Source organism: Streptomyces sp. NPDC045470 (assembly GCF_040646595.1).
Lineage (GTDB): Bacteria > Actinomycetota > Actinomycetes > Streptomycetales > Streptomycetaceae > Streptomyces.
On record NZ_JBEZAN010000022.1, the window covers coordinates 1 to 57,671 of the forward strand.

Genomic DNA, 57,671 nt, shown 5'->3' on the forward strand with positions numbered 1-57,671 from the left:
GCGGCCTTTTCTATTTGCTCGCGGTGCGGGGCGTACATGTGCTGGAACTTCTGTCCCTGCTCGTCGTCTCCCCACGGCGAGCCGAGGCCGTCCAGCGAGCCTTTGAGTTTGCTCGTCGCCTTCGCCAGCGCGTCCGCTTCCCGGTGGAAACGCGGCGCCGCGGACTTGAGTTGGTCCGTATCTATGTCAAAGCCGTCACCGGCCATAGGTCCCCCCAGGAACTGTGCTTTCGCGTGTTCCCACAACCTATCGCGAGCCACTGACAACGCTTCAGTCACTTTCACGGCCGACGCGGCAGGCAGAGCTTCAGCGCTCAAGTAGTCAATCGTGTCCATCACCCACCGGAATCAGGTCGGGCGGCTGGTGGATGCAGGGGCGCGCGGTCCGCAGTCGGCCTTGTGTGCCTCGTGCCCCCGACCCGGCCGTGCGGCAGTCGGCGGCCGGGTCGGGCAAGTGCGCTGGTGTTCACCTCTGGTTGCCCTCCAGCGGCCAGGACGGTCGCGGCCGGAGGGCGCCGGTGTGCCATTCCCTGAGCAGTTGGTCGAAGATCGGGGTGCTTCCGTCCGGTGATTCGTGTGAGCTGTGGGCTGTCGGGTTGGGATGGTGTGTTTGAGGCGCAGGGCGGGGATGTGGCTGTGGGGGTGGAGGGTTCTGTGCGCCGTTCATGTTCAGATCCAACAGGGAGGCACTCTCCTGGGTTGCGGTCCGCCACCGGGCCGGTCCGAGAAGCGTCCGGGTCGGTGACGGGCAGAAGATACGTTCCCGCGCTCTCTCGGCGCGTCTCGCGCAAGCCGGGGAGTGGGCCGTGGCCGGTGGACGATGGCTCTGTCGGGGTGTCAGGTCGTCGGTATTCACTCGGCTGTGTAATTGCTGTGTGCGAACTATCCCCCTCTTGTGAGGGGCTGGTATCGGCCATGCTTTGTGCTGTCGTTAATGGAGGGGAGCGCAGGGAGGAGGGCGGAAAGTGGCCGGCCGTGGGTGGTCGGGTGAGGGGGGGAGGGCGCGACGGCGGGTGGGGGTGGACGGGTGGGCGGAAGTGCAGGTCGGGTGGGTGGTGTTGGGTGCCCGGGGGGAGGGGAAGCGTTCCTGCGGGGGCGGGAATTCCTGGTGGTGGCAACCGGAGGGTTCGCTTCGGGGGATTGACCGGAAACGTGCTGGACGCAGCAGGATTCATCATTCCGCTTCCGTGGCTCATGTTTCTCTCATGTTCACGTGGCACGGTGAGGTGACGTGTCCGAGGCGGCATCGGAACCCCCGTACAGCCGTGCCCTATTCCTGTGGCGGGACATCCCGCAATTCCGGTGCCGTCGCCGCCGGTAATGCACTCCCCCCGAAAACCGGCCTCGGCGCGAGGCCGCCGGCCTCCGAAGGCGCCGCCTGCGACGGTGCCCCGCACGGTCGTGCCCGCGCCGGAAACACCACCGTCGCCCTGCGGTGCCCCGACCCCCTCCGCTTCCGGGAGAGACCACCATGTCCGCCACCACCTTCGTGGACCGGCCCGTCCTCACCGAACGGCCGCACGGCCGCTGGCAGTTCTGGCACACCCCGATGGGCCGGCCGCGCTGGGACCGGCCCGCCCTCCTGGGCATCGCCGCGCTCGCCGCGATGCTGTACGCCTGGAACATCACCAGCAGCGACTACGCGGGCTATTACGCCGCCGCCGTCCGCAGCATGTCGGAGAGCTGGAAGGCGTTCCTCTTCACCGCCTTCGACCCGGCGTCCACCGTCACCCTGGACAAGATCGGCGGTTTCCTGTGGCCGCAGGCGCTGTCCGCGCGGATCTTCGGGTACAGCAACTGGGCCCTGACGCTCCCGCAATGCGTCGAGGGCGTCGTCTGTGTCCTGGTGATCCACCGCACGGTACGGCGCTGGCGCGGCCCGGCGGCCGGTCTGCTCGCCGCCGGAGTGCTGACCCTCACGCCGGTGGCGGCGTCGATGTTCGGGCACGCGCTGCTGGAGGCACCGCTGACCATGTGCCTGGTGCTGGCCGCCGACCAGTGCGCGAAGGCGATGGCCACCGGACGGCTGCGCCCCCTGCTGCTGGCGGCCGTCTGGGTGGGCCTGGCCTTCCAGGCGGCGATGATGCAGGCGTGGATCATCGTGCCGGCCCTCGCCGTCGCGTACTTCGTCGTGTCACCGGCCGCGCTGCGCAAACGGCTCGGCCATCTGCTGGTCGCGGGCGCGGTGCTGTTGGCCGTCTCGTTCTCCTGGGTCCTGCTGATGACCGTCGTCCCGAAGGACGCACGGCCGTACGTGGACGGGTCGCGCGACAACAGCGCCCTGTCGATGGTGTTCGGCTACAACGGCTTCGACCGGCTGAAGTCCGGATGGAACATTGATGCCGCCAACAGTACGGCTCCGGGGGCGGCCAAGGGCGCGTCCGGAGCGGGTGGCGGGGCCGGGGCCAAAGGTGGGGCCAAGACTTCCCCCAAGGGTTCTGCGGAGACCTCCGCCAAGACCGGTTCCGGGCGGCACGCGCCGGGGCAAGCCGGTTCGGGCGCGAAATCCGCGCCCGGCACCGGCCTGGCGAAGGGCGCCCAGCAGGCCCGAGGCGGCGGCGGATCGCACGTGGCGGTGGGCGCCCCCACCAGCGGCTGGCTCAAGCTCTTCCGCGCACCCCTGGCGCAGCAGATCGGCTGGCTGTTCCCGCTGGCGCTGTCCGCCCTCGTCCTCGGCTTCGTCACCCGCCGCAAACAGCCCCGTACGGACCCGGTACGCGGCGGCTACCTGCTGTGGGGCGGCTGGCTGTTGACGGCGGCGGCGGTCATGAGCGCCATCAACGTCCCGCACGCCACGTACATGGCCGCCCTCGCTCCCGGCCTCGCCGCGCTGTCCGCCGCCGGAGTCGTGACGCTGTGGCGCGCCCATCGTCGGGAGGAAGGCACGGTCGTAACGCGCCGTCAGGTGGCGGAGCGTCAGGTGTCGGGGAGTCAGGCTGTAGGGCGACGCGCCGGAAGCGGAGCCTGGGCGGCCTTGCGTACGTGGCTGCTTCCGGGCGTCATCGCGGCGCAGGCGGCCTGGGCGGTGTATCTCGTCTCCGGCCAGTCCGGTTGGGTGCCGTGGTTGATCCCCGTCATCATCGTGACGGCGCTCACCGCCCTCGGCCTGCTCTCCCACGGCATCCTCCGCGCCCGGCGCGCCGACGATGGACCGGGCGCCCGGAGTGGGCCGGATTCCCGGAGTGGGCCGGATTCCCGAGGCGGACCGGACGCGTCCCGCGCCCCGGCGCACGCCCGCGCGCAGCAGTACCCCCGCGCCCGTCAGCGCGCCCGCGCGCGGCGCATCGCCACCGCCGGACTGATCGCCGGTTGCGTCACCATGACGGCGGCGCCCGCCACCTGGTCGCTGTCCGTCCTGAACCCCCGGTACACCGGCTCCGCGCACTCGGCGTCCGCGGGCCCGCAGGACTCCACGCTCGGCACGCCCACCCGGCTGACGGACACCCAGCGCAAGATCCTCGACTACGTCGAGCGTCGCCGCGGCTCCGCCGACTACGCCTTCTCCGCCGGGCTGCTCACCGCGGAGCCGTACATCCGCCTCGGCGGCTCCGTCGTCCTGCCGCTCGGCGGCTTCGCGGCGGGGACCGAACCGGTCACCCTCAGCGAGTACCAGCGGCTGGTGGCGGCCGGGAAACTGCGCTTCGCGCTCGTCGGCGCGGGGGACGACGTGGGGACCTCGGAGACGGCGCGGATCAGCCGGTGGGTGCGGTCGGCGTGCGAGAAGGTCGACCCGTCGGCGTACGGCGGCGGGACGCGCGCCGGGAGCGGTAGTGGGAGTGGGAGCGGCGGGGGCGGGCAGCAAGCTGGAGCTGGGGGCAAAGCCGGGGCCGGGGGCAAAGCCGGGGCCGGGGCCGGTGCCAGCCAGAGCCTCTACCGCTGCTCCGCCGCGAGCGCGCGCGGCTAACCACGTACGTGGCCGATCACGTACGCGCCTGACGACGCACGCGCCCAACCACGCGCACGCCCAACGACGCACCCCCCCGAAACCCACGCGGCAATAGCTCTAGCCGAGGGGGCGGCGAAACCCCGCCACGGTCCCTCCTCCGCCCCCTCGCCGGCTATGACCCTCTTGGCCCGTCGTGCCCCTCTTGACCCGTGAGCGAGCGGGCCAGCACAGTACGGGGGACCGTCTGGTCCTGGTCCGACCAGTCTCCTGACGTGATGCCAGGGGAGTTGGAGGGTGCCGTGCACAGCAGCCCGAGCGTGGTGCCGCCCGGTTCGGACATCGGCGTACCGTCGGTGGGCATACCGGCGGCGGGCGAGCCGTCGGACGCCGTGCCGCCGGTCGACGAACAGGCCGCCGTGGCCCTCACTCAGGAACTGGTCCGGCTGCGGACCGTGAACGCCGCGGGCGCCACCACCGTCGAGCAGCCTGCCGCCGACCTCCTCTGCCGGCTCTTCACCGAGTTCGGCTGGCCGCACGATGTCGTCGAGGTCGCCCCCGGACGGCCCAACGTCGTCGCGGTCGTCGAGGGCGGTGGCGGGCCGGGCCGCACGCTGATGTTCGAGGGGCACACGGATGTCGTGACGGAGGGCGACGCCGCCGCGTGGAGCGTCGATCCGTACGGCGCGGAGATTCGCGACGGGCGGCTGTGGGGGCGCGGCGCCGCGGACATGAAGTCCGGGGTGGCAGCCATGATCTACGGGGTGCGGGCGCTCCAGCAGGAGGGACCGTTCCCCGGCCGGATCGTCGTCGGCGTGCTGTGCGACGAGGAAGGGCTGATGCTCGGCGCCAAGGCGTTCGCCGCCTCGCCGCCGGCCGCCGAGGTGGACGGTGTCGTCGTCTGCGAGCCGGAGGGGTACGAGGTGTGCACCTCGGCCCGCGGCGGCATCCGCCTCCGGCTGGACCTGCGCGGGGTGATGGCGCACGGCGCGATGCCTCAGGAGGGCCGTAACCCCCTCGTCGCGGGTGCGCGCATCGTCGCCGCGCTCGCGGAGGCCGAGAAGTGGGCGGCCGGGCGGTACGGAACCCACCCGCACGCCGGTACGGTGACCGTCACCCCGACGGTGCTGTGCGCCGGCGACCCCGACCAGCTCAACGTCATCCCCGGCCACGGCGTGCTCGGCATCGACGTACGGACCGTGCCCGGCACCGACCACGCCGAGCTCGTCGAACGGGTTCGGCGGACGGCCGTGACCGCCGCGGCCGACGTGGGGGTCACGGTCGAGCTGACCGTCGTCGACGACCGCCCGGCCGTGGAAATCGCCGCCGGCCACCCGCTCGTCGAGAGCCTGGTGGCCGGCCACCGGCAGGTGCACGGCGTCGAGCCGCCGTTCGGCGCGGTCCCCGGCACGACCGACGGGACGATCCTCACCCGCGACGCGGGCCTGCCGACCGTCGTCTACGGGCCGGGCGGCAAGTGGATCGCCCACCAGAAGGACGAGTACGTGGAGGTGCGGGAGATCGCCGAGTACGCGCGGGTGTACGCGGTCGCGGCCCGGCGCTTTCTCGACGGGAGCGACGCCCGCACCGGGCCCGGGTCCAAATCCCTCCGCCCCGAAGGCGGGGACATGGCATGAGACCTCCCGGCAGCCGCGACGACGCGCCGAACGTGCCTCCTGCCCAGCCCGTGGACGTGTCTCCCACTCCGCCCGCGGACGTGTCTCCCGCCCAGCCCGTCGACGTGCCGCTCGCCCCGCCCGTCCCTCCTGGCCGTCTCCCCGTAGGCGACGGCTGGGTGCCCGCCCCGCGTACCGGCCCGGTGATCTTCCCGTACGACGGCGGGGAGTTCGCCACGGCGCCGGTGGGGGACGCGGACCTCGCCCGCCGAGCCGTCGAACACGCCGCGGCTGTCCGCCCCCGGGTCGCGAAGCTGGCCTCGCGCGTGCGGCGTCAGGTGCTGGGCGCCGTGGCGGCGGACCTGGAGGACGTGGCCGGTCCGATGGAGGATCTGCTCGTACGGGAGACGGGCAAGCCGCGCACCGACTGCCGTACCGAAGTACGGCGGGCCGTGGCCACCTGGCAGGCCGCGGCCGACGAGGTGGTGCACATCCACGGGGAGACGGTGCCGCTGGACCTGCTGCCCTCGGGGGACGGCTTGTTCGGGTTCTGGACCCGGCGCCCGGTCGGTGTCGTGGTCGGCATCGCGGGCTTCAACTACCCGATGATGCTGGCCTCCCACAAGATCGCCCCGGCGCTCGCGGCCGGCTGCCCGGTGATCGTCAAACCGGCCCCGGCCACTCCGCTGGCCACCCTGTGGTTGGTCCACCTGGTACGGGAACGCCTCGCCGCGGCCGGCGCGCCCGCCGGCGCCGTCCAACTGGTCACCGGCGACACCGAGGTCGGCTGCGCCCTGACCACGCACCCCGAGGTCGCCGCGGTCTCCTTCACCGGCTCCGCCGCCGTCGGCCACCGCATCGCCCGGGACGCCGCGCCCCGCAAGGTGGTGCTCGAACTCGGCTCGAACGCGGCCCTCGTGGTCGCCGCCGACGCCGACCTGGACGCCGCCGCGGACGCGGTGGCCCGTGGCGGCTACTACGCCTCCGGCCAGGCGTGCATCGCCGTGCAACGCGTGATCGCCGTCGCGGAGATCGCCGGCGAACTGGAGCGGCGGATCGCCGAACGGCTGCCCGGCGTCGTCGTCGGCGACCCGCGCGAGGAGCGCACCCAGGTCGCCGCCCTCATCGACGAGGCTGCCACCGAACGTGTGCTGACCTGGATCGACCGGGCCCGAGCCGCCGGGGCGCGACTGGTGGCGGGCGGCACCCGCGTCGGCCGGTGCGTGGCGCCGACCCTGCTGGCGGAGGTGCCGGACGGCCAGCCCGCCTGGGACGAGGAGATCTTCGGGCCGGTCGTCGCGCTGCGTACGGTCCCGGACCTGGACGCGGCGTACGAGCTGGTCAACGCCGGGCGGTACGGACTGCACGCGGCGGTCTTCACCCGTGGCCTGGACGCCGCCTTCCGGGCGCTGGACGCGCTCGACGTCGGCGGCGTGGTGATCAACGAGGTGCCGGGCTACCGCAGCGACGTGGCTCCGTACGGCGGCGTCAAGGACTCGGGGCTGGGCCGCGAGGGCCCGCGGTTCGCGATCGAGGAACTGACGGTGACGCGGATGGTGGTGATCCGCCCGTGAGCGCCGCGGACGGCGACGATACGGGCCGTACCCCGGCGACCCCGGAGCACACCGCCCGTATTCCCTGCGATCCGATCCCGGAGCACTCTCCCGTAACCCCCCGCGACCGCGGAGCCCGCGCCCACGCCCCCACCCCCCCCGGAGCACACCCCCATAACCCCTACGACCCCGGAGCACACCATGGACCAGGTGACCGAGTACGCGAAGCTGTTCCGTCTGGACGGGCGGCGGATCGCGGTCGTCGGCGGGGCCGGCGGGATCGGGCGGGAGGCGGTACGCGCCCTCGCCGCCCACGGCGCCGAGGTGATCGTCGCCGACGTGGACGCGGCCGGCGCGGTCTCGGCGGCCGAGGCAGCCGCCGCCGAGCCCCCGGCCCCCGGCAGCCGGACCGGCACGGCGACCGCGTTCCCCCTCGACGTGCTGGACGACGACGCGGTACGGGACGCGGCCGCGCGGTGGGGCGCCCTGGACGGCCTGGTCGTGACCGTCGGCGTCAACGTGCGCAAGCGGATCACCGACTACACCGCCGCCGAGTTCGACCGGGTCGTCGCCCTCAACCTGCGGGCGGTCTTCACCCTCGTCCAGGCCGTGGCACCCGCCATGGCGGAGCGCGCCCGGGGCAGCGTGGTCGGTCTGGCCTCGATGCGCGCCGTCCAGGTCGAACCGGGGCAGAGCGTGTACGCGGCGTCCAAAGCAGGGCTGGTGCAGTTCCTGCGGACGGCCGCGGCGGAGTGGGGGCCGCGCGGCGTCCGGTTCAACGCGGTGGCGCCCGGAGTGGTCCGTACGCCGCTCACCGACCAGATCGCCGCCGACCCGCAGTGGTACGACGCCTACGCGCAGGCGTCCGCGCTACGGCGCTGGGCCCGCGCCGACGAGATCGCGGGCGCCGTCGTCTACCTCGTCTCGGACGCGTCCACGTTCGTCACCGGCAGCGTCCTGGCGGTCGACGGCGGGTGGACGGCGGTCGACGGCCGGTACGAGCCGTCGCTCTGAGCACGCCCGTCCGGCCGCACCTGCGTACCTGCGTACCGGATCACGGACCACGGACCACCATGGAGACACATGCCCCCGCGCACCACCAGCTTCACCCTCCCCGGCCTCACCGCCCCCGTCGAGATCCGTGTCGACCGCTGGGGCGTGCCCCACCTGTACGCAGCCTCCCAGGACGACCTCTTCCTCGCCCAGGGGTTCAACGCCGCCCGGGACCGGCTCTTCCAGATCGACCTGTGGCGGCGCCGCGGACTCGGACTGCTCTCCGAGGTGTTCGGGGAGAGCTGCCTCGAACACGACCGGGCGGCCCGGCTCTTCCTGTACCGCGGCGACATGGCCGCCGAATGGTCCGCCTACGGACCCGGTACGGAGCGCGTCGCCGGCGCCTTCGTGCGCGGTGTCAACGCGTACGTCGCGCTCTGCCGGGCCGATCCCACGCACCTGCCGCCCGAGTTCGCGCTGCTCGGTCACCGGCCCGCCTACTGGGAGCCCGCCGACGTCGCCCGTATCCGCAGCCACGGCCTCTTCTACAACGTGGAGCAGGAGGTCGCCCGCGCGCTGACCCTGCGTGACCACGGCCCCGAAGCCGAGGACCTGCGCCGGGTACGGGAGCCGGCGCACGACCTCCGCGTACCGGAGGGCCTGGACCTGTCCGTCATCCCTGACGACGTGCTCCGCGTCTACCGGCTGGCCACCACGCCGCCGTGGGAGAACGGCGGGCCGTTCCGAGGGCCGGACGGCAGCAACAACTGGGTGATCGCCCCGTCCCGTACCGCCACCGGCCGCCCGCTGCTCGCCAACGACCCGCACCGCGCCGTCACCCTGCCCGCGCTGCGCTACCTCGCGCACCTGTCGGCCCCCGGCATCGACGCCATCGGCGCCGGGGAACCCGCGCTGCCCGGCATCTCCATCGGCCACAACGGCCGGATCGCCTTCGGGCTGACGATCTTCCCGATCGACCAGGAGGACCTGTACGTCTACCGCACCAACCCCGCCGACCCGCGGGAGTACTGGCACGACGGCCACTGGGAGCCGATGCGCCGGGTGACCGAGACGGTGCCGGTACTCGACGCCGGGCAGTCGGCCACCGTCGACCTGTGGTTCACCCGGCACGGCCCGGTGATCCACGACGACCCGGAGCGCGGCACCGCGTTCGCGGTACGGGCGGCCTGGCTCGGCCCCGGCATGGCCCCGTACCTGGGCAGTACCGGGTACATGACAGCGGACGGCCCGGACGCCTTCGTCACCGCGATGGACCGGTGGGGCGCCCCCGGCGAGAACCAGGTGTACGCCGCGCCCGACGGGACCATCGGCTGGCAGCCCGCCGGCCGGGTCCCCGACCGACCGAACTGGGACGGCACGCTCCCGGTGCCCGGCGACGGCCGCTACGAGTGGGCGGGCTTCCACCCCGTGGGTTCGCTGCCGTCCGTACGCGACCCCGAGCAGGGCTGGTTCGCCACGGCCAACCAGATGAACCTGCCGCCCGGCTACCCGAACGCCGACCGGACCGTCACCTACGACTGGCACGCGCCCGTCCGCCACGACCGGATCGCCGCGGAACTGGCCGCACGCACCGGCTGGACCGTAGCGGACTGCGTGCGCCTGCAGACCGACCACACCAGTCTGACCGCACGCCGCGTCCAGCCGCTGCTGGCCGGCGTCGGCAGCGACGACCCGGACGTGGCATGGGCGCTGGAGCAGCTCCGCGCCTGGGACGGCGAGCTGGCCCCCGACTCCCTGCCCGCGGCGCTCTTCGAGGTCTGGTTCCGGCGGCACCTGCGTCCGGCCGTACGGGAACGGGCGCTGGCCCGTCTGCTGCCCCCGGACCGGCGGGCCGCCGCGTCGGCCCGCGTCCTGCCCGTCGGCGACGCCGCCACCACGGACCCCCGGGTCGACCTGGACCTGCTGCTCACACCGGGCGACCGGCTCGGCCCCGACCCGGAGGGCACCCTGCGTACGGCCGTCCTCGAAACCCTCCCCGCCGCGCTCGCCGAGCTCGGACGGCTGCTCGGACCGGACCGCGCCCGCTGGACCTGGGGAGCCCTGCACCAGGCGGAACCATGGCATCCGCTCGCCGCGTGGCTGGGCGAGCAGGCGCCGGACTGGATCCGGGCCGGGCCCGCGCCGCGCGGCGGCAGCGGCGACACGGTCGATGCCACCGCGTACGGCACGGACTTCCGGCAGACCACCGGAGCCACCTTCCGGCTGGTGATCGACGTCGGCGACTGGGACGCCTCGGTGGCCATGAACGCGCCCGGCCAGTCCGGCGACCCGGACAGCCCGCACTACCGTGACCTCTTCGCGGACTGGGCGGCGGACGGCGCCTTTCCGCTCCTGTACGGCCGTGCCGCGATCGAACGGAACACCACCCACGTGATCATGCTGCGGCCGCCGGACGAGCCGGGCACGGGCACCCCGCCGGACCACCGTGATTCAGATCACGGGAATGGTGGTGTAACAAACCACCGGTAAGTGCGCGATGAACAAAGAGGTGCTCGCCGTGCACCGTGCCTATGTGTATCGAGAGGTTCCTCGTGTCACTCACCTCGCCCGTCATGCGACCGCAGGAGACAGCCGAGTCCCCGGCCCCGGAAGCCGTACCGTCCGACGGTACGGCGATCGAGGCGGCCGGCGGATTCACCCTGTCCCACGGCGACGAGGGGGACGCGCCGGCGCAGCAGGTCGCCGGCGCCGGAGCCTCCGCCGACCCGGTCAAGGACTACCTGAAGCTGATCGGCAAGGTGCCGCTGCTCAACGCCGAGCAGGAGGTGGAGCTGGCCAAGCGCGTCGAGGCCGGGCTGTTCGCCCAGGAGAAGCTGGACACCGGCGAGCCCGCCGGGAAGCTCCGGCGCGAACTGGAGATCCTGGTCGCGGACGGCGCCCGCGCCAAGGAGCACCTGGTCGAGGCCAACCTCCGGCTCGTCGTCTCGCTCGCCAAGCGCTACACCGGCCGCGGCATGCTCTTCCTGGACCTGATCCAGGAGGGCAACCTCGGTCTGATCCGCGCGGTCGAGAAGTTCGACTACGTCAAGGGATTCAAATTCTCGACGTACGCGACGTGGTGGATTCGCCAGGCCATCACCCGGGCGATGGCCGACCAGGCGCGGACGATCCGTATTCCCGTCCACATGGTGGAGATCATCAACAAGGTGGCGCGGATTCAGCGCCAGTTGCTCCAGGACACCGGCCGCGAACCCACTCCGGAAGAACTGGCCAAGGAACTCGACATGGCCCCAGAAAAGGTCATCGAAGTACAGAAATACGGCCGTGAACCGATATCCCTGCACACCCCGCTGGGCGAGGAGGGCGACAGCGAGTTCGGCGACCTGATCGAGGACACCGAAGCGGTCGTCCCGGCGGAGGCCGTCGGCTTCTCCTTCCTCCAGCAGCAGCTTCGCTCCATCCTGGAGACCCTGGCCGACCGGGAGGCCGGTGTCGTCTCCATGCGTTACGGCCTCAAGGACGGGCAGCCCAAGACGCTCGACGAGATCGGCAAGGTCTACGGCGTCACGCGCGAGCGGATCCGCCAGATCGAGAACAAGACCATGTCGAAACTCCGCCACCCGTCGCGTTCCCAGCTACTGCGCGATTACCTGGACTAGGGCGGGCAGGACGGGCACCGGAGGGCCTGCGCGGAGGGGCGCCGGACGGAGCGCGGGGAGCGGCGCCGGGGGCGCGCGACCCGCTTGATGCGCCCCTCCGCGGGCCGGTGACCGGCCGCCGGGCCGCTGCTAGCCTCGCAGCAGCGGCTCGCGGGGGACGGGGGTCCGGGATGAGGTCCGCAGCAGCGAAAGCCGGTCGCGCCACCGCAACGGTGGTGCTGGTACTTCTCGCCACCACCACAGCTTGTGGCCGGTCCGGCGGGACCGGCCCCGGTGACGTCCCGCCCGGCGCGGGGACCGGCGGCGCCGCGTCGTCGGTGTCCGGGAGCGGTGCCTCGGACGGCGGCGGGCCGGGCGCGCCAGGGGCGAGCGCGGGTGGACCCGGTGCCGGGGACGGCTCGCACGGCGCCGGCGGCGGCTCGGCCGCGTACAGCCAGGGCGGCGACCCGATCACACCGCTGTCACAGCCGCCGGAGGACACCGGCAGCCCGGAGACGATCGGCGTCGGCGACACACCCAGCCAGGGCCACGAGACGCCCGTGCCCTCGTGCACCGACTCCACGGGGCAGCAGGTCTCGTGCCGCGTGGACGACTCCTCCCCGCCGGCGGGCGAGGCTGCCCCCGGCCCTTCGCGGACGGACACCGGGCAGTACGGACGGAACGGGGGAGGCGGCCCGACCGAGGAGGCCCAGCAGCCTTCCCGGTCGGACACCGGGAACACCCGGCCCGGCCCCAGCCCGGCCGCCACCGACGTGCCCTGATCCGGCGATGGGCGCCCCGCCTGCCGTGCCGGACGATCCGGCCGCCGCCGCGGCCCGTGCCCGCGCCCGGCGCCGCAGACAACTCCGGCGGGCCGCCCCGCCGCCGCGCGCCGCCGGTACCGACACGCCGCCGAAGCCCGGTCAGCGTTTCGAGTGGGCCAATACCGTCCTTGGCGCCGGATCGATCGTCGGCGGCCTGATGTTCTACGCGGGCGTCATGCACAGCAGCGCCTACTTCGCCTACTTCCACGTCCGCGCGTCGATCCTCGGCTTCGGCTTCCCACAGATGATCATCTGGAGTCTGCGCCTGGTGACCCTGCCGGTCCTCATCGGCCTCGCCCTCCTGGCCGTGACGCCGCGCCTGCCGGAACTGCTCGTCTCGCTCCGCGTCCCGCACCGCGTCACCCTCGGGGTGCGCCGCGCCGGCCGGGCCGTCGCCCGCCAGTACGTCCTGTTCGTGGCCGCCGGTGTCGTGCTGATGCTGCTGTGGCAGCACATCCAGCCGTACGGGTGGGCGGCGCCGCTGCTGGTGGCCACCGGCCTCGTGCTGGGCCAGAGCGACGCGGCGAACCCGGTACGCCCACCGCGTGGCCCGTGGCGCAAGGGCTTCCCCATCGCGGCGGCGGCGCTGTTCCTCGTCTGGGTGATCGCCCTGGTCGCGGGCCACCTCGGTACGCAGGACGCCCGCTCGACCGCCGCCCACCTCGTCCGCCGCCCCGCCGTCGTCGTGCTGAGCGTCGAACGCCTCAGCCTGACCGGCCCCGGCCTGATGACCGAAACCCTCCCGGGCATGCACTACCGCTACCGCTACACCGGGCTGCGCCTGATCCTCGAACGCGACCGCCGCTACTACGTCCTGCCCGTCGGCTGGCGCGCCCGTACCGACCCCGCCTTCGTCATCGAGGACGACGACACGATCCTGGTCCAGCTCATGCCGGGCACCCGGCCCCGGGACGGAACCGGAATGCAGTGACGGGGACAGCGGGTGGGGACGGCGGGGGCGGATGCGTTCCGGCGGGCCGCCCGATTTTGGTCCAGCGTGCAACCATCTTGCATCCGCGCCGGTCTGGCCTCGTATGAACGGATCGATGACGGGGACGCGGTCGCAGCGCGTGGCGGGGGCCACCGCGGCCGCGGTGCTGGTGACGCTGGCCGTGACGGTGACGGCCGGCGGTAATGCGCCGGTGGCCGCCGTCGCCGGTGGAGTACCCGCCGCGGGGCCGGAGCTGACACTCGCCGACACGACGGACACGTACTACCTCCCCCGGTACCGCCTCCCGGTCCGGGACGACCTCCCGGCGGAGTACCGGATCACGCTGAAGGCCCGGGAACCGCACGTCGTCAAGGGCGTCACGGTACGGATCGACCTGTCCGTCCTCGCGGGCCTGGCGGACGTCACCTGGGTGGACAAGGGGCACCGGTGCGCGCCGGCGGGCCAGATCATCACCTGCGCGCTGGGGGATGTCGAACAGGGCGTGGCCTTCACCCCCTTCCACCTCACCCCGCGGCAGGGGGCCGCCCCGGGGCCGGCCGGAGCCATGACGACCACCGTGACCAGCGCCGACGCGCCGACTGTCCGGCACACCACCCAGGTGATCGTCGGCGCCCCCGCGCCGCCGCCCGCCAGTACCCCGACGGCCGGAGGTGAAGCCCGCCCGAAGGCGTTCCGCCGCGCGGCCGTTGCCCGTACCGTTCGGTGCGTCACGTGAGACCTCGCACCGATCGACGGGCCACGTGAGACCCCGCACCGAACGGTGCGTCCGGCAGACGACCGCGGGAGGACATGTGTCCAGCGCAGTGGAGCACAGCTCCGTCGAGGTGAACGGCGTCCGGCTGCACATCGCCGAACAGGGGGAGGGGCCCCTGGTCCTGCTCCTGCACGGCTTCCCGGAGTGCTGGTACTCCTGGCGCTACCAGTTCGCGCCGCTGGCGGCGGCCGGGTACCGGGTCGTGGCACCGGACCAGCGCGGTTACGCGCGCAGCGACCAGCCGGCCGACATCGCCTCGTACACCATGCTGCACCTGACCGGTGACGTGATCGGGCTGATCCACGCGCTGGGGGAGGAGCGGGCGGTCGTCGTCGGCCACGACTGGGGCGCCCCGGTGGCCTGGACGACGGCGCAGCTCCGCCCGGACGTGGTGCGCGGGGTCGTCGGGCTGAGCGTGCCGCCCGCGCCGCGCTCTCCCCGAGCGCCGCTGGCCCACCTGAGGGAGTTGCTCGGGGACGGCTTCTACCAGGTCTACTTCCAGGAACCGGGCGTCGCCGACGCCGAACTGGCCCAGAACCCCACCGCCGCCTTCCGCGCGATACTGTCCAACGGCTCCGGCGACAGCCCGTTCACCGACCCGCCGCGCCCGTGGGTCGTTCCGGAGGGCGCCAAGCTGCTGGACACGATGGAGGAGCCGGCGGAGCTGCCCGGCTGGCTGACCGAGGAGGACATCGAGACCTTCGTCGGCGAGTTCGCCCGGCACGGTGACCGTGCCTTCACCGGCGGCCTGAACTGGTACCGCAACATCGACCGTAGCTGGGAACTGCTCGCGCCGTTCCAGGGGCGTGGCATCGACGTACCCGCGTTGTACATGGCGGGCGACCGCGACCTGGTCCGGGCCTTCCCGGGCGTCGATCAGCTACTGCCCGCCCTGGAACGGCTGATGCCGAACCTGCGGCAGGCCCCGGCCCTGACCGGTTGCGGCCACTGGACGCAGCAGGAGCGGCCGGACGAGGTCACCGCCGCGCTGCTGGAGTTCCTGGCGGAGCTGCCCGCGGCGAGGTGAGGACGGAGCGGACCGGCGCACCCTCTTCCCGGGAGCGCGCCGGTCCGTTGTACGCGAATACGGATGTACGGGTGTGCGGCACCGAGGCCATGCACGCTGCCGTACGGGCCCGCCCGGCCCGCCGTACCGCTACACCGTGACGTCGGCCGCTTCCACCGCGCCCCGTGCCCGCTCGTTGAGCTTGCTGTGCCGCCGGCCGTAGCCGAAGTACAGCGCGAGGCCGACCGCGAGCCACACCAGGAAGCCGACCCAGGTGATCAGCTGGAGGTTGAGCATCAGGTACAGGCAGCACAGCAGCGAGACCAGCGGGATGAACGGCACCCACGGCGTACGGAACGCGCGGGGCAGGTCGGGGGCGGTGCGCCGCATGATCAGCACACTGGCGGAGACCGAAGCGAAGGCGAACAGCGTGCCGATGTTGACCATTTCGGCGAGCAGGTCGAACTTCAGGAACGCGGCCAGCGCAGCCATGATCACGGCGAGCACGATCAGGTTGGCCTTCGGGGTGCCGTGCCGCGGGTCCACCCGGCACAGCGCCTTCGGCAGCAGCCCGTCCCGGGCCATCGCGAAGATGACGCGGCTCTGCGACCGGAAGCAGATCAGGCTCACCGCCGCGAGGCCGACCACCGCGCCGAGGCTGATGACCGTGGCGAAGAAGGGATGGCCTTTCGCGGTGAAGGCGTCGGCCAGCGGAGCCTTGACCGACAACTGCGAATAGTGCTGCATTCCGGTGACCACCAGGCACACCGCCACGTACAGCACGGTGACGATGATCAGCGAGGCGATGATGCCGATGGGCAGATCACGCTGCGGCCGGCGGGTCTCCTCGGCGGAGGTCGCCACCATGTCGAAACCGATGTAGGCGAAGAAGACCATGGCGGCGGCGCTGAGAATTCCCGCGACACCGAATGCCGTCGGGGTGATGCCCGTCAACAGCTGCAACAGCGGCGCCTGTAGTCCGGACACCTCGGCGGTGTGCTGGGCCTCCGGCACGAACGGGCTGTAATTCGCGGTGTCGATGAAGAACAGCCCGGCGACGATGACCAGCAGCACAATCGCCAGCTTGATGCCGACCAGCACATTGGTGACGCCCTTGGACAGCTTTCCGCCGACGACGAGCACCGCGCCCAGGACGAGCACGAGAAGCGCCGCGGGAAGATTCACCACGGCGTCGTCGCCCCCGCTCAGCGCGGCGGGCAGGTGCAGCCCGAGGCTGTTCAGCATCGATTGCAGATAACCGGACCAGCCGACCGCAACCACCGCGGTGGCCAGAGTCAGTTCGAGGCTGAGCGCCCAGCCGATGATCCAGGCGGGCAGTTCGCCGAGCGAGGTGTACGAATACGAGTACGCGGAGCCCGCGACCGGGACCGAGGAGGCGAATTCGGCGTAGCACAGCGCGGCGCAGGCGCAGACCGCGGCGGCGACGACGAAGGAGAGCGCCACGGCGGGCCCGGCCATGTTCCGGGCCACCGTACCGGTCAGCACGAAGATTCCGGTGCCGAGAATGACACCGACCCCGAGGATGGTCAGATCGAGCGCGGAAAGATCCCGGCGAAGTTGTTGTTCGCCCTCTCCACGAGCCTCCTTGACGGCTCGCTCCAAAGGCTTTTTGCGCAGCAGACTCACGGTGGGTGTTCCGAACTCTCTCAGGGGTACGGGAAACGGACGTACGCGTTCCCGGTCGGAGTCTCCGTCAGGCGTCCGCGTCCTCGCAACGTAACGCTCCGGCGTCTCAAATGCTGGGACCGGCGCCGGGACGTGGCGGACCGCGTGCGGGAAAGAGCCGGACCCGCGCGAACCGGTGCGGGCGGGTCGCAGCGCCGCACATTCCGTTCGTCCGCCGCGCCCGTCGGCTACAGTGGAGGACATGGCTTCCTGGTACTACTTCATCTGAGACCGGGCGTGACCGCGGACGGCTGACTCTTCGCCGCCCCGCCGTACGACCGGCAGCGCCGCCGCCCGCGCAGGATCACCTGTCGCCTGGCCGCCGCGCCGATTCTGCGGTCACCTTCTTGCCGCAGCCGCAGCCGCACCCGCATTTCGCATTCCCCTGCGCGCTGCCTTCCCGGCCTCCATCGGAATCCGGCCCCCGTGCGCAGGCGCACGGCGCGGCCACGACGTACCCAGGGAATTCCCGTGCGCTACCGTGCCCAATTGACCATGAAAGACGTCTCCCGCAGCTACGGCGACCGCACCGTGCTGGAGCAGGTGTCACTGACCGTCCGCCCCGGCGAGAAGGCCGGCGTCATCGGAGAGAACGGCTCCGGCAAATCCACGCTGCTCCGGCTGCTGGCCGGGGCCGAGGCACCGGACACGGGCGAGATCACCGTGTCGTTCCCCGGCGGCATCGGCCACCTGGGCCAGACCTCGCCACTCGACCCGCGCGGCACCGTCCAGGACGCCGTCGACGCGGCCCTCGCCGAACTGCGTGACCTGGAAGCCCGGATACGCGCCGCGGAAGCCGCGCTGGCCACCGCGACACCGGACGAACTCGACGCGTACGGCGAGCTGTTGACCACGTACGAGGAGCGCGGCGGCTACCGGGCGGACGCCCGCGTGGACGCCGCCCTGCACGGCCTCGGCCTGGGCCACCTCACCCGCGACCGGGTGCTCGGCTCACTCTCCGGCGGCGAGCGGTCGCGCCTGTCGCTCGCCTGCGTCCTGGCCGCCGCGCCCGAACTCCTCCTGCTGGACGAGCCCACCAACCACCTCGACCAGCAGGCCACCGCCTGGCTGGAGGCACACCTCGCGGCGCACCGCGGCACGCTGGTCGTCGTCACCCACGACCGTGACCTGCTCGAAGCGGTCACCTCGGCCATCCTTGAGGTCGACCGCGACCTGCGGACCGTCACGCGGTACGGCGACGGCTGGCAGGGTTACCGGACGGCGAAGGCCGCGGCCCGCCGCCGCTGGGCGCAGGACCGCGAGGAGTGGCTGGCGGAGGTCGCCCGGACCGCCGACCTGGCGGAGTCGGCCGGCCGACGGCTGGCCGGGACCGGCAAGGACCCGCACGAGGGCTTCGGCAAGCACCGCCGCTCGCACGAGGCGAAGCTGTCCGGCCAGGTCAGGGCGGCCCGGCAGCGGCTGGCCCGGCTCCGGCGCCACCCGGTGCCGCCGCTTCCCGTACCGCTCCGGTTCACGGCCGAACCGGCCACGGCCGCTCCTCCGGCGGTCGGGGCGGCGGAAGGGCTCGATGGGGCCGCCGCCCCGACCGCCCAACTGGCCGGCATCACGGTCGGCGACCGGCTGCGCATCGCCGAGCTGACCGTGCGGCCGGGCGACCGCCTTCTGGTGACCGGCCCCAACGGCGCGGGCAAGTCGACGCTGCTGCGTGTCCTGGCCGGTGACCTGCGCCCCGACACAGGTACCGTGCGCCGGCCGGCCCGTACCGGATACCTGGCGCAGGAACTGTCCGCCGCACCGCCCCGGCAATCCCTGCTCGCCGCCTTCGCGGCCGGTCTCCCCGGCTCGCCCGAGGAGCACGCGTCCGGGCTGCTGGCCCTCGGCCTGTTCCGGGAGGAGGACCTGACGGTCCCGGTGGCGGCCCTGTCCGTCGGCCAGCGGCGCCGGCTGGAGCTGGCGCGCCTGGTGACGCGCCCCGCCGACCTGCTGGTCCTGGACGAGCCGACCAATCATGTCTCCCTCGCCCTGGTCGAGGAACTGGAGGAGGCGCTGTCCGCCTACCGCGGCGCGGTGGTCGTGGTCTCCCACGACCGTCGCTTCCGCAGCGGGTTCCGCGGACGTGAGCTGGAGCTCGACGGCGGCCGGGCGGTGCGGGAGCGCGAGCGTCTCGCGGGGAGCCGCTGAACGGACGGTCGGCGGGCGCGCTCCGGGTGCGCCCGCCGTACCGAGGGCCGAGAGTGGAGGAGGAGCCCGCGAGGAGCCCGCGAAGAAAGGGTGAAGCGACAACCAGTCCGGTGGCGGAGGGGCATGGCGGCGCGGTGAACGGGCACGCGTGCGGACACGCCGGACGGCGGCACACGGCCGAGGGCCCGGTGCACCGGAACGTGTCCGGCGCACAAGGCCCACCGGCCGCACACGCCGCACAGAAACCGTCCGCACACGTTGCAACCGTGGAAAACCGGGCACCCGGAACACCGTCAAGACATCACCGTCAAGGCTGTCACGCCTGTCAGCCGGTGACCCGCGCACCCTGAGGAGGAAGCGCCATGCACCTCTCGCTCCTTCAACCGATCATCGACCGGCCGGGCCCCTGGGCCTCCGTGTACGCCGAGGTGCCGCACAGTACCGAGGACGCGGCCAAGCAGCGGGAGCTGTCGGCGGACGCGGCGGCCCGGCAGCTCGCGGAGCAAGGGGCGGACCGGGCCACGTGCGAAGCCGTGCGCGAGGCCCTGGCCGGATTCCGCGCCGACGGCGACACCGCGGCCCCCGCCGGGCGGGCGGTCTTCGCCACGGACGGCGAGGTCGTCCTGGACGCGCCGCTCGCCGGGCGCCCCGCCCAGTCGTTCGCGGCCTGGTCACCGCTGCCCAGAATCACGCCGTGGGCCGAGGCCGCGGCGGACAACGCCGGCTGCCTCGTCGTGTACGTGGACCGCACGGGCGCCAACTTCGAGCTGCACGACGACCGGGGCGGCGAGGAAGCCGGCCAGGTCGACGGCGTGGACTGGCCGATCCACCGCACCGCCACGGCGGACTGGTCCGAACGGCACTTCCAGACCGCGGTCGAGAACACCTGGGAACAGAACGCCGGCGAGATCGCCGAGGCCGCGCAGCGCGTCTTCGACAGCAGCGGCGCCAAGGTCATGCTGCTGGCGGGCGACCCCCGCGAACGCCGCTCGGTGCACGACAAACTCCCCGAGCAACTGCGCTCGGTGACCTACGAGAGCGACCACGGCGGCCGGGCCGCGGGCTCCGACAGCACCGCGCTGGCACGCGACATCGCCCACGTACGCGCCGCCCATGAGCGCGACCACGTGGCCGACGTCCTCGACCGCTTCCGAGCGGGCGCCGGAGTGGGCGGCACGGACCCCGCGTATGCCGCGACCGGCGTACCGGCCCTCGTCGAAGCGGCACGCGAACACCGCATCGACACCCTGATCATCACCCCCGGCGGCGCCGACGCCGGACGCGAGGTCTGGGTGGGCCCCGGCGCCGACCAACTGGCGGTCCGCAACTCCGAACTCCAGTACCTCGGCGAGACCAACCCGTCCGCGGCCCGCGCGGACGACGCCCTGCTCCGCTCGGCCGCCGCGAACGGCGCCGAAGCCGTGGTCGTCCGCGACCCCGCCGAAGCCCCCACCGGCGGCCTCGGCGCCATCCTCCGCTGGAGCACACCGACCCAGCACGAGTAGGGCCGCGTCAGCACCGGACCGGTGCCCGGGCAGTGCGGAGACTGCCCGGGCACCGGTCTTTTCCGTGCGCGAAAACGGTACGGAACGCGTCGGCGCGAGCGGGACACGCCAGGACCGCCCCGGAACCAGTACGCAGACCAGGAGGCCACCGCGAACCGGCCGCAACCGACCGCATTCCGGCCAACTCCCTTGCGGGGCAAGCAAGAAGGCTACCCATGCGGCCGGGACCCTACTCGCCATGGCCGTCACCCTCGCGGTCTTCGCCGCCGTCCAGATCCTGATGCCGGTCGCGGTCCGTCCGTACCTCCAGGAACCGGTGCACACCGACGTCGCGCTGGACCTCGCGGAGAGCACGTCGGGCCGCTACACGCTCCTCAGGTCGGGTTCCGGTGCCGGGGCCCGGGTGGATGTACAGGTGTCGAGGCCCGGTGACTGGGTCGTCTCCGGGGCGAGCCCGGTCCTCGACGGGGCGGGCCGGGACGTCGGCCGCAGTCTGGCCTGTGGGGAGAGTGCGGCGCCGGGCGGTGGCGGGGAAGCCGCCGGCTGCGCCGTCCCGACGGACCTGCACACGCGGATCGCCTACCAGCCCGCCGACCGCTACTGGGCCTTCCAGTGGTCCGAGACCGCGATCCACCTCGCCCTCGCCGGACTGGCGGGCGGGTTCTGCTCCTGGTGGCTGCGCCGGCGCAGGAGCTGAGACGGCCGGGCCCGCGCGGCGGGCTCCTTCCGCCGGGGTCGGCCATCGGGTCCAGGGCCGCCCCGGCAGACAGGGCCGAGCTGGTCAGGCAGAGCCGTAGGAACCGGCTGAAGGCGCCGTGACCTGCTTGCTTCCGGCCTCGGTGAAGACCGTCACCGTCAATTCGACCTTCCTCTCGCTCTTCCTCCTGTGGCCCACGCTCGCAGGCTAGGAGCGGGCGCACCGGCCGGACAGGGCGCATGTTCCGCGCCCGGTCGCGGAATCCGGGCGCACACCGGGCCGAACGGCGCGTCCGCCCCACAAGGCGCGAGTGCACCGGAACCGCCTGCCGGAGCGGACGGAACGGCGGGCACACTCTGGGCCTGGCGGCGGCCGCCGCGTTACGGTCCAAGACCACGGACCGCTGAACCGCACATCCACCAGGCGCGTTCCGGCCGCACCGGCCGCCGCTGGACGCGCACCGACGAGGAGGCCGACCTTGGCCCGTACCGCCCCCGCCCCTGACGCCGCGATCCGCGCCCGGCTCGACACCGTGCGCGACCCGCTGCTGTCGCTCGCCCGCGACCTCCACGCGCATCCCGAGACGGCGTTCGCCGAACACCACGCGGCCGACGCCCTCACCCGCCTGCTGGCGGACGCGGGCTTCGCCGTCGAACGCGGTACGGCGGGGCTGCCGACCGCTTTCACGGCCACCGCGGGACCGGCCGACGCCGACCTGACCGTGGGCCTGTGCCTGGAGTACGACGCGCTGCCGGACCTCGGCCACGCCTGCGGGCACAACCTGATCGCCGCCGCCGGGGCGGGCGCCGCCATCGCGCTCGCGGCGGTCGCCGGCGACCTCGGGCTGCGGGTGAAGGCGCTGGGCACGCCCGCGGAGGAGGGCGGTGGCGGCAAGATCCTCATGCTGGACGCGGGAGCCTTCGACGACGTGTCGTGCGCGCTGATGGTCCACCCGGGACCGGCGGACGACTTCGGCGGCACGTCCCGGGCCTCACGCGGCGTGCAGGCGGAGTACCGGGGCCGCGCCGCGCACGCGGCCATCGCGCCGTACGACGGCCTGAACGCCGCCGACGCGTGCGTGGTCGCGCAGACCGCGCTGGCCCTGCTGCGCCAGCAACTGCCCGACGGGGTACGGATGCACGGCATCGTCACGCACGGCGGCGACCGGACCAACATCATCCCGGCGCGGGCCCGGATGAGCTGGCAGTTGCGCGCCGACACCCTGGACGAACTGGAGACGTTGTGGCCCCGCATCCGGGCCTGTTTCGAGGCGGGCGCGGTGGCCACCGGCTGTGAGCTGACGCTCACCGAACCGTCCCCCGCCTACGCCGACCTGCGCCAGGACGCGTGGCTCGGCGACACCTACGCACGGCACGTACGGGCCCTCGGCCGTGACCCCGAGCCCGCGGTGTTCATCGGGGCCTCCACCGACATGGGCAACATCAGCCAGGTGCTGCCCGCCGTCCACCCCAGCATCGGCCTGTCCTGCCACGCCCGGCCGCACACGGCGGAGTTCGCGGAGGCGACCATCGGCGAACACGCCGACCGTGCGGTGCTGGACGGCGCCCTGGCCATGGCCCTGACGGCCGCGGACCTGGCCGCCGATCCTGAGCAGCGGGCCCGGGTCACGGCGGCTCACCATGCCCGGGCCCGTCCCGCCGGTACGCGTCAGGGGTGCTCGTCGGCCGGTTCGCCTCTCGGGTGACCCGCCGCGTTCTGCTGCTCCTCCAGGTTGGTGGAGAACGTGTCCCCCTCCTTGCCGACCCGCTCGTCCTCGTCCTCGTCGTCCGTGACGTCCAGCTCCGCGTCCTCGAACTCCTTGACCAGCTCGTCAGCGGCGGAGTCGGTGTGCCGGCGGTCGTTTCCCGTGGATCCCATGGAGCGGTCCTTCCTGTGGGCCCGAAGGCCGTGCGGCCCGGCGGGCCGGTCGTCCGGCCCGCGCCGCGGCCCGGGCCTCGCGGTGCGGTGCGGTCGCCGGGCGCCGGTGGTACCAGGCGCCCCACGCACCAGCGGGTTCCCCGCCGTGCGGTGATCATGCCCCGGGGCCGGCGGCCCGTTCGCCCGTACGGGTTTCCGGTGCCGTACGGGGGCTACCCGGTGCTGCGGCCGTGCGCGGCGGGCCGGGGGACGGGCGTCCGGCCGGTCCCGGTCCGCCGCGACCACCGAGACCAGGAGGTGCGTGGGATGTTCCGAGCGATCGCGGACGTGCTGAGGGCCGTGGGCAGCACGCTCGCGGCAGTCGTCACCCTGCCGTTCAGGGCGCTGGCCCGGCTGTTCGGCGGCGCCTCGGGCTCGGCCCGCCGACCCCGCCGGACCGGCGCCCGCCGACCCCGCCGGATGGGCACCCGCTGACCCCGCCGGACCGGCGCGGGAACCGGGCCGGCGGCAGGCGAAGGGCAGGACGAAGGCGGCAGTACGAAGGCGGGCAGTAGGAAGGCGGACGGCCGTTTCGCGGCCGTCCGCCTTCGTGTCCGTGGTCCGGGGTCAGCCGGGCAGCGCCGGGCGGTTCCAGTGCCGGTGTGCCGCGACCGCCTCGGCGAACGCGCCCGTGAAGTCCTGGGCCGTCGCCCCGGCCGAGAGCCGGTCGGTGACGATACCCACCTCGGAGACGGTCGCGTCACCGTCGGCCGCCGTACGCAGCTCGCCCGGAAGCTGGTCCGCCAGCTTGTCCACGCTCGCCCCCAGGGCGCCGATCGGCTTGCCGTGGCGGTAGGCGCTGCGGACGAACCGCAGGGCCGCGTCGTCGGCGGCCGCGTTGCCGGAGTCCAGGCCGCCCGGGGGCAGCAGCACCGCGTCGTAGAGCACCGAGGCGACGGTGGGCAGGGCCCGGTCCACGGCGAGGGTGCTGCCGTCCTTGTCCTGAACGGTGCCGTCCTGTGGGGCGAGCAGCTCCACGATCGCGCCCTGTTCGGTCAGCGCGTCGCGGACCGCGATGGTCTGCGCCGCGTCCACGCCGTCGGAGACCAGCACGGCGATCTGCCGGGTGCTGATCGAGCCGTCCCCGCGGTTGTTCTCGAAGCTCAGCGCGGGGGAGGGGGCCGGCTGCGGCGTGTTCGGGCGCTCCTGCGGCGCGGGGACGCCGACGCCCTCGGCGACCGCGACGGCCAGCGCGTGGTCCACGTACGAGAGCTGCTCGACCGTACGGGCGCGTACCTCCTTGGCACCCACCTTGCCCAGCTCGAAGCGGAACGCGTCGACGATGTGCTTCTGCTCCCAGTCGGCCATGCTGTGCCAGAACATGGCCGCCTGCGTGTAGTGGTCCTCGAAACTGGGGCTGCGGCGCCGGATCTTCCGGCCGTCCACGCGCTCGGTGTAGTGCCGGAAGGCCGGGTCGTCCGGGTCGGCCAGCGCGGGGCAGCCGCCGCCGAGCGAGTTCGGGTGGTAGTTGGCGCCCCGGTGGATCTCGTTCTGGTGGTAGCCGTCGCGCTGGTGGTTGCGGACCGGGGCGACCGGCCGGTTCACCGGGATCTGGGCGAAGTTCGGCCCGCCGAGCCGGATCAGCTGGGTGTCCAGGTAGGAGAAGTTGCGGGCCTGGAGCAGCGGGTCGTTGGTGAAGTCGATGCCCGGGACGACGTTCGCCGTGTGGAACGCGACCTGCTCGGTCTCGGCGAAGAAGTTGTCGGGGTTGCGGTCGAGCACCATCCGGCCGATGGGCTCCACCGGGACCTGCTCCTCCGGAATGATCTTAGTGGCGTCCAGCAGGTCGAAGTCGAACGCGTGCTCGTCCGATTCCGGCACCAGTTGTACGCCCAGCTCCCACTCGGGATAGGCACCGGCCTCGATCGTGTCCCACAGGTCCCGGCGGTTGAAGTCGGGGTCCCGGCCCTGCGCCTCCTGGGCCTCGTCCCACACCAGGGAGTGCACGCCCAGCTTCGGCTTCCAGTGGAATTTCACGAAGGTGCCTTGACCCTGCGCGTTGACGAACCGGAAGGTGTGCACGCCGAAGCCCTGCATCATCCGGTAGCTGCGCGGGATGGCCCGGTCGGACATCAGCCACATGATCGTGTGCAGCGTCTCGGGCTGCAGCGAGACGAAGTCCCACAGCGTGTCGTGCGCGGAGGCACCCGTCGGGATGTCGTTGTGCGGCTCCGGCTTCACCGCGTGCACGAAGTCCGGGAACTTGATGCCGTCCTGGATGAAGAAGACCGGGAAATTGTTCCCCACCAGGTCGTAATTGCCCTCCGAGGTGTAGAACTTCGTCGCGAACCCGCGTACGTCACGCACCGTGTCGGCGGACCCGCGCGGGCCCTGCACGGTGGAGAACCGTACGAATACCGGGGTTTTCACGGACGGGTCCTGGAGGAAGGCGGCCCGGGTGAATTCCGCACACGACCGGTACGGCTGGAAATACCCGTACGCACCCGCACCGCGCGCATGCACCACCCGTTCCGGGATCCGCTCGTGATCGAAGCGGGTGATCTTCTCCCGGAAGTGGAAGTCCTCCATCAGGGTAGGGCCGCGCTCGCCGGCCTGAAGGGAATCGTCGGTGTGGTCGACCGGCACGCCCTGGTCGGTTGTCATGGGCCCGGAGGCCGGGTCTTCGGCGCGGAAGCGGTCACGCTGTTCTTGCTTCGGGTCGGCCATCGGATTCTCGCTCCTTGTCTGCCCTGTCCACTCGTGTGCGGGCGCCCGTACGACGAATGCGCGCCGCGTCCGGCGACCCGGCGCGACGGCACTCCGCCGGGCTGGGTATCCGGCGGGCCGGGAAACCAAACATGCATTTCGGCCCGGTCGGATGACGGGGTGCAGCGACGTGTGAGCGCTCCGCAGGCGAGCCGCCGCTGATCGTCCTATGCTCGGTGTGCAGACGTTGGGCGTATGCCGCGTACCAGGTCGGACCCGGTGTGCGGGCAGCCGGAGGCTGTCCGGAAGGTGTGCCTCCGCCGTCTCGGAGACGACGCCCAGACCCCGCGTCCGTTGGGAGAGTGGTCCCGTGAGCACACCTGCCACGGCTCCGTCACGCCGCCGACGAGCCTTTCCGGACACCCCGGACGCGGCCGAGACGAACGCCGTTTTCACACGCCTGGCAGAACTGCCCGAAGGCCCGGAGAAGAGGCGGTTGCGCGATGAACTAACACGCGCCTGGCTGCCGATGGCCGTACGCCTCGCACTGCGTTTCCGGGACCGCGGTGAAAGCATGGACGATCTGAAACAGGTGGCCGCACTGGGGTTGGTGAAGGCCATCGGCGGGTACCGGCCCGAGCGTGGCAGCGCATTCGAGAGTTACGCGATCCCCACCATCGTGGGCGAGGTCAAGCGGCATTTCCGGGACTGCACCTGGGGCGTGCACGTACCCCGTCGCGTCCAGGAACTCCGCAACACCGTACGGATCGCCGTGCGCGAACTGGCCGCGGCCTCCGACAGTCGTTTCCCGACCGTCTCGGAAATCGCCGAACGCACCCGGCTCTCCGCCGACGACGTCATCCTCGGCCTGGAAGCCATCGAAAGCTACAAAACCCTTTCGCTGGATGCCGAGCGGCCGGGCGCCGACGACGATTTCGCCCTCCGTGACAGTATCGGTTTCACCGAGTCGCAGTACGAGCTGGTGCTCGCCCGGGAAACGGTGCGCGACGGTCTGCGCGGCCTTCCGGAACGGGAGCGCCGCATCCTGTACATGCGGTTCTTCTGCGACATGACGCAGAGCCGCATCGGCGAGGAACTGGGGCTGTCCCAGATGCACGTGTGCCGTCTCATCAAGCGGACCTGCGCCCGCATTCGCGAGCAGGCCGACGGGACCGGCCCCGAGGCGCCCGCCAGTTCGGTTGCGGCATGACCCGGTGAAATGACATGCGGTCCCGCCTTTCCTGGTAGGACCGCAGTAGCAGTGCTGGACACAATGGTGGAGAAGGGCCGGCTTTACATGGGCGAGTGCCAGATGACGTTCGTTCCCGGGGTGCCGTCGTGGGCCACCCTCCTGACGGGGGACCTCGACGTCGCGACGCGTTTCTACGGACCGCTGCTCGGCTGGCGGTTCGAGGCCGGGCCGGACCGGTGGGGCCCGTACGTACGGGCGATGGCCGGGGACACGGCGGTGGCGGGGCTGAGCGCGGCCGCCCGCCACACCGAACTGCCCAACGCGTGGACGACGTACTTCGGTACGCGCAACGCGGACGACGCGGCGAACGGGGTCCGGGAGCGCGGCGGCACGGTCGCCATCGGCCCGCTGGACTTCGACGCCGGCCGGCTGGCGCTGGCCGCCGACCCGGCCGGGGCCAACTTCGGCCTGTGGGAGTGCCGCGAGAGCGTCGCCGGGACCAACCGGCAGCCGGTCGGTCCCGGCGCGCCGGTCTGGGTGGAGCTGCGCACCCGGGACGCGTTCGACGCCGCGCGGTTCTACGGCGACCTCTTCGGCTGGTACAGCGAGGCGGACGGCAGCCCCTTCGACGTGCGCTGGGAGGACGAGCGGGTGGTGCTCAGCGTCGACGACCGGGACGCGGTGGGCCTCTACGGCGGCGCGATCGAGGCGGCGGCCGACCCGCAGGTACGGCCGCGCTGGAACATCCACTTCCAGGTGCCGAGCGTCGAGGAGGCCGTGGAGACCGCGAAGAAGCTGGGCGGCCAGGTGGAGTCCCAGGCCGAACGCACCCCGCACGGCCCCGTGGCCGAACTGCGCGACCCGGAGGGCACCCTCTTCCACATCATCGGCGCCGTCACCTGAGCCCGCCGGGCCCACCGGCACGGCCCCCCCCGATCCCGCCGGGATCACCGCACAGCCACGCCCCGATCCCGCCGGGACCACCGCCCGCCGCGCCGACCGGAACTACCGCACCGCCACCAGCACCGCGTCCTCGCCGAACTGCCAGACCGGCGCGGCGTGCCGGAACCCGGCCCGGCGCAGCAGCCGTACGTGGTGGGACAGCGGCAGCCCGTTGTGCACGCTGTGCGCCGTGTGCCGGGCGCGGCGGGCGGTGAACGGGCCGGCCAGTTCCGGGTCGGCGGCGGCAGCGGCCCACCAGGCGGCCCAGTCCTCGTGACCGGGCGGCCGCTGCCGTTCCGCCCGCCGCAGCCCCACCTGCGCCGCCACCTCCGCCGCCCGGTCCCCCCGCGGGCTGCGGAACCGGTCGCTGTTGACGAGCACACCGCCGGGCCGGACGAGACCGGCGAGGTCCTCGTACGCCCGGCGCAGCGCGTCCGGCGCCAGGCAGTGCAGCGCCGTCGACGAGACCGCCGCGTCCAGCGGGCGGTCCAGGCCCAGGGCGCCGGTCCAGCCGGCCGCGCCGACCGGCGCCTCGACGAACCGCACGGCGTCGCCGTGGTGGGTCCGGCCCAGAGCCAGCAGGACGGGGTCCTTGTCCACCGCCACGACGTCCGCGCCGGGCAGCCGCCGGGCCAGCCGCGCGGCCAGCGACCCGGGCCCGCACCCCAGGTCCAGGACCAGCGACCGCTCCTGCCGCGCGGTGACCTTCTCGACGGCATCGGCGACGACCGTGAAGCGCTCCTCACGGTCGATCGCGTACCGCTGCTGCTGTCGTTCCCACCGCCGCACCCACAGGGCGGCCGTAGCCGTGCTCAGTCCCATCCGGTCGCGCCACCTCAGCCGTCTCGCACCTGTCCGCCGGTGGTCCTCAACCTACAGGTGAAAACGGTTTCCAATGGCGTGCTGTCACTCCAAAGGGGGCACTCCGCACTCCGCAGGGGACGCCCCCCCCGGTGGGTCAGGCGCACGCCCCCAGCACGTCCAGCAGCCGGTCGATCTCCGCCGGTGAGTTGTACGCGTGCAGACTCACCCGGACCGAGCGCTGCCGCTCGCCCCCGCTGCCCTGGCAGAGACTGTCGGAACGGACCATGAAGCCGTGGTCGAACAGCGCGAAGCCGAGATCGCCCGAGTCGATGGCGCGGTGCCGGAAGGTCACGATCCCCTGCCGCCGCTGGATGTCCGCGTCGGCCGCCAGACTGCGCCGGCAGCCCACGACCTCGTACGCGGGCAGGTGGCGCAGCCCCTCGGTCAGGCGGGCGGCCAGCGCGGCCGCCCACCGCTCGACGCGGCCGGTGCCCACCGTGTCCAGCCAGTCGAACGCGGCCAGCAGGCTCCGGATGCCGGTGGTGTTGGGGCTGCCGTCCCACCCGCCGGGCACGAAGGCCGGCCCCCGCGCGTTACGGGCCCACACGGCACCGGAACCGGGCAGCGCCAGGGCCTTGTGCCCGGAGAAGACGGCGAAGTCCACGTCCAGGTCGGCCAGCGACACCGGAATGTGGCCCACGCTCTGCGCCGCGTCCAGGCAGATCGGCACGTCCGGGCCCACCGCCTGCCGGATGCGGTGCACGTTCATGTCGCCGCCGTAGACATGGTGGACGTGGGTGACCGCCACGAAGCGGGTCCGCGGCCCGGCCAGCGAGGCCAGGGCCGCCGGGTCGTAGTCACCGGATCCCGCCTGGTACGGCATCGGGCGGACCCGTATGCGCAGACCCTGCCGGGCGAGCAGGTCCCGCACCTCCAGCCACGGGACGATGTTCGCCTGGTGGTCGGCGAGCGGGACCACGATCTCGTCGCCGTCGGACAGGGTGCCGGCCAGCCAGTCGTGCGCGACGGCACGCAGACCCGCCGTCGCCCCGCTGACGAAGTGCACCCCGGAACGTTCCGGTTCCGGATCGCCCAGGAACTCCTTGATCCGCTGCCGGGTCTCCTCGACCAGTGCCGTGGTCCGGTTGGCCCAGGTGTAGGTGCCCCGCCCGGCGTTGGCGTTGCCGGTGGTGAGGTAGTGCAGCACGGCGTCCAGCACGGCCTGCGGCTTCTGGGTCGTGGCGGCGTTGTCCAGATAGGCGAGTTGCGGGGCGCCCGTGATGATGGGGAACTGGGCGCGTACGCCGGTGTGCCAGGCGTGCAGTTCGTCCAGCGCCGCGGTGGCGGGCACGTTCGTCGTGGTCATCGGCCGTCACTCCCGTACCAGTGGAGCGCCCGCGTCGCGCCAGGCGATGATCCCGCCGCGCAGACTGCGGACATCGGGATGGCCCATGCGCGCCAGCAGCGCGGCGTACTTGGCGGACTGCTCGCCGACCGGGCAGGCCAGCAGCACGGGCCGGCTCTTGCTGAACGGCAGCCCGCCGCGCACCAGTTCACCGAAGAGCTCGTCGACGATGTTGACCGACCCGGCGATGTGCAGCGCGGTGTAGGCGAACGGGCTGCGCAGGTCCACGACGAGCGGCTGGTCGTCCTCGATCCACCGGCGGGCGTCCTCGACGTCGACGTCCGGCGCACCGCGTACCTCGGCGTCGGAGAGGGTGGCCACGGAGTTCGGCTGCGGCGGCCGGCCCAGCAGCTCGGGACGCCGCTGCCGTATGTAGCCGAGATAGCTCTCGATGCGGTCGCACACGATGAACACGGCGGTGCGGCGCCCGGCCGGGCGGTCCGGACCGGAGTCGGGGCCCGGCGCCGGGCCACTGTCCAGCTCCCGCAGGTGCCGCACGGCACCGAAGTACGCGGCCCCGCTGGTCGGCCCGGCCAGGATGCCGCACCGCCGGGCCAGCGTCAGCATCCCGTCGATCGCTTCGTCGGCGGTGACGGAGGCGATCGTGCCGTACGTACCCGGGTCGAACAGGCCGACCTCCTGCACCTCGTCGATGGTGCGGATGCCCGGTACGAAGTCCGCCTTGTGCGAGACCAGCCCGACCACCTCCACCCGGGGGTCGTGCTCCCGCAGCACCCGGGCCACCCCGGTGGACGAGCCGGCCGTGCCCACACAGGCGATGAACCAGTCCGGTGCCCGGCCGTCCAGATCCTTGATGATCTCCGGGCCGGTGCCCTCCACATGAGCCTGGGTGTTGCGGTCGTTGTAATACTGATCCGTGTACAGGTATGCGCTGCCCGGCTCGGTGAGCGTCTGATGGAAGTGGGTCAGCGGGTCGTCGGTATTGGTCGGGTCCAGACACTCGGTCTGCCCCGGCAGCTCCTCCACCTCCGCGCCCAGCAGCAGGAGAAGATCCTTGATCTCCGGTATACGCATCCGGTTCGTGACGGTCTTGAACGGTACCCCGTGCATACCGGCGAGCACGGCCAGTGCCTTGGCCGTGTTGCCGCTGGACAGTTCGATGACGGTGCGGTCCTCGCCGGCGGCGGTGGACAGCCCCGGGCGCACCATGTTCCAGGCCGCCCGGTCCTTGACCGAACCGAACGGGTTCAGCATCTCCAGCTTCGCGTACAGGTCGACGGTGCGCAGGCCGTGCACGGACGGATCGATGCGTACGAGCGGGGTGTTTCCGATGGCGTCGGTGATGCGCTCGAACCTCATGCAGGCCCTTTCGTCCGGCGGTTCACGTGCGGCCAGTACTGTTCGTCCAGGCACCAGTGCCAGGAGGCGTCCTCCCGGCCGGTGCCGTCGGCCGGCCCGTCCTGCCATACGGCGACCTTGCGGGCGACGGGCTGCTGCTGGGCCTCGTCGGCGCTGAAGTCCATGCAGTACCCGGCGGTGTTGGCGAAGGCCAGCAGGTCCCCGGGGCGCGGTGCGCTCGGCAGGTGGACCGCGCGCCGCGTGATCATGTCCGCCTCCAGGCAGAGGTTGCCCGCGAGGAAGCAGGTCACCGGCCCGGCGTCCGGGGCGCCGCCCGGCGCGGCGCGCGGGACGAGGACCGGGTCGACCAGGACGCCGTGCTCCTCCAGGCCGATGTCGTCGGCGTTCGCGTCCAGCCGTACCAGGAGGTGGCCGGGGCCCGTACGGCCGGCGGCTTCTGCGCGGTCGGCGGTGTCCGTCCGCTCGGCGGTGTCCGTACGGCGCACCTCCAGCACCCGCGCCAGAGTGACTCCGCACTGGTCCACCAGCGCGCGCCCGGGTTCCGTGTGCAGCTCGTACAGGTTCTCCAGCAGCAGGGTGGCCAGCGGGCGGCCCAGGGAGGGGGCGGGGAGCGAGAGGAGCGCGTCCAGGTACTGGGCACCGGCGGTCGGCCGGTGGGCCGGGTACAGCGCGAGGGCGCCGCGCAGCGTGCCGTTCTCGTTGCGCAGCCCGTAGGTGTGGCGGCGCCAGGTCATGGGCGGGCGGGTACCCAGCGCGGCGTTGGTCAGCTCTGTCGTGTACCGCTGCCACTGTGCGCCGTCGGCGAGGTAGTCGGTGCCGAAGCCGCCGCCGATGTCGACGGCGCGCGGTGTGAAGCCCCGGGCCCGGCACGTGTCCAGGGCCTTGACGCACCCTTCGAGCGCCACCGCCTTCTCGGCCGGGCTGGTCGTGTCGAGGTGGTAGCCCACGCCGGTCAGCTCCACCGCGTCGCGGTGCCGTTCCACCGACTTCAGCAGGCCGTCCAGCTCCGCCTCCGCCGTGCCGAAGCGGCTCTGCCGGGTCAACAGCCGGACACCGGGGGCGCAGAAGCCGGAGAGCCGCAGCAGGATGCGGACGCGGGGGAGGCCGTAATCCCCTACCAGGGCGGCGAGTTCGTCCAGTTCCACCGGGCTGTCGATGTTCACGGTGGTGCCCGACCGGGCCGCCAGCCACAGGAATTCCGGGTTCTTCGGCCCGGTCGCCATGACGCGGTCCGGTACGAACCCGGAGCCCAGGGCGTGCTGGAGTTCGCCGAGGGAGGCGACGTCCACGGCGGCTTCCGTGGCGGCGAGCCGCCGTACCAGGGCGCTGGAACGGTTCGCCTTGTGCGCGAAGAAGATGCCGCCGCTGAGGTGGTGCCGGCGGTACACGGCCCGGAAGGCGTCCAGGTTCTCGGCCATGCGGTCCGGTAACACCACGTTCAGCGGCGACCCGAGCCCGCCCGCGAGCGTATGGAGGAACGTCCTTGCGCGCAGCAGGGACGCCAGCCGGGACTCCAACCGCGGTTCGAGGTACAAGGGAACGTCCATACGCAATACTTCCCCCGGTACGGACCCCAGGCCACCTCATCCGCGGAACCGGCCGGGGCGGACCGGCCGCGGACGCCGCCTCCCCGCCACCTTGCCGACATCTCTCGGCTGCCGGTCCGTCGGCCGGTCCGCCGTCCCGCGTCCGGTCCGCCGTCGGCCCGCGGCCGATCCGCTGTCGGTCACGCGGCGTCGGTACGCGACTCCGTCAGATGCCGGACGCCGGATCGTACGGCCCAGAAGAAGACCGCGAGTGCGAAGGCCGCCACGACCAGCGAGTCGTAGGGAGCCGGCAGCCGGGTGGAGCCCCCGAAGCTGCCCAGCCACGACAGCACGGTCAGCACCGCCAGGTACGTCACCAGCCAGGCGCCGGTGCGCAGTTCGGCGAGCAGCGGCAGTCGCCGCCCGGCGTCGTCCCGGTCGCCGACGGCGTCCGCCGGGCCGTTCCCGGAACGCCGCATGGCCAGGAAGATCAGCAGTCCGGCGAGGACCAGCGGCAGGGCCAGGCGCAGGGTGTGCCAGCCCGACCAGTACACGAACTCGCTGGCCACCACGAAGCTGACGGGCGCGATCCAGCGCAGGCCCGGCACCCAGCCGGTCGTGCTGCTCCCCGGGTCGGCGAGGAACACGGCGGCGGCGACCGCGGAGGCGCCGTAGATCAGCAGGTACATGTTGCCCATGACGCTCACGATGTCCTGCCAGCCGCCGAACGGCAGCAGGAAGATCACGATCACCGCGAGGTTGATCGCCAGTGCCCGGCGCGGCACCCCGAACCGCTCGTCGACCTTCATGAAGAACCGCGGGATCGTGCGGTTCTTGGCGAGCGCGTAGGTGTGCCGGGCGTTGATGGCCACGCCCACGTACGCCGAGCCGCCGGGGGAGACCACCGCGTCCGCGTACAGCAGGCTGGACAGCCAGTGCAGGTTGAGGATCAACGCCAGTTGCCCGAACGGGGACTCGAAGGAGACACCCTTCCAGCCGCCGCCGAGCACGCTCTCGGGGACGGTGAACAGGAACGCCACCTGGAGGGCCAGGTACATGGCGACGGCCAGGGCGATGCCGGTGAGGACGGCGGCGGGGATGGTCTTGCGCGGGTTACGGGCCTCGCCGGAGAAGTCCAGCGGCGCCTGGAAGCCGTTGACCGAGTAGACGATGCCGCCGCCGGCCAGCGCGGTCAGGCAGGCGGCGTAGCCGTACGGCGCGAAGCCGCCGTGGTCGGTCAGGCGCCCGTCGTGCCAGCCGGAGGCGATGAGCGCGATCACGGTGACCACCGGCACCGCGATCTTGAACACCGAGACCAGGTTGTTCAGCCGCGCGAACATCCGTACCGCGTACCAGTTCAGCGCCGTCAGGACCACGCTGAGCGCGGCGGCGACGCCCACGCCGGTCAGGGTCAGGGTGTGGCCGCTGTAGAGACCGGGCACGTAGTGCGCGGCGTACTGCATGATCGCGCTGATCTCGGCCGCGGTGCCGCCCACCGAGAGCAGCACCGACCAGCCCACCAGGGTGCCGACCAGCCGGCCGCTGGCGAACAGCGGCCAGCGGACCGTGCCGCCGCCCTCGGGCCGCGACGCGCCCAGTTCGATCATGACCAGGGCGACCAGGCCGCACAGCAGGCCCGCGCCGATCCAGGACAGCAGGGACGCGGGGCCCGCCGTCTGGGCCGCGTACAGGGCGGCGAACAGCCAGCCGGACCCCACGATGTTCGAGAACCCGATCGCGGTGAGCCCCCAGAACCCCAGGTCGCGGCGCAATCGGCGCTCCTGCGCCACCACGGGCGCACCGGCCTCGTCGACCTCACCCGTCACCTGACGTTCCGACACCGAACTTCCTCCCTGACGTCCCTACCGACGGCGCACGCCGCCCGGGCGCGGTGTGCGCCGTCGGATGCGTGCCCCTGCGGATTCTGCCGTTCCGACGCGGCGCGGACGCACGTCACCACGCGCGACCGGGCCTCGGGTGTCCGAAATGCCCGGTCGGGAGGGGAGGGGGCCGGCGGCAACCTCGGTGGCGCGCCTGCCGGTAGAGAGGGAGATTACGGCTGTGTGAAATCTACGTGCTGTTGTTCGAAACGCCCCCTGATCGGGGGCGTGAGACGGGGCGCGCTCCACGGCATCGCGCCCCGCCGCCCGCCGGTCAGCTGCGCAGCGGGCCCTCGCACGTGAAGGACGCGCTCCCGGAGCGGCCGTCGGACCAGACGTCCACGGCCCCGAAGGAGCAGTCCATGTCGGCGAGGTTGTCGGCCACGGCACCGGCCCGGTCCAGCAGGAAGTAGTCGACGGTCTCCGACATGTCGGCGAAGACCCGGTCGGGGTTCCGGGCGTCGGAGAGGTTGGCGGTGATCCGACCGGTGCAGGTGAAGCGGGCCCGGCCGCCCGTCTCCCCGCTGCCCGTGCAGGCGGGTGTGACGGAGGTGGCGGTGGCGAAGGCGGCCCGGACCTCGGACGCCTCGGCGAAGCGCAGCGAGGCGACCGGGTGGAAGGTGGTGCGGGGCACGTACAGGTCGCCGACCTCGGCGATCCGCGCGTCGAGGAACGCGTCGTACGCCCGCTGGAGCGCGCCGTCCGCGCCCAGCCTGCTCCGCCAGGCGTCGAACCCCTTCGGGTCGTCGGCGCGCTGGTAGCCGTACATCTCCCGGATCAGTGACGGGCGCTGCTGCCACAGGAACGCGAAGAAGGTGCCGGCGTAGTGGTAGAAGCGGAAGCCGTCGCCGGCGTACGTGGCGTGCAGCAGCCGGTCGACGCTCATCCGCGGGCCGCCGCCCGCCGTGTCCGCGATGACGCCCTCGACCAGCGATTTGCGCACCCGCACCCCGTCGTCGCGGGTGCCCCCGGCGAAGAACTCGGCGGTGCCCTCGTCCATGGCCGTGGTGAGGTCGCCGGTGTACCAGGGCGCGTCACCGAAGCTGCCGGGAACGGCCCAGCGGCCGTTGAGGTAGTGGGTGTACTCGTGCCGGAACAGCTCTTCGAGGGTGAGGGTGGATTCCTGCGGCACGCGCCGCTGGTACGTGTAGAAAGTCGCCCCGTTCTCGATGTAGACGCCGCCGTTGTCGGTGCCCATGCCGGTCAGCAGCGGGTGCATGATCTCGTACTCGGCACGGGACGCGTACAGGTGGACATGCAGCGTGGCGTTGCTGTCACCGGCCAGCGGCGTGTCCGCGCCGAGCACCCGGAAGAACTGGGACCTGACCTTCTTGCTCGCGTAGTAGAGCTGGTCGACGGTGGTCCGGTCGAGTGCGGTACGGACTTCGAGGGTGCCACGGTCGTAGGTGTACGTGTGCGGGAAGATCTCGTTCTCGATCTGCGGGAGGCAGACGCCGTACCGCGCGCAGACGCCGTAGTAGTTCAGCCAGCCCGCCACACCGGCCCACGGGGCGCTGCGCCGGCCGAAGTTGTTCTCCGCGACGGTCAGCAGTGCGCCGAGGTCGCTGACGACGGCGGGCTTGAGGGAATCGATCTGCCCGAAGCGGCCGTACTCGCCCAGGGCGTCGCGCACCGCCCAGGCGTTCACCGTCCCCTTCAGGTGTGTGTGCCCGCAGAAGGCGCGGAATGCGGCGCGGTACGCGGCGTCGGCGGTGACGGCCGCCCGGAAGGCGGTGTCGTTGTTTCCGGGGTACACGCCGAGGTAGTTGACGGTGAGGGCGGCGAGGGCGGCACCGCCCCACACCGGGTCCGCGGCGGTCGGCTTGCCGGGCCCCATGGTGCCGAGAACCTTCATCACCAGCGGAAGCTGGTGCTGGCGCAGCCCGGGCGCGCTCGCCGCGGTGAGGGCTTCCCGTAGCGTCTCGGCGTTGTGCCGGGTGGGCTCGAAGGTGCGGGCCGCGCCCCCGTACGCGGCGACGGCCGCCCGCATCGCCCCGACCGTGGGCGCGTCCGTCACGTCGATCTCGCCGCGCGAGAAGTCGTGGTAGACGACGGCGTGCAGGTAGGTGAACAGCTCGTGGAGGTGGGTGGCGTCCGTCGCGTCATGGCCCGGCGCGAGCGCGCTGATCCGGCGGGAAACGGCTTGTACGTGCGCCCGCGACATCACGGGGGCCAGCCGCGCGTCCCAGGTCCAGATCAGGCCGCGCAGACAGCCCTCGACGGTGACGGCCGGGTCGGTGAGGAAGTCCGTGAGGGCGTCCGGGGCGAGGCGGGTCAGCGCGTCCAGGGTGCAGGGGGCCTCGGTGCTCGGGCGGTGGGGCGCGTCGGACGTGTCCCGCGCCAGGTCGCCGGGGGTACGGCCCCGGGGGACGCGGCCGTTGCCGGGCGGCAGGTCCCGTGCCGCCGGATCGGGGGCGTCGGCGAACCGGTCGGCCCGGTCGGTGCCGTTGCCGGCCGTCCCGTGGGAGGAGGCCGTTGCCGGGCCGGCTGCTGTCGGGGAGGCGGCCGTCGTGGCGGCCGACGGCCGGGCGGGTGCCGCGTCTTGGGCGGCGGCCTGGGCTGCGGGGAGGGCGAGGCCTACCGACAGGACGGCGCTGAGCAGGCCCTTGCGCACAGTGCGTAACGGAAACACCGGCTGCTCCTGTGTAGAGGCGTGTACGGCACGTACGCGCACGCGCGACCGGCGAACTGGCGTATGTAAGGCGGGAGTTGACGCCACGACGGGCCGCTGTGCGCCCCGTAACCTAGTAATGTGACATTGCACTGACAACCCGTCGGATACGCCTTTCGGTCCTCGGCTGCTCAACGCTTCCGATTGTGCGACGCCTCCGATGTGCGACGCTCCCGGCCCGCTTTCCCGGGGGCAGTCCTCGCCCTCTGCCGCTTTCAGGGCCCCGAAGCCGTACGGGCCCGAGTCGTACGGACCGTCCTCCGGCCGCCCCGCGCGGCCCGCCGCTCGGCGGACTCGTCCCCGGGCCGTGCCCACAGCGACCTCACGTGCCCCAGGTGGCGCGCCATGCACGCCTCCGCCCCCGCGGCGTCGCCCGCCAGCGCCAGGTCCAGCAGTTCCAGGTGCTCCTGTGCCGAGGGCAGCAGCTCACCGCGTTCGTCGAGGCCGGTCAGCCCGTACAGCCGGGAGCGTTTGCGCAGGTCGCCGACGGTCTCCACGAGCCGCGCGTTGCCCGAGAGAGCCAGGAAGCCCAGGTGGAAGCGGCGATCGGCTTCCAGATAGCCGATGAGGTCGTGGTCGCGCGCGGCTCGGACGATCTCCTCGGCGAGCGGACGCAGTGCGGCCAGTTGTTCGCGGACGGCCAGCCGGACCACCCGGCCCACCGTCGGCACCTCGATCAGGGCCCGGATCTCCGCGAACTGGTCGAGATCCCGCTCGCTCACCTCGGTGACCCGGAACCCCTTGTTGCGCACCGGCTCGACCAGTCCCTCACGCGCCAGGTCGAGCATCGCTTCCCGTACGGGCGTCGCCGAGATGCCGAACCCGGCGGCGAGTGCCGGGGCGGAGTGCACGGTGCCGGGGCGCAGTTCGCCGGCGATCAGCGCGGCGCGCAGGGCGTGCGCCGCACGGTCGCGCAGCCGCTCCTGGCCGGTGATCGGTCCGAGGTGCTTCACATCGCCCCCTGGGTGGGCCCCTCGCCGGGGCTCCGTACCGGCGTCGGACAGGAGCCCAGCGTACCGGGGTGTTACGCCAAGGGGGCGCTGTACACGAGCTGTTGAGATGAGCCGTTCCCCGTGCGGCCGGTGTCCTCGGCGCCCCGGCGACCTCAGCGCTCCCGGGGGACCTGAGGGCCGCCCGGCTCCGGAGGCGCCGGTGCGTGCCCGCGCTGATCGTCCGCGGCCTTCGCTTCCGCCTCCGGCAGGCGGACGGTGAGTTCGGCGACGGCGCCGCCGTCGGGCGCGTTGGAGAAGCGCAGGGTCGTACCGAGGACGCGTGCCTGCCCGACGGCGATCGTCAGTCCGAGGCCGTGCCCGCCGCCCTTCCGGCCCTTCCCGGGCCGGGTGCGGAAGCGCTGCGGGCCTTCGGCCAGCAGCTCGTCGGGGTAGCCGTCCCCGTGGTCGCGCACCGTGACGACCGGCCCGTCGACGGTCACGACCACCGGCGGACGGCCGTGCTTGTGCGCGTTGGCGACGAGATTGCCCAGGACGCGCTCCAGCCGCCGCTGGTCGGTCTCCACCCGGCAGTCCCGTACCACCCGGACCTCCGCCGTGCGCCCGGTGGCCCGTACCGCGCGCTCGGTCAGCGGTCCGAGCCGGTGCACGTCGAGATCGGCGCGCTCCACCTCCGCGTCCAGCCGGGAGATCTCCAGCAGGTCCTCGGTCAGCCGCCGCATGGCCTGGACGCGCTCCTGCACCATCTCGGTGGGCCGCCCGGCGGGCAGCAGCTCGGCGGCCGCGTGCAGACCGGTGAGCGGGGTGCGCAGCTCATGGGCGACATCGGCGGTGAACCGCTGCTCGCTGTGCAGCTTGCTCTGGAGGCTCGCGGCCATCGCGTCCAGCGCGGCGGCCACGGCGGCGGTCTCGTCCCGCGCGTACCCCGGGCACCGTGCGCGGGGGTCGTCCACCCGCGCGTCGAGGTCGCCGTCGCTGATCCGGCGCGCCACCTGCGCGGTGCGGTGCAGACGCCGGGTGACGCTCCTGGTGGCGTAGATGCCCACGACGAGCGTCAGGGTGATGGCGACGGCCGACGACCCGATGATGGCCTGGTCCAGCCCGCTGATGACCGCCGCCCGCTGGCTGTAGTCCTGGCCGACGGCCAGCGCCTTGCCGTCGGCGGGGGTCACCGCCCACATCGTCGGGCGGCCGTCGCGCTCACCGAGCTGAGTACCGCGCTCGCCCCGCCGCGCCATGTCGCGCAGCGCGGGCGGCAGGCCGGGCGGGTCGAGGCCCGCGTCACGGCTGAGCGGTTCCCCGGCGACGTACGTCTCGACCACCGAGTCCAGCCGGTCCAGGGCCGCGTTCCGGGCCTGCTCCTCGCTCTGCCGGCTGACCAGGACGTGGACCAGTACGCCGAGGACCGCGGCCAGGAAGCAGCACATCACCATGATGAACAGCGCGGCCTTCCAGCGCAGCGTCGCCGTCCAGGAAGGCAGGCGGCGCCACCGGTGCGTGCCGCGCCGGGCCCGTGTCTGCCCGGGGAACGGCCGGGAGCGGGGGAGGTGCACAGTGGTTCCAGTCGGTGGTCATGGGGGCGCGAGCCGGGGGGAAACCCTACGTCGAATGATGTTGGCTCCCCTCCGTTGCGGCAATCCGGCGATTGCGTAACGAAGGCTCATAGGTGTTTCCGTACCTGTCCGGGCCCCGGTGCCTCGGCCGAGCAGGCTGGTCCTGAGGTGGGTGCGGAGTTCCGCCGCAGAGCCTTCCGGCGGCGTGTCGGCGACCTCGACCTCGACCTCGCCCTCGACGAGCTGCTGTCCCGGTCCGGTCATGAGGCCCACCAGCTCCCGGGGCGGGTTCGCCGGATGTGGAGTCGGGGCCCTGCGTGGTGCCCGGAATCGCGCCGATGCGTCGAGCCGACGTCCCCCTGGCCGCTCCGGTCGAACATGCATTCCTGTGTTGGTGCTCGACGGACTCGGCGACTCGAAGTCTCAGGGACCGAAGCTCAGGGCCTCGGGATCGCAGGCGCGCATTCCCGTCCCGGCCGACGTCGCCGCCCTCACCAGCGTCACGGCGGCGTCGCGGGCGCGCAGGGCCGCATCCGGGGTGCCGCTGATCGTGGCCGTCGTGATCGCGCCGTCGATCAGCAGCGCCAACTGCTCGGCCAGCGCGGCCGGATCGTCGGCCGGCAGTTCCCGGACGAGGCCGGAGACGTACGCGTGCACGGCGTCCTTGTGGTCGCGCGCGGCGCGGGCCACACCGTCGGAGACGGCGCCCAGCTCGCCGAAGGCGTTGATGAAGGCGCAGCCCCGGAAGCCCGGCGTGGTGAACCAGGCGTGCAGCCAGTCGAAGACGGCCGCGGGCGCGTCCTCGGGCGTGGCGGCGTGCTCCTTCACGTGGCCGGCCAGGGCCGCGCGCCAGCGCTCGTCGCGGTGCCGCAGGTAGGACTCCACCAGCTCGTGCTTGGAGGGGAATGCCTGGTACAGCCGCTTCAGGGACACACCGGACGCGGCGCGGATCTCGTCCATGCCCACGGCCTGGATGCCTCGGGCGTAGAACAGCTCCTCGGCGGCGTCGAGCAGCCGTACCCGGGCTTCTTCCTGGTGCACGAGGGCCTCCCCCTGTCGCCGAGAACGATCGTTCTCTAGAGTAGCGGACAGCGCGGAGAACGACCGTTCTCCGTGTGGTTCCCCCTGCAAGGAGTCCGTGATGACGTCACGCCCCCCGCTCCCGCCGTTCGACCGGGAGAGCGCGCTCAAGAAGGTCCGGGCCGCCGAGGACGCCTGGAACACCCGCGACCCCGAACACGTCGCCCTCGCCTACACAGAGGACACGATCTGGCGGAACCGGGACACGTTCCTCACCGGCCGCGCCGAGATCACCGCCTTCCTCCGCCAGAAGTGGTCGCGGGAACTCGACTACGCCCTGCGCAAGGAACTGTGGTCCTTCGAGGGCGACCGGATCGCGGTGCGGTTCCAGTACGAGTTCCACGACGCCGCCGGCCAGTGGTGGCGCAGCTACGGCAACGAGCTGTGGGAGTTCACCGGCGAGGGCCTGATGCGGCGCCGCGAGGCCGCCATCAACGACGTACGGATCAGCGAGGCGGAGCGGCGCATCTTCGGCCCACGGCCGGCCGAGGAGGCCGAGGCTCTCCTTCCGGTCCGGTGACCTGAGCCCGTACGCTTTCCGGCGCCGCAACGCGCTCCGCCCCGCCGGGAGTCCCGGCGGGGCGGAGCCGTGCGGTGGTCCGGCGCGTCGTTGGCGACGACGGGCGCGCCGGGACCGGCGTCAGATGATGCTCACGGTGCTCACTTCACGTTGATCGCGGTCCACGCGGCCGCGACCGTCTTGTACTCGGTGCTGGTGGCGCCGTACAGGTCGGCGGCGGCCTTCAGCGTGCCGGTGCGGGCGCCCGCGTACTTCGTGGTGGAGGTGAAGTACGTGGTCAGCGCGCGGTACCAGATCTTCTCGGCCTTGCTGCGGCCGATGCCGGTGACCTTCGAGTTGTCGTAGGTCGGGCTGTTGTAGGTCACGCCGTTGATCGTCTTCGTGCCGCTGCCCTCGGACAGCAGGTAGAAGAAGTGGTTGGCCGGACCCGAGGAGTAGTGCACGTCGATGCCGCCCAGCGACGAGGACCAGTAGTCCTTGGACGCGCCGTCCTTGGAGGGCTTGTCCATGTAGCGCAGCGGCGTGCCGTCACCGTTGATGTTGATCTTCTCGCCGATGAGGTAGTCGCCCTTGTCGACCGCGTTGTTGGCGTAGAACTCGGTCGCCGCGCCGAAGATGTCGGACGTGGCCTCGTTCAGGCCGCCGGACTCGCCGCTGTAGTTGAGCTTGGCGGTGGCGGCGGTGACGCCGTGGCTCATCTCGTGGGCCGCCACGTCCAGCGCGGTCAGCGGGTTGGCGTTGTTCTGGCCGTCGCCGTACGTCATGCAGAAGCAGGAGTCCTGCCAGAAGGCGTTGACGTAGCTGTTGCCGTAGTGGACGCGGGAGTAGGCGCCCTTGCCGTCGTTGCGGATGCCGTTGCGGCCGAGGACGTTCTTGTAGAAGTCCCAGGTGACCGCCGCGCCGTAGTGCGCGTCCACGGCCGCGGTCTGGCGGCCGCCGCCCCACTTGTCGTCCGCGTCGGTGAAGAGCGTGCCGGTGCCGGACGTGCCCTGGCGCAGGTCGTACGTCTTGTGGCCGCCCCGGGCGCCGTCGGTGAGGTTGTAGGTGCTGCCACTCTTGGTGGTGGTGAGCGGGACGGTGCCGCTGTACGAGCTGGTGCCCGTACCGGTCTCGATGGTCTCGTCCTGGAAGAGCTTGGCCCCGGTCTTCGCGTCGGTGATGACGTGCAGCTCGCTGGGCGTGCCGTCCTTCTGGACGCCGGTCACCACGGTCTCGTACGCCAGGACGGGCTTGCCGGAGGCCGCCCAGATCACCTTGCGCGGCGCGTCCTTGGCCTCGGCCTTGGTGTTCTTCTCGGCGGCGGCGGCGGACAGCGCGCTCTTCTTGGCGGTGGCGGCCGGCTGGGCGGCGTCCGTGGTGGACACGGCTATCTTGGCCTGCGTCGCCTTGTCGACCGTGCGGGTGCCGTTCTTCTTCTCGTGGACGACCAGGTCCCCGCCGAGGACCGGCAGGCCCTCGTACGTGCGCTCGTAGCGCGTGTGCACCGTGCCGTCCGCGTCCTTGATGACATCGCGGGCGACGAGCTTCTCCTGACCGCCGAGGCCGATCTTCTGCGCGGTGCCGGCGGCTTCGGCCTGCGCGCTCTTGATCGCGGTCACGCGCTGCTGGGCGGACAGCGCGACGGCGGAGGCACCGGTCGCGGCGTCGGGCTGCGCGGTCGCCGACCCGGTCTGGACGGTGACCGCGACCATCGCGGCGGAGGCGACCAGGGCGGCGGCACGGAGGGTGTACTTGCGGGGGGTGGAGGTCATGCGTCTCAACTCAGTCTCCTAGCGCGGGCCGTACGGTTGCGGCCCGAATGAGGGGGAGGGCAGCCCTGTCGGGCCGCCCGGTGGTGCAGGAGTGAATCGAGAGGAGAGTGCCATCACCCGACCGCCTTTGTCAGGTCTTCAACAAGGATTTCACAGGGGGTTTGCCGAAATGCGGTTGTTTGTCGCCGATTTCTGGTCGGTTGCGGACCGCTTTTGTGAACAGCTTGTTGTGGGTGCCGGGGTGCCGGGGTGCCGGGGTGCCGGGGTGCCGGGGTGCCGGGGTGCCGGGTCTGCTGGTTGGCCGGTCGGCCGGTAGGAGGTTCTGACGGCCGTCGGTCTGCCGGTCCGCGGGTATGTGGGTACGCGGTCCGCCGGTCCGTCTGACGCGGCGTACGCCATCCCACCGCCGTACCGCATGCCGGAGGCCCGGCGCCGCCATCTCTGGGCGCCGGGCCTCCGTACCGCTACGGGATGCTGTTTCAGGGGGTGGGCAGCTTCGCCGACCAGGCGGTCACGGACAGCGTGCCGTTGTCCACTTCCTGGTCGAACGGGAGCACACTGTGTCCGTTGCCGCCCCGCGGCGAGACCTGCAGGTACTTGGCGTGCGCGGTGTTCGCGCCGGTGTGCGTCCACACCAGGTCGGCGTACGCGCTCTTGCCCGGCTTCAGCGTGACGGGGTGCTCGCCCGGGTCCTTGGCGAAGTACGTGTCGCCGTGCCGCGCCGTGGTCTTGAGCGCCGTGTGCCCCGCGCCCTCCAGCGCCAGACCCGGGTAGCCGGATATCGTGCAGGTGCTCTTGCCGACGTTCTCCATCCGCAGGTAGGTGCCCGCGTGGTTCATGCCGGCCTGGCTGCCGCCCGCGTCCGTCGTGGTGACCTTCAGCGTCCCGGGCTGGCAGGCCCCGGCACCGGGCGCCCCCGTGCCGGCGGCGGAGGCGGCGCCGGCGCTTGCTCCGACGGCCAGGGCGGCGGCAGCGGCGACGGCGGCTGCGGTACGCAGACCACGCATGTTCGATCAACTCCCTCTTCCCCGGCATTCCGGGGAAAACGCTGGTGATGCACCCACCCGCCTGCCCCATACACACAACGCGACACGTGCTCCGACGCGGTGGCGGGCCGGTACGGCCTTCCTCGTCCCCCGTGCGCTCCACCCTGCGGGCGAGCGCTGATGAACGGCTAACACCCGGCTAACGTCGCGGGGCGGGGCGGGCAGGTGGGCGGCGTCCCGGTCAGTTCATGGTCGACCCGATGGGAGCGTTCCCGGTGGTCAGGAAGGTGGTCACCGGAAGCGAGCCGTCCGCCCGGCGGGGCCCGTACGCGGTACGGGCATCGGTGGACCGGAACCCGGGCGTCGCCACGCCGCGGTCCCAGTTGTTCCCCGCCGACACGGCGGAGGAGCCCACCTTGGCGGGCCGGTCGCCGTTGGCGGCGGCCAGGTTCTTCGCCAGCCGCGCCTTGCCCGTGGCGAAGTAGAACCCCGCCTTCTGGTTGGCGTACGCGGTGTTGCGCCGGAGGGTGGTGGCGCCGGGGTTGCTGTTCTCGGTGAAGCCGTGGAGCGTGTTGTCCCAGGCCGCGTTGTTGATCACCGTGTGTGCGGCGACCGTTCCGCCGCCGCCCAGCTTGAAGCCGTTGCCGTTGCCCTCGAACGCGGGGTCGTGCCAGCGATTCTTGCCGTTGCCGTAGGCCCAGGTGTGCTCGATGGTGACCGGACCGGCGAACTTCCAGAGGTCCAGCCCGTCGTCGGCGTTGCCGGACAGCCGCGCCCCCGTGATGCGGTTGCCGCTGCCCGAACCGAACTTCACGGCGATGCCGTCGGCGTTCTGGCCGTGCGTGGCCCGGTCGTAGTTGCCGTGACTGTCCAGGTTCCGTACGAGGTTGTCGTGGGTGCCCTCGCCGCGCAGGGTGAAGCCCGAGTTGCCGTTGTCGGCGGTCACCAGGTTCTCGAAGACGCCGCCGGTGGAGGACGTGGCGACGAAGCCGTGCGCGGGTGACTTCTGGAAGGTGAGGTTCCGGACGGTCCAGTAGTCACCGGATATCCCGGCCAGCCAAGACCCGGCGGGCAGCTTCGAACCGTCGATCCGCACCTTCTCGCCGCCGTACGCGGCGAGGGTGATCCGGGCCGTGGGCGTGCCGTCGGCGGAGCTCTTGAGGCTGCTCGTCGGGTGGTACGTACCGCCGCGCACCTGAATGGTGGTGCCTGCCGCGGCGTGTGCGACGGCGTCCTGGAGGGCCGCGGTGGTCGAGACGACGACGGCCTGGGGCGCCGCCCCGGCCGTACCGGGGGCGAGCGCGAGCCAGGCACCTCCCGCGCCGGCGGTCACGGCCACGGCGGTGGCGAGGGTCAGAGTGCGAGTCCTGCGGTGGCGACCGGTGTTGCTGCGCACGGCAGTTGTTCCTCTCGTGGGGGACGGAAGCGGCGGCCGGCCCGGCTTGCTGCCCGGGGCCGCACATGTCCTTGTCGCCGCCGAGGAGGGAAAGGTTGCCGCTTGGGGGAGGGGCGGGGGTCGGAGGGGCGGGGGTCGGGTGCGAACAGGGCTGGGGGCGTGCGGGGCTGGGGCAGATACGGGGCACGGGGCGTGCGGATGAGTGCGGACGCGTGCGAAGCTTGCGCCTGCTGTCGTCTCACATTGAGACAGAGGGATTAATCCGGTGAATTCCCGGAATCCGGCTTTCCCGTTGCGTGCGCAACCCGGGCCCGTAGCTCCGGAGTTAAATAACACCGGGTTCACGGTAAACTCGCTCTTTTGGTGACGTCCAAGCATCTTGCCGGTGCCACCGCCGCGCCAATTTAATTACTGCGGCAGGCAGTTCGCCCCCCCCGCAGTAGGAGACTTCGAATGAAGCGTATTCCCCGTATTCTCGCCGGCCTGGGCATCGCGACGGCGGTCGCTCTCGGCGCGACCACGCCCGCTCTCAGTACGACGGGCTTCTTCCTGTACACCACTCCGACGGGCCAGCAGGAACAGCTCGACAATCCGCGGAGCAACACCTGCCACACGATCGAAGGGAACGGCCGGGCCTACAACGGCACCAACAAGACGGTCGCCCTCTATGCGTCGAGGGACGACTGCGAGGGGACCGCGACCCAATTCCTGAGGCCGCGGCAGCACGGCGCGGACGTCGAGTTCAAGAGCGCCGAATTCATCCGCTAGCCACACCCGCCGACCCCGCCGCGTCGGCCACCGCCGCGTCGGCCCTGCCCTGCCACCGCATGCCGGGTGGTCGGGCAGGCCGGCGCGGCCCGGCCGGGGCGGCGCGAGCCTCATGGGCACACAAGACCGTGCCCGTACCGAAAAGAATGGAGGCGGTGCAGTGGCGCACCGACGGTGGAACACTCCCGCGGTGGTGGTCGCGTCATTCCTGCTCACCATGGTGACAGCGTCACCTGCCGCGACGACGACCGGATATTTCGAATACACCGAACCCGGCCCCGCCCACACGATCAGAGACTTCTCGGGCCACGGCTGCCACACCTATGTGCAGGCATCGGGAAGTGTCTGGAACGCGACCGACGTAACGGCGGAACTCTATGCTTCAAAAAACTGCTCGGGAAACATTCTGCGCAAGCTCCAGCCCGGACAGCAGACCCGGGCGACATTCGGCAGCGTGAATTTCAGAACGCGTCCGAACTCAGGATACTTCCGCTACCGGGAAGCCGGTCGGGTGAAGACGTTGCACAATCCCCGCAGCAATGCTTGTTTCGCACTCCGGAGTGACGGGGCTGTGTACAACGCGACGAACAAGACGGTCGAGACCTGGACCAGCGATGAAGCATGCCAAGGCACCGCTGACCACTTCCTGCGCAAGGAGGAGTGTGCGGATGTGATGTCGTTCGAGAGCGTGCAATTCATCAGGTAGCTTCAAGTGTTTTCCGGCAGTTTCATGGATTTCGGATGGCATCACGAGGATGCACCGGCTGCTGTGCGGTGTCGAGCGCCCGCGTCCGTCACCGTAGCCGGGCTTCCTCGCGGAGGCACTGGGCCGCAGATCGGCGGGGATGGATACTGATCTTCATGCGTATCGACTTCGACCCCGCACAGTACGACCGGCAAGGCTTCTACCGACTGCTCACGGCGACCGTGGTGCCGCGGCCCATCGCCTGGGTGTCCACCATCTCCGGCGAGGGCGTGGCCAATCTGGCCCCGCACTCCTTCTTCAACATCGCCTGCGTCGCGCCACCCGTCCTGCAGTTCTCGGCCGTCGGACGGAAGGACTCCCTCCGCAACATCGAGGAGACCGGCCAGTTCGTGGTGAACTTCGCGCCGGAGGAACTCGCCGGGCAGATCAACGAGACGGCGACCGACTTCCCGCACGGGGTGAGCGAGTTCGACGCGGTGGGGGTGGCTCCCGAACCGAGTCTGCGGGTCAAGGCGCCGCGGGTCGCCGCCTCGCCGGTGGCCTTCGAATGCGAACTGCACAGCACGCTGCGGTTCGGTGACTCGACCGTCGTCTTCGGCCGGGTGGTGCACGCCGCCGTGGCGGAAGAGGTCATGGCCGACGGCCACCCGGAAATCCGGAAGATGCGGCCGCTGTCCCGGCTCGGCAAGGACGAGTGGGGGACGACCGGCGACGTACGGGAGATCTCCCGCATCCGGTACGCCGACTGGCAGGGCCCGGCAGCGGGAGCCTGACCGGAGGCCGGAGGCCGGTGGCACGCCCGGAGCCGGGAACCGCGGACCGGCGCGGGGCGTTCGCAATCGGGGCCGGGCGGACGGGCGCTCGGCTCCGATGCCCGGCTGTGGCAGGCACCCGGCACCTGGTTCCGGTCCCTCGGCTCCGGGCCCCCGGCGACCCCGGCAGACACCAGGGGAGCAGCGCGTTCCGAGTAGCGCGTTTCGACCCCCTCCCCCTCCTGTCCACTTCCGCATCACCCAGGTCTCCGAGACTCTTCAGTGACCCGGCCCGCAGACGTGGCGGGCCACCGGCCACTGGAGACGCGATGACGAGATCGACGGGGTGCTCCGCCGCGGTGCCGCAATTCCCGACGGACACGGCGTCGGAGCCCGCGGGCGCCGCTCGCGCCGCCGTGGAGCCCTTCAGCCGCCGTACGGCACTGCGCGCCGTCGCGGCGACCGCGGTCGGTACGCCGGCGCTGGCCTACGGAGGCGGCACCGCGCACGCCGCCCGAGGCGACCGGCAGCTGCGCGCCATGACGTTCAATCTCCGGTACGCCTCGGACCAGCGCCCCAACTCCTGGCCCGAACGCCGCCCCGTCATGCGGGACTTGCTGCACCGGGCCGCACCGCACCTGCTCGGTACGCAGGAGGGGCTCTACCACCAGCTGCAGGACATCGCGGAAGATCTCGGCGACGACTACGCCTGGCTGGGCACAGGCCGGGCAGGCGGCAGCCGCGACGAGTTCGCCACCCTCTTCTACGACACCCGCCGACTGACCCCGGTCGAGTACGACCATTTCTGGCTCTCTGACACCCCGTACCTGATCGGTTCCGCGACATGGGGCAACACGGTCATCCGGATGGCGACCTGGGTGCGCTTCCGGGACCTGCGTACCGGCGGTGAGTTCTACGCCCTCAACACCCACCTCGACCACCTCAACCAGTACTCGCGCGAGCGCTCCGCCACCCTGATCACCGACCGGCTGCGCGCGCTGGACCCGGCGATTCCGCGCATCGTCACCGGCGACTTCAACGTCCCCGCCCACAACAATCCGGTGTACGACACGATGCTCCGCCGGGGCTCACTCGTGGACAGCTGGGACACGGCCGATTCGCGCAGCACCCTGTACGCCACCTACCACGGCTACCGGCCGCTGGTACGGGACGGCGAACGGATCGACTGGATCCTCACGTCACCGTCGATCCGGACCCACCGCGCCGTGATCGACACGTTCTCCGAGGACGGGCAGTTCCCCAGCGATCACTTGCCCGTGCGCGCGCTGCTGGAGTTGCCGGAGGCTTCCAGGACCTGACCGGAACCGCCACCATCGCTGCTGCTCCCGCTGCCGCTGCGCCCCCGTATCTGAAGCCCGGCCAGCAGGTCGTGTGTCGCGGCCGTCACCGCGTCCACGGCCTGCTCGAACACCTCGCGGTTGTGCGCGGCCGGGGCGCGGAATCCGGAGACCTTGCGGACATACTGGAGGGCCGCGGCCCGTATGTCGTCCTCGGTCACATCGGGCGTGGCTGGGGGCCTGAGCGTCTTGATGCTGCGGCACATGTGTCCAGTGTGCCTCCCCGCCCCGGCCGTGGCAGCCGATTCACCGCACTCAATCAAACATGCGCTCGAAATGATGTCCCGCCGCCCTCGTCCCTTCCCTCCTCTGCTGGAATGCCGACATGAACGATCAGGATCACGCGCGGCCCGTCGTCCCTACCGCCGGTACCGAGCGCTCAGAGGACCTCACCCCGGCCGTCCGCGGCCGCCTGGCCGCCGAGCGGATCGTCTGGCTGTGCACGCTCCGCCCGAACGGTTCGCCACACGTCACGCCGGTCTGGTTCGTCTTCGTACGCGGCACGTGGTGGATCGGCGCGGAACGCGCTTCGGTGAAGCTGCGCAACATCGAGAACGACCCGCGGGTCTCGCTGGCCCTGGAGGGCGGCGAGGCCCCGGTCGTGGCGGAGGGGCGGGCCCGGATATGGCACGTGCCGCCAGGCGCTGCGGCCTCTCCGGACGCCGCGCCGGCTCCCGACGCCGCCGTGCCGTCCGATGCCGCGGCGCCGTCCAATGCCACTGTGCCGTCCGGTGCCGCGGTGCCCTCCGACGTCGTCGCTGCCTTCCTCGCGAAGTACGACTGGAACGTGATCGCCACGCCCCAGTCGGCGTCGAGCCGGTCCGGCCGGGTGCTCTTCGAGGTGCCGGTCGACCGCTGGCTGCTGGCCGGCACGGCCCAGTAGCGACCGAGGGGCCCGGTGGAGGACGCCCTACTCCGACTCCAGGCCGGTGACCCGGAGCGTGATGTTGAGGCGCCCGCTCGCCAGCCCCGTCGTGGGGTCGCCGGTCCCCGGACGTACCTTCGTCACCCCGTGGTAGGCGAACCGCGACGGTCCGCCGAAGACGAACAGATCGCCGGAGGCCAGCTCGACGTCGGTGTAGGGGCGGCCGCGGGACTCGGGGTTCCCGAAGCGGAAGACGCAGGTGTCGCCGATGCTGAGCGAGACGACCGGGGCGCCGGACCGCTCGTCCTTGTCCTGGTGCATTCCCATCGTGGCCCGGCCGTCGTAGAAGTTGATCAGGGCGGTGTCCGGCGTGTAGCCGTCCCCGGCGGCCGTGTCCTCGTACGCGTCGACCAGCGCCGCCCGCCCCAGCTCCACCAGCCAGTCCGGGAACGCGGCGACGCGGGCGCCGTTGACGTCGTCGGCGGTGCGCCGGTACGTGTACGGCTGCCAGTGCCAGCCCAGGCACACCGTCTGTACGGACATCACGCCGCCGCGCGGCAGCCGGGTGTGCCGGAGCGGAACCGGCCCCCGCGCCCAGTCGCGGCAGGCGGCGACCAGCTCCCGCTGCCGCTCCAGGGACAGCCAGCCGGGCACGTGCACCGCACCCGGCGCGGGCCGGGACCGTACTCGCTCCGAACCGCCGAAGCCGGGCAAGGGCACGTCCACAACAACCTCACTCACGGTCCCGGTCCCGGTCCGGCCCTGGCCCTGGTGCTGGCCCGGACCCGGCCCGGGCCTCTGTCTGGCCTTGGTCCCGGTCCCGATGCCGTTCCCGGTGGGCGCACGGGCGTCAGAGCACGCGCCCCTCCGCTCCTTCACGCCCCATTTTCCCTCACCTGCGCTATCGGCTACTCCGCGGGCTCCACGCTTTCCACAACTTCCAGGGTTTCCGGGGCCTCCGCAGGCTCCGCGATCAGTGCGGTGGCGATCCGCCGGAAACCGAGCCGCTCGTAGATCCGTGCCACGTCGTCGTTGTTCGCCGACAGGAACACCGTACGGACGCCCCGCTCACGGGCGTCGGCCACCAGCGCGGCGGTCACCGCGAGGCCCAGGCCACGGCGACGGGCGCTGGGAAGTGTCCCCACGCCGACGATCTCACTGACCGCGCCGACCGGCTGATGCTGGCCGGCAGACAGGGCGACCCCGTCCTCCTCCGCCACCGCCACCGCGGTGTACCCGTCCCGTATGCGCTCCGCCACGGCTTCCACGGCCCGGTCCTCGGCGAGCAGCCTGGCCGCCTCCGCCAGCTCGCGAGGGCCCGCAGGGCCCACCTGGGTGTCGCGCTGTCCGAAGGCGACGTACGGTACGGCGACGGCGTACGGCAGTGCCGGGTCACCGTCCTCGATCACCCGGACGCACACCGCCTCTCCGGCCCCGCCCGACCCTCCGCCCTCCGCTGCCCGCCTCCGGCTCAGGTCCAGGGCGAGCAGCGGGTGCTCGTGCACCACCAGCCCCGATTCCTCCACCGCGGCGCGCAGGTGCGGCGAGTTCTCGGCCACCCACTCGAAGGTCTCCGGCACGCCCAGCTCCCGCTGCCGGTCCCGGACCCGCTCCACCTCGGCGGTGCTCACCGCGTCCCCCGTCCGCCCGAGTGCGGGCCGCGCGTAGTACGGCCAGCCCCGGCCGTCGCGTACGAAGAGGGTCAGCGCCCCGAAGTCCTCAGCGTGGGCGCCACTGCGCGGAACGGCGTCGTAGTACTCCTCGATCCGGCCGAGCAACTGCTCCAGCAGCAGGTCGGCGTGGCGGTTCTCGTCCATCTCGGCAGCGTTCACGCCCGCATCCAAGCAGCGGTACGCCCCGCACCGCCAACGGTTTCCGACCACACGCCGACGCGGCTCTGCGCCCCGCCGTACTCGGCCCTCGCCCGCGGCCCTCGTTCTCGCGGTCGCCGTCGGCTCAGACGGCGGCCTCGGCGACAGCCCCGCGGGCCGCGAGCGTCCATATCTCCAGCAGCCGCGCATACTCCGCACGGTCCTCAGCCGTCCACGACCGGCCGCGGCGGGCACGCACGAACCGCCGGATCGCCTCGTTCGCGTCGGCCGCGGCAACGGGCGCGCCCGTGCAGGGGGGAGGAGTTGGGGACATGCCGTACATGCTAGGGGCGGCCACTGACAACGTCCCCTCCCCGAAGTACCTCCGCCCGCCGCATCACTGCGCCGACACCGGCACGTGCACCGTACGCAGGCGGCTGACCTGCCCTGACCGTTACGTGCCCGGCGCGCGGGATTCGCCATATGTGTCCAGACCCACACCCTCTGCCCACGCTCTGTCCACGTCCCGCCACACTCATCCGCCGAACGGGTGACCCCAACAGCCCCCCACTCCCGCCCCTTTCCGGCACCCGCCGTAGCCCCCGACGGCCCCTGGCGCCCCTGCCGACCACCGGCACCCTTTCCGCAACCACCGGCACCCCGACCCACCCGCCCCTCCGCACCCTCCTCCTCGCCTCCCTTCCCTCTTAGCCCAACCGGGTAAATCGGGAGAAAAGGCGCGTTTCTCCTTTCATATGACCGAACGCCGAGGGTTGAATCGAAGCGTCAGTCACTCTCAGCACGCCTCAAAGGAGGATGTTGGTATGCGTTCTGTCATGCGTCCGCTTTTCGTCGGTCTCGCGGTGGTGGGCCTGTCCGCCGCCGGCGCCGTTGCGGCCCAGGCCCACGGTCACGACGACGACCTCGTCAACATCAGCAAGTACACCAACGCGCCGAGCCACGCCTCGCACAACTGGGGCAGCGGCAACTGGAACTCGGCGGCCCGATTCGGGGACCTGGAGCAGGACTGATTGCCCCAGCGCCTTGATGGCGGGCACATCCGGCATCCCACCGGGTGTGCCTGCCGGCACGCGGAAGGTCCGGGCGAGGCGCCTCTCCCGCCTCGCCCGCCGATCCGTGTCCGTCCGTGCCGGTCTGTACCCGTCCGTGCCCGTCCGATCCCGAGGACGCCGGTGCCATGGCGCATGACGACGAATCCCCCGAGCAGCAGATCGTGCTGTTGCAAGCGCGGTTGCAGCACGCGCAGTCCGAGGTCGTACAACTCGCCCGCAGGCGCGACGAGCTCGAATCCGCGCTGAAGTACGTGCTCGACAAGGCGGGCGGCGCGGTGACCGTCACCCGGCAGGACCGTGACCGCCTGCGCGCCGTCGCCCGCGTGCATATGCGGTACGAACCCTCCGACGGTAGCTGGCACTACGAACTGCGCTGAACCGGCCCCGGCGACGGCCCTCACGACCCCCGCCTCGGCGCTCCGCCACCGCTCCCTGTGGCGGCGCCCCCGACCGCCTCCAGCGTCGGCACCCGTGCCAGTACGGGTGATGCCCGTACCCGTACCGGCGCCGGAGGTACCGATAGCGTCTCCGGCCCTCCCGCAGACGCCAGTTCACGCATTCCCCCGCCCCGTCTCCTTTCAACGGCTCCGGAATGGGTATCACACAGAAAACCCACCCCACTGTGTGCCTCGGAGCCGCGGATGCAACATGCCCTGCCCATGCCCGGAGACATAGGTCTCACCCGAATCAGCGGCAATGTGGGCCGCTTGATCCGTATCGGCCAGTGGCTGAACGGAAACGGATTCGGGGATTACCAGCACGCCTTCCTCGTACTGCCCGGCGAAATGCTGATCGAAGCCGAACCCGGCGGCGCGACCATCCGTTCCCTGTCGGCCTACGACGGCGTGGACGTCCTGTACGTGTACCCGGAAGGGCTCACCGACGCCCGGCGCGACGCGATATGCGCCGCGGGCCGCGGTTACGAGGGTGTCCCGTACAGCTTCCTCGACTTCCTGGCCATCGCCGTGCACCGGCTGCGCCTGCCCTTCCCGGGGCTTCGGCGCTACGTCGCCGCCACCGGCCATATGATCTGCTCCCAACTCGTCGACCAGAGTTACCAGGACGCCGGAGTCCGTCTCTTCGACGACGGCCGCTGGCCCGGCTATGTGACCCCCATGGCCTTGTACCAACGCCTGGCTCGATGATCCCTCGCCGCACCACCGAAAGCGTCGACCGGTAACGTCACTCCGCGTCCGTCCCCCACCGATTCCGGTGCGGGCTCATGGGGTGATGTTCCGTCACCCCGTCTCGACGAAAGACGTCATCGGTGATTGAAGCATCGGTCGGTGCGGTGCCCGGCCTCGTTCCGGCATTCGTCATAACCGCCTTCTTACTGGCCGTGCCGGTCGGCCTCATCAGCACGTTACGCGGCCGTTCCGCCGTTCTGCCGGTGTTGTTGACCACGGCACTGGTCGGCATACTCACCGTGACTTTGATGCCGAGCTCTCTCGAAAGCGAAGCGCCCGGCACATGCGATCAAGGGCTGCCCGGCGCTTCCTTCCTGGCCTCCGAATCAGCCCAGTTGAACGTCCTGCTGTTCGTCCCGCTGTGCTTTCTTGCCGTTCTCCTCTTCCGGTGCCCGGTACTCGTACTCGCCGGGACAGTGATATTGACCAGCGGGATAGAACTCGCCCAAGGGCAGTTGCCCCTGGGGCGCGCGTGCAGTTACGACGACATCAAGGCGAATGCCCTGGGCGGCATCATCGGCCTCACGCTGGGGTGTCTCTGTCTCTGCCTCTTCCCACGCGACGGCCGACGCCGCTCACCCTTCACCCGGCGGGACACGCTGTGGGGCCTCGGCGCGGTCGTCGCGAGCGCCTGCGCCGCCGCGACGGTGTTCCCCGCCACCCTCACCATCGAGGACTTCGAGGCGACGATCTACCGTTCGAGAGCCCAACTCGGCGCTGAGCTCGGCAACCCCGAGGCCATGCGGGAGTGGTTCGCCGGCACCGTCACCGAACTGCTGGGAGAACAGACCAACACCGAAATGGAGGTGCGCAAACCGCGGAACGGACAGCAGCGCTGGTTCCTGCGTGCCGAGACCGACCGCGGAATCGTCGTGGCCACGTGGCCGGACCGCAGGCTCGTAGAACTCAGCGCAGTCAGTCACCAGCGCGAAGCAGGCGATCCCTCCCCGTCCCTCCCTCTCCTCGACGCGGAGCTGCGAAAGTCGGCGGAACGATTCGCCCGCACCTGGTTCCCCACGGAAACAGCCGGCGCCGACGCCCGGTTCCAGCGCGTGAGGAACGATCCGGACGCTCGCCTGCTCAGCTACCGCCATTACGACCACGGCGTCATGACGCCGATGCGTCTCGACATCGTCGTATCGACGACCGGCCGCATAACGGGCCTGACCACCAAAGCCCTCCCAGGGGCACAGCCCGCCCCCGAACCGACCGTCGGCCTCGCTCCGCCCCGCCCCGGCCTACTTAGGCTACCCTAACCTCTCCGCGTGCCCATGCGACGGGAGATGAACCGCCCATGCCCTCAACCAGCAACAGCGCACCACACATTCAGGGCCACACGGAATGGGTGCCCACACGCGACGGCCGCAAGCTGCACGCCTTGGTACTACCAGGCCCACACGAATCCGGACTCGGCGCCGCCTCCCTCCCCACCGTCGTCTTCGAAGCGGGCGCCGCCGCGACCCGCTCCTCCTGGGCCCTGGTGCAGCCCGCCGTGGGCACCTGGACGCGGGCCATCGTCTATGACCGTGCCGGCCTCGGCCGCAGCCCCGCCGACCCGACCTCCCGCACGATGCGCCGCATGGCGGACGACCTGACGGACCTGCTCGACCATTTCGGCCCCGGCCCGTACGTACTCGTCGGCCACAGCGCGGGCGGCCCGCTGGTACGCCTCGCCGCAGCCGATCGCCTGGACCGGATTCGCGGCCTGGTGCTCGTGGACCCGTCCGACGAGGGCGCGGACATACTCTTCAGCCCACTCTTCCGAAGAGCGGAGCGCGCTGCCATCGCGGTCAACCTCCTGCTGGCCCGGCTGCGACTCCTCGGCGTCGTCTACCGTTCGGCGGCCGCACCACTGCCCGAGGAAGCGCGCCTCGACATGAAACGGGACGGGTTCTCCGTAGGTCTGGTCAAGGCCCACCGCGCCCAGGCCCGCACCTTCCTCGACGAACTCGCCACGTTCCGCAACACCCCACCTGCACTGGGCGACGTCCCCATCACCCTCATCTCCGGAGCACTCCCCGGCAACGGCATGAACCAGTCCACCCGCCACGCCGCCAACGCCTCGCACGCCGCCTCCGCAGCCAAGTCCCCCCACGGCAAACACGTGATAGCCCTCAACTCAGGCCACTACGTCCCCCTCACCGACCCAGCCCTCATAGCCGAAGAAATCCGCCTTCTCGCCACATCACCGCCGCCCGAAAAGCCCGGCGACGCCTGACCCGCCTGGAGCTCGCGTGGGGAGGAGGCAGCCCCGCGCGTGCGGGGACCACCGTTCGTGGCCAGGATCTTTGTCAGTCGGGGCGGTGGTTTGTCCTTACTCCCAGGAACTCCGGCAGAAGCGCCTCACGTTCACGCATCGTGCAGCCCCTCCGTTCTCGGGGCTCGCCCTCACTCACCCCGCCGATTCCCCCGCATGCGGGCTCAGCACACCCGCGCCGACCAGCGCGAACAGGGCGATGCCCAGCAGGATGCGGTAGATGACGAACGGCATGAAGCTCTTCGTCGTGATGAACTTCATGAACCATGCGATGACGGCGTAGCCGACGACGAAGGCGATGACCGTGGCGAAGATGGTCGGGCCCCAGGAGACGTGGCTCGCGGTGGCTTCGCTGCCGAAGGCGTCCTTGAGTTCGTAGACGCCGGAGGCCAGTACGGCGGGGATGGCGAGGAGGAAGGAGTAGCGGGCCGCGGCTTCGCGTGTGTAGCCCATCAGCAGGCCGCCGCTGATGGTGGCGCCGGAGCGGGAGACTCCCGGGATCAGGGCCATGGCCTGGCAGACGCCGTAGATCAGGCCGTCCTTGACGTTCAGGTCGGTGAGGGTCTTGCGCTGTTTGACGGCGCGGTGACGGCCGCCGGACTCGTCGCGTGCGGCCAGGCGGTCCGCGATGCCCAGGACGACGCCCATGACGATGAGGGTCGTCGCGATCAGGCGCAGGTCGCGGAAGGGGCCCTCGATGGCGTCCTTGAGGGTGATGCCCAGGACGCCGATCGGGATGGAGCCGACGATGACCAGCCACCCCATCTGGGCGTCGTGGTCGTGTCGCAGGTCGCGGTTGACGAGGGAGCGCGCCCAGGTCGAGACGATCCGCACGATGTCCTTGCGGAAGTAGATCAGTACGGCGGCCTCGGTGCCGATCTGCGTGATCGCGGTGAAGGCGGCGCCGGGGTCGTGCCAGCCCGCGAACGCCGCGGTCAGCCGCAGGTGTGCGCTGGAGGAGATGGGCAGGAACTCGGTCAACCCTTGGACCAGGCCGAGGATGAAGGATTCAAACCAATGCATCGAAGCTACGCTATCCAGAGGGTGATCAAGCGCTTACCCAGCAGAGACCCGGGTCAGGCGACACGAGGGCGGAAGGGACGGGAGTGCGTGCGTGCGGTCGGCGGGATCGGTGACCGGTCGAGG

At 71.9% G+C, this 57,671-nt stretch carries 48 protein-coding genes and 1 pseudogene; 28 read left to right on the forward strand and 21 right to left on the reverse strand.

Going from position 1 to position 57,671, the window contains the following annotated elements:
* Positions 1–335: hypothetical protein (locus tag AB0A97_RS35745; RefSeq protein WP_361158283.1), on the reverse strand; the 335-nt coding region annotated here is incomplete at its 3' end.
* 1,135 nt (positions 336–1,470) lie between these two features.
* Here AB0A97_RS35745 and AB0A97_RS35750 point away from each other — a divergent pair.
* The 10 genes and pseudogenes from AB0A97_RS35750 to AB0A97_RS35795 all read left to right on the forward strand — a co-directional run bounded on the left by AB0A97_RS35750 (position 1,471) and on the right by AB0A97_RS35795 (position 15,200).
* On the forward strand, positions 1,471–3,903 hold the full coding sequence (locus AB0A97_RS35750; protein ID WP_361158285.1) for a glycosyltransferase family 39 protein: 2,433 nt from the start codon (positions 1,471–1,473) through the stop codon (positions 3,901–3,903).
* A gap of 281 nt (positions 3,904–4,184) precedes the next feature.
* Positions 4,185–5,519, forward strand: coding sequence for a M20 family metallopeptidase (locus tag AB0A97_RS35755; RefSeq protein ID WP_361158288.1), 1,335 nt, complete (start codon positions 4,185–4,187; stop codon positions 5,517–5,519).
* On the forward strand, positions 5,516–7,072 hold the full coding sequence (locus tag AB0A97_RS35760) for an aldehyde dehydrogenase family protein (protein ID WP_361158291.1): 1,557 nt from the start codon (positions 5,516–5,518) through the stop codon (positions 7,070–7,072). Before AB0A97_RS35755 ends, AB0A97_RS35760 begins: the two co-directional genes overlap by 4 nt.
* Before the next feature lie 180 nt (positions 7,073–7,252).
* Positions 7,253–8,065, forward strand: coding sequence for an SDR family oxidoreductase (locus AB0A97_RS35765; RefSeq protein ID WP_361158294.1), 813 nt, complete (start codon positions 7,253–7,255; stop codon positions 8,063–8,065).
* A 69-nt stretch (positions 8,066–8,134) separates the two neighbouring features.
* Positions 8,135–10,534 carry a penicillin acylase family protein gene (locus AB0A97_RS35770; protein WP_361158296.1) on the forward strand — a complete coding sequence of 800 codons (2,400 nt, stop codon included), beginning with the start codon at positions 8,135–8,137 and terminating at the stop codon, positions 10,532–10,534.
* Between the two features lie 149 nt (positions 10,535–10,683).
* Positions 10,684–11,664 (forward strand): annotated as a pseudogene (locus AB0A97_RS35775) (RNA polymerase sigma factor); the annotation flags it as partial.
* A gap of 170 nt (positions 11,665–11,834) precedes the next feature.
* Positions 11,835–12,425, forward strand: a complete 591-nt coding sequence (locus AB0A97_RS35780; protein WP_361158300.1) for a hypothetical protein — start codon at positions 11,835–11,837, stop codon at positions 12,423–12,425.
* Between the two features lie 7 nt (positions 12,426–12,432).
* Positions 12,433–13,398 (forward strand): hypothetical protein, encoded by a 966-nt coding sequence (locus tag AB0A97_RS35785; protein WP_361158302.1) that lies wholly within the window; start codon positions 12,433–12,435, stop codon positions 13,396–13,398.
* A 115-nt stretch (positions 13,399–13,513) separates the two neighbouring features.
* Positions 13,514–14,134: a hypothetical protein gene (locus AB0A97_RS35790; RefSeq protein ID WP_361158305.1), complete on the forward strand. Its 621-nt coding sequence runs from the start codon at positions 13,514–13,516 to the stop codon at positions 14,132–14,134.
* Positions 14,135–14,210: 76 nt separating this feature from the next.
* Entirely contained in the window at positions 14,211–15,200 is a 990-nt protein-coding gene (locus AB0A97_RS35795) for an alpha/beta hydrolase (RefSeq protein ID WP_361158307.1), read from the forward strand.
* A 129-nt stretch (positions 15,201–15,329) separates the two neighbouring features.
* Here the strand turns inward: AB0A97_RS35795 and AB0A97_RS35800 are convergent, their stop codons facing one another.
* A complete protein-coding gene (locus tag AB0A97_RS35800) occupies positions 15,330–16,826 on the reverse strand; it encodes an amino acid permease (protein WP_361158310.1) in 1,497 nt (498 codons plus the stop codon).
* A gap of 534 nt (positions 16,827–17,360) precedes the next feature.
* Here AB0A97_RS35800 and abc-f point away from each other — a divergent pair.
* The 4 genes from abc-f to AB0A97_RS35820 all read left to right on the forward strand — a co-directional run bounded on the left by abc-f (position 17,361) and on the right by AB0A97_RS35820 (position 22,914).
* Entirely contained in the window at positions 17,361–19,007 is a 1,647-nt protein-coding gene (gene abc-f, locus AB0A97_RS35805) for a ribosomal protection-like ABC-F family protein (RefSeq protein WP_361158556.1), read from the forward strand.
* Between the two features lie 362 nt (positions 19,008–19,369).
* Complete coding sequence (locus AB0A97_RS35810) at positions 19,370–20,512, forward strand: Vms1/Ankzf1 family peptidyl-tRNA hydrolase (protein ID WP_361158313.1); 1,143 nt, start codon at positions 19,370–19,372, stop codon at positions 20,510–20,512.
* Between the two features lie 238 nt (positions 20,513–20,750).
* A complete protein-coding gene (locus tag AB0A97_RS35815) occupies positions 20,751–21,209 on the forward strand; it encodes a hypothetical protein (protein WP_361158315.1) in 459 nt (152 codons plus the stop codon).
* Between the two features lie 478 nt (positions 21,210–21,687).
* Positions 21,688–22,914, forward strand: a complete 1,227-nt coding sequence (locus tag AB0A97_RS35820) for an amidohydrolase (protein ID WP_361158318.1) — start codon at positions 21,688–21,690, stop codon at positions 22,912–22,914.
* Here AB0A97_RS35820 and AB0A97_RS35825 read toward each other — a convergent pair.
* A complete protein-coding gene (locus tag AB0A97_RS35825; RefSeq protein ID WP_361158320.1) occupies positions 22,878–23,087 on the reverse strand; it encodes a hypothetical protein in 210 nt (69 codons plus the stop codon). The genes AB0A97_RS35820 and AB0A97_RS35825 overlap by 37 nt on opposite strands.
* Positions 23,088–23,393: 306 nt before the next feature.
* Between AB0A97_RS35825 and AB0A97_RS35830 the strand changes: the two genes are divergently transcribed.
* Entirely contained in the window at positions 23,394–23,561 is a 168-nt protein-coding gene (locus AB0A97_RS35830) for an LPFR motif small protein (RefSeq protein WP_361158322.1), read from the forward strand.
* 132 nt (positions 23,562–23,693) lie between these two features.
* Here the strand turns inward: AB0A97_RS35830 and AB0A97_RS35835 are convergent, their stop codons facing one another.
* Entirely contained in the window at positions 23,694–25,793 is a 2,100-nt protein-coding gene (locus AB0A97_RS35835; protein WP_361158325.1) for a catalase, read from the reverse strand.
* A 349-nt stretch (positions 25,794–26,142) separates the two neighbouring features.
* Here AB0A97_RS35835 and AB0A97_RS35840 point away from each other — a divergent pair, with 349 nt between their 5' ends.
* Positions 26,143–26,982, forward strand: coding sequence for a SigB/SigF/SigG family RNA polymerase sigma factor (locus tag AB0A97_RS35840; protein WP_361158328.1), 840 nt, complete (start codon positions 26,143–26,145; stop codon positions 26,980–26,982).
* 51 nt (positions 26,983–27,033) lie between these two features.
* Positions 27,034–27,867 (forward strand): VOC family protein, encoded by an 834-nt coding sequence (locus AB0A97_RS35845; RefSeq protein WP_361158331.1) that lies wholly within the window; start codon positions 27,034–27,036, stop codon positions 27,865–27,867.
* 102 nt (positions 27,868–27,969) lie between these two features.
* Here the strand turns inward: AB0A97_RS35845 and AB0A97_RS35850 are convergent, their stop codons facing one another.
* The 9 genes from AB0A97_RS35850 to AB0A97_RS35890 all read right to left on the reverse strand — a co-directional run bounded on the left by AB0A97_RS35850 (position 27,970) and on the right by AB0A97_RS35890 (position 41,056).
* Positions 27,970–28,728 carry a class I SAM-dependent methyltransferase gene (locus AB0A97_RS35850; RefSeq protein WP_361158334.1) on the reverse strand — a complete coding sequence of 253 codons (759 nt, stop codon included), beginning with the start codon at positions 28,726–28,728 and terminating at the stop codon, positions 27,970–27,972.
* 136 nt (positions 28,729–28,864) lie between these two features.
* Positions 28,865–30,076, reverse strand: coding sequence for an aminotransferase class V-fold PLP-dependent enzyme (locus AB0A97_RS35855; RefSeq protein ID WP_361158336.1), 1,212 nt, complete (start codon positions 30,074–30,076; stop codon positions 28,865–28,867).
* 6 nt (positions 30,077–30,082) lie between these two features.
* Positions 30,083–31,435, reverse strand: coding sequence for a pyridoxal-phosphate dependent enzyme (locus tag AB0A97_RS35860; protein WP_361158338.1), 1,353 nt, complete (start codon positions 31,433–31,435; stop codon positions 30,083–30,085).
* Positions 31,432–32,982 (reverse strand): Y4yA family PLP-dependent enzyme, encoded by a 1,551-nt coding sequence (locus tag AB0A97_RS35865; RefSeq protein WP_361158341.1) that lies wholly within the window; start codon positions 32,980–32,982, stop codon positions 31,432–31,434. Before AB0A97_RS35865 ends, AB0A97_RS35860 begins: the two co-directional genes overlap by 4 nt.
* 179 nt (positions 32,983–33,161) lie before the next feature.
* Complete coding sequence (locus tag AB0A97_RS35870; protein ID WP_361158559.1) at positions 33,162–34,733, reverse strand: APC family permease; 1,572 nt, start codon at positions 34,731–34,733, stop codon at positions 33,162–33,164.
* A 382-nt stretch (positions 34,734–35,115) separates the two neighbouring features.
* Positions 35,116–37,473, reverse strand: a complete 2,358-nt coding sequence (locus AB0A97_RS35875) for a collagenase (RefSeq protein ID WP_361158344.1) — start codon at positions 37,471–37,473, stop codon at positions 35,116–35,118.
* 254 nt (positions 37,474–37,727) lie between these two features.
* Positions 37,728–38,465 (reverse strand): GntR family transcriptional regulator, encoded by a 738-nt coding sequence (locus tag AB0A97_RS35880; protein ID WP_361158346.1) that lies wholly within the window; start codon positions 38,463–38,465, stop codon positions 37,728–37,730.
* A gap of 152 nt (positions 38,466–38,617) precedes the next feature.
* A complete protein-coding gene (locus AB0A97_RS35885; protein WP_361158562.1) occupies positions 38,618–39,895 on the reverse strand; it encodes a HAMP domain-containing sensor histidine kinase in 1,278 nt (425 codons plus the stop codon).
* 543 nt (positions 39,896–40,438) lie between these two features.
* On the reverse strand, positions 40,439–41,056 hold the full coding sequence (locus AB0A97_RS35890; protein WP_361158348.1) for a TetR/AcrR family transcriptional regulator: 618 nt from the start codon (positions 41,054–41,056) through the stop codon (positions 40,439–40,441).
* Between the two features lie 100 nt (positions 41,057–41,156).
* Between AB0A97_RS35890 and AB0A97_RS35895 the strand changes: the two genes are divergently transcribed.
* A complete protein-coding gene (locus AB0A97_RS35895; protein ID WP_361158351.1) occupies positions 41,157–41,615 on the forward strand; it encodes a nuclear transport factor 2 family protein in 459 nt (152 codons plus the stop codon).
* 140 nt (positions 41,616–41,755) lie between these two features.
* Here AB0A97_RS35895 and AB0A97_RS35900 read toward each other — a convergent pair whose 3' ends face one another.
* The 3 genes from AB0A97_RS35900 to AB0A97_RS35910 form a co-directional block, all read right to left on the reverse strand.
* Positions 41,756–43,366, reverse strand: coding sequence for a M4 family metallopeptidase (locus tag AB0A97_RS35900; RefSeq protein WP_361158353.1), 1,611 nt, complete (start codon positions 43,364–43,366; stop codon positions 41,756–41,758).
* A gap of 479 nt (positions 43,367–43,845) precedes the next feature.
* Entirely contained in the window at positions 43,846–44,373 is a 528-nt protein-coding gene (locus AB0A97_RS35905; protein WP_361158356.1) for a DUF4232 domain-containing protein, read from the reverse strand.
* A gap of 220 nt (positions 44,374–44,593) precedes the next feature.
* The gene (locus AB0A97_RS35910; RefSeq protein ID WP_361158359.1) at positions 44,594–45,748 is read right to left on the reverse strand and encodes a right-handed parallel beta-helix repeat-containing protein; all 1,155 of its coding nucleotides are present in this window, start codon (positions 45,746–45,748) and stop codon (positions 44,594–44,596) included.
* Positions 45,749–46,201: 453 nt separating this feature from the next.
* On the opposite strand from AB0A97_RS35910, the gene AB0A97_RS35915 reads away from it, so the two are divergent.
* From AB0A97_RS35915 to AB0A97_RS35930, 4 genes are all read left to right on the forward strand, one after another.
* Entirely contained in the window at positions 46,202–46,516 is a 315-nt protein-coding gene (locus AB0A97_RS35915) for a hypothetical protein (protein ID WP_361158361.1), read from the forward strand.
* Positions 46,517–46,706: 190 nt separating this feature from the next.
* The gene (locus AB0A97_RS35920; RefSeq protein ID WP_361158364.1) at positions 46,707–47,222 is read left to right on the forward strand and encodes a hypothetical protein; all 516 of its coding nucleotides are present in this window, start codon (positions 46,707–46,709) and stop codon (positions 47,220–47,222) included.
* 155 nt (positions 47,223–47,377) lie between these two features.
* On the forward strand, positions 47,378–47,995 hold the full coding sequence (locus AB0A97_RS35925) for a flavin reductase family protein (RefSeq protein WP_361158367.1): 618 nt from the start codon (positions 47,378–47,380) through the stop codon (positions 47,993–47,995).
* A gap of 308 nt (positions 47,996–48,303) precedes the next feature.
* Positions 48,304–49,293 (forward strand): endonuclease/exonuclease/phosphatase family protein, encoded by a 990-nt coding sequence (locus AB0A97_RS35930; RefSeq protein WP_361158370.1) that lies wholly within the window; start codon positions 48,304–48,306, stop codon positions 49,291–49,293.
* Here the strand turns inward: AB0A97_RS35930 and AB0A97_RS35935 are convergent.
* Entirely contained in the window at positions 49,242–49,538 is a 297-nt protein-coding gene (locus tag AB0A97_RS35935) for a DUF2277 domain-containing protein (RefSeq protein WP_361158373.1), read from the reverse strand. The genes AB0A97_RS35930 and AB0A97_RS35935 overlap by 52 nt on opposite strands.
* 119 nt (positions 49,539–49,657) lie before the next feature.
* On the opposite strand from AB0A97_RS35935, the gene AB0A97_RS35940 reads away from it, so the two are divergent.
* The gene (locus tag AB0A97_RS35940) at positions 49,658–50,215 is read left to right on the forward strand and encodes a pyridoxamine 5'-phosphate oxidase family protein (protein ID WP_361158376.1); all 558 of its coding nucleotides are present in this window, start codon (positions 49,658–49,660) and stop codon (positions 50,213–50,215) included.
* A gap of 27 nt (positions 50,216–50,242) precedes the next feature.
* Here AB0A97_RS35940 and AB0A97_RS35945 read toward each other — a convergent pair whose 3' ends face one another.
* The 3 genes from AB0A97_RS35945 to AB0A97_RS35955 all read right to left on the reverse strand — a co-directional run bounded on the left by AB0A97_RS35945 (position 50,243) and on the right by AB0A97_RS35955 (position 52,342).
* On the reverse strand, positions 50,243–50,923 hold the full coding sequence (locus tag AB0A97_RS35945) for an alpha-ketoglutarate-dependent dioxygenase AlkB (protein WP_361158565.1): 681 nt from the start codon (positions 50,921–50,923) through the stop codon (positions 50,243–50,245).
* Between the two features lie 182 nt (positions 50,924–51,105).
* On the reverse strand, positions 51,106–52,029 hold the full coding sequence (locus AB0A97_RS35950) for a GNAT family N-acetyltransferase (RefSeq protein WP_361158379.1): 924 nt from the start codon (positions 52,027–52,029) through the stop codon (positions 51,106–51,108).
* 124 nt (positions 52,030–52,153) lie between these two features.
* Complete coding sequence (locus tag AB0A97_RS35955; protein ID WP_359294810.1) at positions 52,154–52,342, reverse strand: hypothetical protein; 189 nt, start codon at positions 52,340–52,342, stop codon at positions 52,154–52,156.
* 490 nt (positions 52,343–52,832) lie between these two features.
* On the opposite strand from AB0A97_RS35955, the gene AB0A97_RS35960 reads away from it, so the two are divergent.
* The 5 genes from AB0A97_RS35960 (at position 52,833) to AB0A97_RS35980 (ending at position 56,486) form a co-directional block, all read left to right on the forward strand.
* Positions 52,833–53,039, forward strand: a complete 207-nt coding sequence (locus AB0A97_RS35960; RefSeq protein WP_361158382.1) for a hypothetical protein — start codon at positions 52,833–52,835, stop codon at positions 53,037–53,039.
* Positions 53,040–53,206: 167 nt separating this feature from the next.
* Complete coding sequence (locus AB0A97_RS35965) at positions 53,207–53,458, forward strand: hypothetical protein (RefSeq protein WP_361158385.1); 252 nt, start codon at positions 53,207–53,209, stop codon at positions 53,456–53,458.
* Between the two features lie 264 nt (positions 53,459–53,722).
* Positions 53,723–54,226: a hypothetical protein gene (locus AB0A97_RS35970; protein ID WP_361158388.1), complete on the forward strand. Its 504-nt coding sequence runs from the start codon at positions 53,723–53,725 to the stop codon at positions 54,224–54,226.
* Between the two features lie 122 nt (positions 54,227–54,348).
* The gene (locus tag AB0A97_RS35975; RefSeq protein ID WP_361158391.1) at positions 54,349–55,524 is read left to right on the forward strand and encodes a VanZ family protein; all 1,176 of its coding nucleotides are present in this window, start codon (positions 54,349–54,351) and stop codon (positions 55,522–55,524) included.
* An 89-nt stretch (positions 55,525–55,613) separates the two neighbouring features.
* A complete protein-coding gene (locus AB0A97_RS35980; protein WP_361158394.1) occupies positions 55,614–56,486 on the forward strand; it encodes an alpha/beta hydrolase in 873 nt (290 codons plus the stop codon).
* A 174-nt stretch (positions 56,487–56,660) separates the two neighbouring features.
* Here the strand turns inward: AB0A97_RS35980 and AB0A97_RS35985 are convergent, their stop codons facing one another.
* The gene (locus AB0A97_RS35985) at positions 56,661–57,548 is read right to left on the reverse strand and encodes an undecaprenyl-diphosphate phosphatase (protein WP_361158397.1); all 888 of its coding nucleotides are present in this window, start codon (positions 57,546–57,548) and stop codon (positions 56,661–56,663) included.
* Positions 57,549–57,671 lie beyond the last annotated feature (123 nt).

What these genes read in the sequence shown, in the direction of transcription:
- AB0A97_RS35930 (WP_361158370.1), top strand. Translation starts at nt 48,304, where the DNA reads ATGACGAGATCGACGGGGTGCTCCGCCGCGGTGCCGCAATTCCCGACG.
- AB0A97_RS35895 (WP_361158351.1), top strand. Translation starts at nt 41,157, where the DNA reads ATGACGTCACGCCCCCCGCTCCCGCCGTTCGACCGGGAGAGCGCGCTC.
- AB0A97_RS35885 (WP_361158562.1), bottom strand. Translation starts at nt 39,895, where the DNA reads ATGGTGATGTGCTGCTTCCTGGCCGCGGTCCTCGGCGTACTGGTCCAC.
- AB0A97_RS35790 (WP_361158305.1), top strand. Translation starts at nt 13,514, where the DNA reads ATGACGGGGACGCGGTCGCAGCGCGTGGCGGGGGCCACCGCGGCCGCG.
- AB0A97_RS35960 (WP_361158382.1), top strand. Translation starts at nt 52,833, where the DNA reads ATGCGTTCTGTCATGCGTCCGCTTTTCGTCGGTCTCGCGGTGGTGGGC.
- AB0A97_RS35835 (WP_361158325.1), bottom strand. Translation starts at nt 25,793, where the DNA reads ATGGCCGACCCGAAGCAAGAACAGCGTGACCGCTTCCGCGCCGAAGAC.
- AB0A97_RS35965 (WP_361158385.1), top strand. Translation starts at nt 53,207, where the DNA reads ATGGCGCATGACGACGAATCCCCCGAGCAGCAGATCGTGCTGTTGCAA.
- AB0A97_RS35925 (WP_361158367.1), top strand. Translation starts at nt 47,378, where the DNA reads ATGCGTATCGACTTCGACCCCGCACAGTACGACCGGCAAGGCTTCTAC.
- AB0A97_RS35780 (WP_361158300.1), top strand. Translation starts at nt 11,835, where the DNA reads ATGAGGTCCGCAGCAGCGAAAGCCGGTCGCGCCACCGCAACGGTGGTG.
- AB0A97_RS35785 (WP_361158302.1), top strand. Translation starts at nt 12,433, where the DNA reads ATGGGCGCCCCGCCTGCCGTGCCGGACGATCCGGCCGCCGCCGCGGCC.
- AB0A97_RS35955 (WP_359294810.1), bottom strand. Translation starts at nt 52,342, where the DNA reads ATGTCCCCAACTCCTCCCCCCTGCACGGGCGCGCCCGTTGCCGCGGCC.
- AB0A97_RS35770 (WP_361158296.1), top strand. Translation starts at nt 8,135, where the DNA reads ATGCCCCCGCGCACCACCAGCTTCACCCTCCCCGGCCTCACCGCCCCC.
- AB0A97_RS35750 (WP_361158285.1), top strand. Translation starts at nt 1,471, where the DNA reads ATGTCCGCCACCACCTTCGTGGACCGGCCCGTCCTCACCGAACGGCCG.
- abc-f (WP_361158556.1), top strand. Translation starts at nt 17,361, where the DNA reads ATGAAAGACGTCTCCCGCAGCTACGGCGACCGCACCGTGCTGGAGCAG.
- AB0A97_RS35855 (WP_361158336.1), bottom strand. Translation starts at nt 30,076, where the DNA reads ATGACCACGACGAACGTGCCCGCCACCGCGGCGCTGGACGAACTGCAC.
- AB0A97_RS35935 (WP_361158373.1), bottom strand. Translation starts at nt 49,538, where the DNA reads ATGTGCCGCAGCATCAAGACGCTCAGGCCCCCAGCCACGCCCGATGTG.
- AB0A97_RS35815 (WP_361158315.1), top strand. Translation starts at nt 20,751, where the DNA reads ATGGCCGTCACCCTCGCGGTCTTCGCCGCCGTCCAGATCCTGATGCCG.
- AB0A97_RS35810 (WP_361158313.1), top strand. Translation starts at nt 19,370, where the DNA reads ATGCACCTCTCGCTCCTTCAACCGATCATCGACCGGCCGGGCCCCTGG.
- AB0A97_RS35860 (WP_361158338.1), bottom strand. Translation starts at nt 31,435, where the DNA reads ATGAGGTTCGAGCGCATCACCGACGCCATCGGAAACACCCCGCTCGTA.
- AB0A97_RS35900 (WP_361158353.1), bottom strand. Translation starts at nt 43,366, where the DNA reads ATGACCTCCACCCCCCGCAAGTACACCCTCCGTGCCGCCGCCCTGGTC.
- AB0A97_RS35940 (WP_361158376.1), top strand. Translation starts at nt 49,658, where the DNA reads ATGAACGATCAGGATCACGCGCGGCCCGTCGTCCCTACCGCCGGTACC.
- AB0A97_RS35915 (WP_361158361.1), top strand. Translation starts at nt 46,202, where the DNA reads ATGAAGCGTATTCCCCGTATTCTCGCCGGCCTGGGCATCGCGACGGCG.
- AB0A97_RS35905 (WP_361158356.1), bottom strand. Translation starts at nt 44,373, where the DNA reads ATGCGTGGTCTGCGTACCGCAGCCGCCGTCGCCGCTGCCGCCGCCCTG.
- AB0A97_RS35970 (WP_361158388.1), top strand. Translation starts at nt 53,723, where the DNA reads ATGCAACATGCCCTGCCCATGCCCGGAGACATAGGTCTCACCCGAATC.
- AB0A97_RS35985 (WP_361158397.1), bottom strand. Translation starts at nt 57,548, where the DNA reads ATGCATTGGTTTGAATCCTTCATCCTCGGCCTGGTCCAAGGGTTGACC.
- AB0A97_RS35830 (WP_361158322.1), top strand. Translation starts at nt 23,394, where the DNA reads ATGTTCCGAGCGATCGCGGACGTGCTGAGGGCCGTGGGCAGCACGCTC.
- AB0A97_RS35825 (WP_361158320.1), bottom strand. Translation starts at nt 23,087, where the DNA reads ATGGGATCCACGGGAAACGACCGCCGGCACACCGACTCCGCCGCTGAC.
- AB0A97_RS35760 (WP_361158291.1), top strand. Translation starts at nt 5,516, where the DNA reads ATGAGACCTCCCGGCAGCCGCGACGACGCGCCGAACGTGCCTCCTGCC.
- AB0A97_RS35865 (WP_361158341.1), bottom strand. Translation starts at nt 32,982, where the DNA reads ATGGACGTTCCCTTGTACCTCGAACCGCGGTTGGAGTCCCGGCTGGCG.
- AB0A97_RS35765 (WP_361158294.1), top strand. Translation starts at nt 7,253, where the DNA reads ATGGACCAGGTGACCGAGTACGCGAAGCTGTTCCGTCTGGACGGGCGG.
- AB0A97_RS35850 (WP_361158334.1), bottom strand. Translation starts at nt 28,728, where the DNA reads ATGGGACTGAGCACGGCTACGGCCGCCCTGTGGGTGCGGCGGTGGGAA.